This window comes from Plantibacter sp. VKM Ac-2880, from assembly GCF_015351235.1.
In the GTDB taxonomy this organism is placed as follows: Bacteria; Actinomycetota; Actinomycetes; order Actinomycetales; family Microbacteriaceae; genus Plantibacter.
Genome location: NZ_JADKSJ010000001.1, coordinates 1443668 through 1501133, shown reverse-complemented (window position 1 = coordinate 1501133; position 57466 = coordinate 1443668). Strand labels below are relative to the sequence as shown.

The following is a 57466-nucleotide window of genomic DNA, read 5'->3' as shown; positions in this document are numbered from 1 at the left end:
GGACACACGCAACCGCGCCGTCTCGCCGCCCGCACCATCGCGGAGCGGATCTCGGAGGAACTCGGGCAGGAGCTCGGCGGCATCGTCGGCTACCAGGTGCGCTTCACCGATCAGGCGTCGAAGGCGACGAAGATCAAGCTGATGACCGACGGCATCCTCCTCAACGAGATCCACCGCGACCGGCTGCTCCGCAAGTACGACACGATCATCATCGACGAGGCGCACGAACGCAGCCTCAACATCGACTTCCTGCTCGGCTATCTCAAGCAACTGCTCCCCCAGCGCCCCGACCTCAAGGTCATCATCACCTCGGCCACGATCGACCCGGAGAGCTTCTCCCAGCACTTCGACGGCGCCCCCATCGTCGAGGTCTCGGGCCGGACCTACCCGGTCGAGATCCGCTACCGCCCGCTCGTGGCCGACGAGACCTCCGACGACGACGAGGACGCCCCGGAGTCGGAGTCGGCGGACCGCGACTACCTCGAGGGCATCAACGCGGCCCTCGACGAGCTGGCCCGCGAATCGATGGGCGACGTGCTCGTCTTCCTGTCGGGCGAGACCGAGATCCGCGACGCCGCGGACGCGATTCGGGGCCGGAACCTGCCGGGCACCGAGGTGCTGCCGCTCTACGGCCGCCTGTCCTCGGCGGACCAGCACCGCGTCTTCCAGCCGTCCTCCGTGCCAGGCCTCCGCCGCCGCATCATCCTCGCGACCAACGTCGCGGAGACGAGCCTCACCGTCCCCGGCATCAAGTACGTGATCGACGCCGGCACGGCCCGCATCTCACGCTACAGCGTGCGGTCGAAGGTGCAGCGACTCCCGATCGAGGCGATCTCGCAGGCGTCGGCGAACCAGCGCTCCGGGCGCTCGGGCCGCACGAGCGACGGCATCGCGATCCGCCTGTACTCGGAGGAGGACTTCGCGAAGCGACCGGAGTTCACCGAGCCCGAGATCCTCCGCACCAACCTCGCCGCGGTCATCCTGCAGATGATCTCCCTCGGCCTGGGTGACATCGCCGCGTTCCCCTTCCTGCAGCCACCGGACGCCCGCGGCATCAAGGACGGCGTCGACCTCCTCGCGGAACTCGGCGCCATCGAGACACGCACCTTCGCCGACGGCTCCGCTCGGGGCGGCGGCCCCCGACTCACCCGGGTGGGGCGCGACCTCAGCCGCCTCCCCATCGACCCGCGGTTCGCCCGGATGGTCGTCGAGTCCAAGCGCCACGGCGTCTCCCGCGAAGTGCTGGCGATCGTCGCCGCGCTCACCATCCAGGACCCCCGCGAGCGCCCGCTCGAACACCGCCAGAAGGCCGACGAGCTGCATCGCCGGTTCGTCGACCCGACGAGCGACTTCCTCGCGTTGCTCAACCTCTGGAACTACCTCGAGGAGCAGCAGGATCAACTCTCGTCGAGCGCGTTCCGCCGGCTCTGCAAGAACGAGTTCCTGAACTACCTGCGCGTCCGCGAATGGCATGACGTCTACCGTCAGCTCCGGCAGCTCGCGAAACCGCTCGGCCTGACCATCGGCGAACCGTCCGTGAACCCCGACGGCATCCACAAGTCGCTGCTCGCTGGCCTCCTGTCCCACATCGGGTTGAAGGATCAGACCGTCGCGCCCGTCGTGAAGGGTCGTGGAGCACCGCCGGCGACGAAGACCGCCAAGAAGGGCGACTACATCGGCGCCCGCCAGACGCGCTTCGTCCTGTTCCCGGGCTCCGCGCTGGCCAAGAAGCAGCCGAACGCGGTGATGAGCGCCGAGCTGGTCGAGACGAGTCGGCTCTTCGCCCGGACCAACGCCTCGATCGACCCGGCCTGGGCCGAGCAGATCGCCGGCGACCTCTGCAAGCGCTCGTACAGCGAACCGCACTGGGAGAAGAGCCAGGGTTCCGCCGTCGCCTTCGAAAAGGTCACGCTGTTCGGCGTGCCCATCGTGCCTCGCCGCCGGGTGCAGTTCGGGCGCATCGACCAGGAGCAGGCGCGCGAGCTCTTCCTGCGGCACGCCCTCGTCGACGGCGAGTGGACGCACGACATCGGCCGCGACAAGCTGTTCGACTTCCACCGGGCGAACCGTCGACTGCGCAAGGAGCTCAGCGAACTCGAGGAGCGGACCCGCCGACGCGACATCCTGTTCGACGACGAGGCCGTCTTCGACTTCTACGACGCCCGGGTACCGGCGGACGTCTCCACCACGCGTGGCTTCGAGTCGTGGTGGCGCAAGACCCGCACGGAGCAGCCCGAGCTGCTGACCATGCGACAGGAGGACCTCCTCCCCGAGGACGCCCCCGCCGTCGACGAGGACCGCTTCCCCGCCGAGTGGGTGCAGGCCGACCAGCGACTGAAGCTCAGCTACCGGTTCGAACCGGGCAGCGACGACGACGGTGTCACGGTCATCGTGCCGCTCGCCCTGCTCGACCGGCTCTCGCCCGCCGGGTTCGACTGGCAGGTCCCCGGACTCCGGCGCGAACTCATCACCGCGATGATCAAGGCCCTCCCGAAAGCGCTGCGCCGCAACATCGTGCCGGCCGCCGACTGGGCGACGAAGCTCATCGCCGAGCTCCCGGCCGACGTCCCGGCGGTCTCCCCCGACCGGCCCTCCGCGGAGGACTCCTTCGCCACACGGCTCGCCAACGCCATCAAACGGCTGTCGTACATGGACATCTCGGCCTCGGACTTCGAGATGGAGCGTGTGCCGGAGCACCTGCTCGTGACCTTCCGCGTCATCGACGAACGCGGACGCGCGCTCGCCCGCGGCAAGGACCTCGTCGAGCTGCAGCACCGGTTGAAGCAGCGCACGCGCGCGAGTGTCGCGAAGGTCGCCGCCGCGCGCGTCCCGAACGCGATCGAGCGTTCCGGATTCACCCGATGGGACTTCGACGACCTGCCGCGTTTCATCGACATCCGGCAGGAGGACGGCGTCATCCGGGGCTACCCCGCGATCGTCGATGACGGCACGAGCGTCTCCATCCGGATCATGAGCACGGAGGCCGACCAGGCACGCGCCATGCCGTCCGGTGTCCGTCGGCTCCTGCTGCTCGCGATCCCCTCACCGACCGCCTACGTGCAGCAGCACCTCAAGCCCAACGAGAAACTCGCGCTCGCGACGAGTCCATACCGCTCGACGCCCGCGCTCTTCGAGGACTGCCTCGCCGCCTGTATCGACGACGTCCTGTACCGGGTCGTGCCGGACGGCCAGGTGTTCTCGAAGCTGCAGTACGAGACGCTCCGCGACCGGGTCTCGGCGTCCGTGATGGACCGCATGTTCCAGACCGTCGCGATCGTCGCGCGCATCCTCCAGGCCGCGCGCGACACCGAGAAGGCGATGAAGGCGGCGACGAGCATGACCCTGCTCGCCGCCCTCACCGACATGCGCGGGCAGCTCGACGGTCTGGTGTTCCCGGGCTTCGTATCGAGGACGGGGTCGGCTCGACTCGAGCACCTGCCGCGCTACCTCGCCGGCATACGCTATCGCGCCGAGCGACTGACCGACAACCCGAACCGCGACCGCGTCTGGATGACCGAGGCCCAGACGGCACTCGCCCGGTTCGAGGCGGCCGGCGGCACGATCCCACTGCCCGCCGAGGCGCCTGAGCACCTCGTGAAGGCGCGGTGGATGCTCGAAGAGCTGCGCGTCAGCCTGTTCGCCCAACAGTTGGGCACGGCCGAGTCGGTGTCGCTGCAGCGTCTGCAGAAGGTCCTCGCAGGCTAGCGAGCCCGCGGCACGCGCTCAGGCGTCGGGGCCCGTCGCCACCGTGCGTTCGGGGTGGTTCGCCCACTGACTCCACGAGCCCGGGTACAGGACGGGTTCGAAGCCGGCGAGCGTGAGGGCGACGGCGTTGTGCGCCGCGGTCACGCCGCTGCCGCAATACGTGGCCACCGCTGCACCCTCCGTCACCCCTGCGGCGAGGAACCGCTCGCGGAGCGCCTCCGGCGACAGGAACCGGCCGGCCTCATCGACGTTGGCAGTCGTCGGCGTGTTGATCGCACCGGGGATGTGGCCGGCGCGAGGGTCGACCGGTTCGACCTCCCCGCGGTACCGCTCGCCGGCGCGGGCGTCGAGCAGCACGCCGCCGTCGCGCGTCCAGGTGGCGGCGCCATCGATGTCGATGCTCGGAAGGACACCCGTCGACAGCGTGACCGTGCCCGGCTCCGGCACGACCTCGCCGCGTTCGACGGGCAGTCCGGCGTCCGTCCATGCCCGCAACGCCCCGTCGAGGATGCGGACGTCGGCGACACCGGCGTTCCGCAGCACCCACCAGGCCCGCGATGACGACAGGTTCTTCAGATCGTCGTAGACCACGACGACATCGCCGTCGTCGATCCCCCACGACCGCGCAGCCGTCTGGAGTGCATCGCGACCGGGCAGCGGGTGACGACCCTCGACCGGCTGCCGTCCGGTGGGCACGTGGTCGGCCAGCTCATGGTCGAGGTCCACGTAGACCGCGCCGGGGAGGTGTCCCTCGAGGTAGGCGGGCCGTCCGTCCGGAGCGTCGAGTCGCCACCGCACGTCGAGGACGCGCACCGGCGTCTCCGAGGCGATCAGGGCTGCGAGGTCGTCCGGTGCGATGAGGGTGGGCATACCTCCCAGCGTACGCAGCAGGGGCGGTGGCGGCCGCCGCGGATCCGTCCGTCCACCGTCACACCGGGTAACAGAGTTGCAGTGGCACCCGGATGAGCGAAACGTAGCCTGTGCAGCGTCCGCCGAATCGGTCGCCGCACCAGTCGTCCACAGCCGTTCGAAGGATCCCCCGTGAGCTCAGTCCACCCGGCAGCCGCCTCCGTGACCGCCTTGCCGTCCCCCGTCGACGGCGGTGAGGTCGCCACCGGTTTCGCCTCCCTCTCCCCCAACGACTTCAAGGCCGCCTTCAGGCAGCACCCGGCCGGGGTCTCCGTCATCACGGCGGACGACGGTTCCGGACCAGTGGGGCTCACGGCCACCTCGGTCTTCTCGGTGAGCGCGGAGCCACCCCTCCTCGTGTTCTCGGTCTCGTCGCTGTCGTCGAGCGCACCGACCATCACCGCCTCCGACACGGTCGTCGTCCACCTACTGGGCTCCGAGCAGCTCCACATCGCGAAGCTGTGCGCGACGAGCGGGATCGACCGGTTCGCCGACACCTCCATCTGGGACCGCCTGCCGACGGGTGAGCCGTACTTCACGGGCAACGGCGTGTGGATCCGTGGGCGCATCGTGAACCGCATGGAGGCGGGGACGTCGACGGTCATCGCGGTGCACGCACTCGAGTCGAGCGTGTCGCAGGCGCAGACAGAGGCGCCGGCGGACACGGTCCGGACCGAGTCGGCCGCCGCGGCTCAAACGCCGGCGACCCCGGCCTTCACCCCGAGCTTCGACGGAGCGCCACTCGTCTACCACAACCGCACGTGGCACCGCCTCGACGCGAACTCGCAGATCGACGGCTGAGGTTGCGAGGCTGAGGTTCGGCGGCTGAGCATCTGTGCAGGCCGAACCGGCGTCGTCCCCCTGATCTGCGGATAGCGTGGTGACATCACCATCGTCGAGAGGACCCCGCATGGCTGGATCGATAGCCCGTACCGCCGCCCGCCTGCTGCTCGGAGGCGCCCTCGTCTTCGCCGGCATCAGCCACCTGACCTTCGCCCGCAAGGACTTCCAGGCGCAGGTTCCGGAATGGGTGCCGATCGACGAGGACACCACGGTGCTGGCATCGGGCGTCGTCGAGATCGCCCTGGGTGCAGCCCTGGCCTCAGGCGTCAAGCGGAACCTGGTCGGCAACGTGGCCGCGGCGTTCTTCACCGCGATCTTCCCCGGCAACCTGTCGCAGTGGATCAACCGCCGCGACGCGTTCGGCCTCGACACCGACAGCCGACGCTTCACCCGCCTCTTCTTCCAGCCGGTGCTCATCGCCTGGGCGCTCTGGTCCACCCGCCGCTGAGCTCGTGAACGGCCCGTCCGACGCCGCCGGGGACCGGATGTCCCGATCCCCCGGCGAGTCGACGATTCCTCCCGTCACGGCAGGTATGGTCGACAACACCGCACACCCAGGGAGAACGATGCTCACGACCGAAGCGACCATGGACGAGCTGCTCGTCGCCGAACCCGTCGACGCTCCGAGCGCCGGACGGAACGGCGTCGTCAGCCTGGTGTCGCTCGCCGTCATCATCACGATCGTCGTGACGGCCGTCGCCGTCCTCTTCTTCCCGGTCGTCCAGGGCGTGACGGCGTTCTTCTACTTCTTCCTCGCCGCGGCCGGCGGCATGGGCGGCAGCCTCGGCGGCTGACGCCGAGCGATCGACCCCGGAAACGACCGAGGGCCGGATGGAATCGTGGATTCCATCCGGCCCTCGTGCATGCAGCGCAGGTGCTTGGTGACTAGAAGTCCCAGTCCTCGTCTTCCGTGACCACGGCCTTGCCGATCACGTAGGAGGAGCCGGAGCCCGAGAAGAAGTCGTGGTTCTCGTCGGCGTTCGGCGAGAGCGCCGACAGGATCGCCGGGTTCACGTCGGTGACCGTCTTCGGGAACATGGCCTCGTAGCCGAGGTTCATGAGCGCCTTGTTGGCGTTGTAGTGCAGGAACTTCTTGACGTCCTCGGTCAGGCCGACCTCGTCGTAGAGGTCCTGCGTGTACTGCACCTCGTTGTCGTAGAGCTCGTAGAGCAACGAGAACGTGTAGTCCTTGACGTCGTCCCGCTCGGCCTGCGTCAGCTTCTCGAGGCCCTTCTGGAACTTGTAGCCGATGTAGTACCCGTGCACGGCCTCGTCGCGGATGATGAGACGGATCATGTCGGCGGTGTTGGTGAGCTTCGCGCGGCTCGACCAGTGCATGGGCAGGTAGAAGCCTGAGTAGAAAAGGAACGACTCGAGGAGGGTCGAGGCGGCCTTCCGCTTCAGCGGGTCGTCACCGTGGTAGCGGTCGAGGACGATGGACGCCTTCTTCTGCAGGTTCGGGTTCTCGACCGACCAGCGGAACGCCTCGTCGATCTCCTTCGTGCTGCTCAGCGTGGAGAAGATCGAGGAGTAGCTCTTGGCGTGCACCGACTCCATGAACGCGATGTTCGTGTAGACGGCCTCCTCGTGCGGGGTGATCGCGTCGGGGATGAGCGCGACGGCACCGACAGTGCCCTGGATCGTGTCGAGCAGGGTGAGGCCCGTGAACACCCGCATGGTGAGCTGCTGCTCCTGCGGCGTCAGGGTGTTCCACGACTGGACGTCGTTCGACAGCGGGATCTTCTCGGGCAGCCAGAAGTTGTTGACGAGGCGGTTCCAGACCTCGACGTCCTTCTCGTCCTCGATCTTGTTCCAGTTGATCGCCTGGACGCGGTCGACCAGCTTGAGCTTCTCTGACATGAATTCGTGTCCTCTATCGGGAAGTGGGGTCGGCCCGTCGACGAGCTCAGGGACCGGGGTGACGCGGGTGGCCCGCCGACAGGCTCAGGGACCATCCGGTCCCTGAGCCTGTCGAAGGGGTTAGAGCATGCAGCTGACGCAGCCGTCGACTTCCGTGCCCTCGAGCGCGAGCTGGCGGAGACGGATGTAGTAGATGGTCTTGATGCCCTTCTTCCACGCGTAGATCTGCGCCTTGTTGATGTCGCGCGTGGTGGCGGTGTCCTTGAAGAACAGCGTCAGCGAGAGCCCCTGGTCGACGTGCTGCGTCGCCGCAGCGTAGGTGTCGATGATCTTCTCGGCGCCGATCTCGTAGGCGTCCTCGTAGTACTCCAGGTTGTCGTTCGTCATGAACGGCGCCGGGTAGTACACGCGACCGAGCTTGCCTTCCTTGCGGATCTCGATCTTCGACGCGATCGGGTGGATCGACGACGTGGAGTTGTTGATGTACGAGATCGAACCGGTCGGCGGCACGGCCTGGAGGTTCTGGTTGTAGATGCCGTACTCCTGGATGGACGCCTTGAGGGCGACCCAGTCGGCCTGCGTCGGGATCTGCACGCCGGCCTGCTCGAACAGCTCGCGGGCACGGGCCGTCTCCGGCTCCCAGACCTGGTCGGTGTACTTGTCGAAGAACTCACCGGACGCGTACTTCGAGTCGGCGAAGCCCTCGAAGGTCTCGCCGCGCTCCTTCGCGATGAGGTTCGAGGCGCGCAGCGCGTGGAACACCACCGTGTAGAAGTACATGTTCGTGAAGTCGATGCCCTCGGCGCTGCCGTAGTGCACCCGCTCACGGGCGAGGTAGCCGTGCAGGTTCATCTGGCCGAGGCCGATGGCGTGCGACTTGTCGTTGCCGTCCTCGATCGAGCGCACCGAGGTGATGTGGCTCTGGTCGGACACCGAGGTGAGGCCGCGGATGGCGGTCTCGACGGTGCGACCGAAGTCGGGCGAGTCCATCGTGAGCGCGATGTTCAGCGATCCGAGGTTGCAGGAGATGTCCTTGCCGATCTCCTTGTAGGAGAGGTCCTCGTTGTACGTGGTCGGCGTGTTGACCTGCAGGATCTCCGAGCAGAGGTTCGACATGTTGATGCGGCCCTTGATGGGGTTCGCCTCGTTGACGGTGTCCTCGAACACGATGTACGGGTAACCCGACTCGAACTGGATCTCCGCGATGGTCTGGAAGAACTCGCGGGCGTTGATCTTCGTCTTCTTGATGCGCGAGTCGTCGACCATCTCGTGGTACTTCTCGCTCACCGAGATGTCGCCGAAGGGCACACCGTAGACGCGCTCGACGTCGTACGGGGAGAACAGGTACATGTCCTCACCCTTCTTCGCGAGCTCGAAGGTGATGTCTGGGACGACGACGCCGAGGGACAGCGTCTTGATCCGGATCTTCTCGTCGGCGTTCTCACGCTTGGTGTCGAGGAAGCGCAGGATGTCGGGGTGGTGCGCGTTCAGGTAGACGGCACCGGCACCCTGACGGGCACCGAGCTGGTTCGCGTAGCTGAAGGAGTCCTCGAGGAGCTTCATCACGGGGATGATGCCGCTCGACTGGTTCTCGATCTGCTTGATCGGAGCGCCGGACTCGCGGATGTTGGACAGCGACAGTGCGACGCCGCCGCCGCGCTTCGAGAGCTGCAGCGCGGAGTTGATGCCACGGGCGATCGACTCCATGTTGTCCTCGATACGGAGGAGGAAGCAGGAGACGAGCTCGCCGCGCTGCGCCTTGCCCGAGTTGAGGAAGGTCGGCGTCGCCGGCTGGAAGCGTCCGGCGATGATCTCCTCGACGAGCGCGATCGCGAGCTGCTGGTCGCCGTCGGCGAGGCCGAGGGCGGTCATGACGACGCGGTCCTCGAAGCGCTCGAGGTAGCGCTTGCCGTCGAACGTCTTCAGCGTGTACGAGGTGTAGTACTTGAACGCGCCGAGGAAGGTCTGGAAGCGGAACTTCTTCGAGTAGGCCAGGTCGTTGAGGTCCTGGATGAAGTCGAACGGGTACTTGTCGAGCACGGCCTGCTCGTAGTACTCCTTCTCGACCAGGTAGTCGAGCCGCTCCTTCAGGGAGTGGAAGAACACGGTGTTCTGGTTGACGTGCTGGAGGAAGTACTCCCGCGCGGCCTCACGGTCCTTGTCGAACTGGATCTCGCCGTTCGGGCCGTAGAGGTTGAGCATCGCGTTGAGCGAGTGGTAGTCCATCTGGCTCGTCGACGGTGCGTCGATCACTGAAACTGGCGCTGCTGCCAAAATGATTCCAATCCATTGTGGACGGTGGTGACATCGTCCTGGGTTCCGAAGAGTTCGAAGCGGTACAGGTGCGGGACCTTGCATTTGCTGGCGATCACGTCGCCGGCGAGACCGTAGGCCTCGCCGAAGTTCGTGTTGCCGGCGGCGATGACCCCGCGGATCAGGGAGCGGTTGGCCTCGACGTTGAGGAACCGGATCACCTGTTTGGGCACCGCTCCGTCGCCGTTGCCCCCGCCGTAGGTGGGGGTCACGAGGACGTAGGGCGCCGTGGCGTGCACGGCTTCGTCTTTCGCATACAGCGGGATCTGCAGTGAGGGCAGATCGAGCTTCTGCATGAAGCGATGCGTGTTGCCGGAGATGCTGGAGAAGTAGATCAGCCGTGGTTCCACGGTGGGCCTCCTCGTCGGATTCCGGACGGGCGGATGGTGCGGTGCTGCTGGAGCCGGCTCATGGTGACGCCTGCGACCGAGGGCTCAAGCCAGACGTGCAGCGAGCTCTTCGATCTTGTCGGGACGGAAGCCCGACCAGTGGTCTTCCTCGGTGATGACGACGGGCGCCTGGAGGTAGCCGAGCGCCTTGACCTGCTCGAGCGCGTTCTCGTCGACCGACAGGTCGAGGATGTTGTACTCGATGCCCTTGTTGTCGAGCGCGCGGTACGTCGCCGTGCACTGCACGCAACTGGGCTTCGTGTAGACCGTGATTGCCATAGCTCTTCGTGCCTTCCCCTCTAAATCCTGGTGATTCCCACGGCGTCCTGCGCCGGGGTTCCAATACTACATATAGATGACGACCTTCAGGCCAACCACAAGGGCTAGTAGTTACAGCCCTGTAGTTTTCCACCGGGTTCTCCACCGTTTCGGGCGAGTTATCCACCGGTTCTCCACTGGGTACAACGCTCGGCGGCGACGCGAAAATCCCGGATTCACGCCCTTTTCTCCCCCGTGTGAGGGATATCTATCCACAGGTGGAATTCTCCTCGGGACCACCGACACCGACCGCCGTCTTGGGCGTGTCGTGGGCGTGTCGCGGACGTCCGAACGGGTCCATAGACTGGTCTCCTTGTGAGCAGCTACCGTGACCTTCTTCGTACCCCCGGCGTCGCCCGGATCATCGCTGCGCAGCTCACGGCTCGTTTCCCGTTCGGGATGCTCTCGCTCGCGTTCCTCCTGCACATCGAGCAGGTCACCGGGTCCTACGGCGCAGCCGGACTCGTCCTCGCCGCGACGAGCATCGGCCAGGCGATCGCCGGCCCGCTGACGAGTCGGTGGATGGGTGTGTGGGGCATCCGCAAGGTGCTCCTCCTGACGCTGGTGGTCTGCGCCGTCTCGGTCACGACCATCGCCCTCGTGCCCATGAGCGTCCCGGCGTACATGGGGGTCGGGCTGGTCGCCGGCCTCAGCACCCCGCCGGTGCAGCCCGCCGTGCGCACCATCTACCCGAAGCTCGTGACCTCCCAGCAGCTGACGCCGCTCTTCTCGCTCGACGCCTCGGCCCAGGAGATCATCTGGGTCCTCGGGCCCGTCGTGACGACCTTCGTCTCCACGCAGGTCGGCACCGTCTGGGGCATCGTCCTCGCCGCCGCCATCATGATCGTCGGTTGCCTGTGGTTCATCTCCTCCCCCGAGGTCGGTCGGGTCCGCATCCCGAGGAGTCGTCGCAAGCTCGGTCAGGTGCTCAAGCGTCCGCCGGTCCTCCTCGCCACGGTGGTGGGCTTCCTGCTGATCGGCGCCTGCTCGGCCGTCGAGGCGGGGGTCGTCGCGACGTTCGGCCACGACGGCCTCGAAGCGGGCATCGTCCTCGCGATCTTCTCGGTCGGGTCCCTCGCGGGCGGTCTCGCCCTCGGACACACCCCCATCGGCCCATACGCGCTGGCCCGCCGCATCTTCATCGTCTTCGCCGGACTCGCCGTCGCCAGCCTCTTCCTCAACGCCTGGTGGCTGTCGGTCACGCTCTTCGTCGCCGGGATCGGCATCGCCCCGGCCCTCGCCGTGCTGTTCGCCATCGTCTCGGCGAGCGTCAAGTTCAGCGACACGGCGGAGGCCTACGGCTGGGTCGGTACGGGTCAGCTCATCGGAGCGGCCATGGGATCCGCGGCCGCCGGGTTCCTCATCGACGGTTCAGGAGCCGTCGGTGCGTTCTGGGTCGCCGGGGTCTTCGCGCTCTTCGGCTTCGTGATCCCCTGGGTCGGTCACCGCTGGCACCCGGACCTGCGCGGACGCGACGCGAGCCCCATCCCCGACACCGAGCCGATCAACACGCACCCGTCCTGAGCGGGACAGCCCGCGGCTCCGTCAGTCGGCGGAGCGCAGCGGCGCGAGCGCTCCATCGAGGGCGGACACCTCGTCGAGCAGCATCGGCAGCACCGCCGACTGACGGTCGTTCGGCGAGAACACCCCGTCGGCGATCTGGCGGGCGACGTACGGGATCTCGACGTTGGCACCCGTACTCACGAGACCGAGGGCCTGGAGCACGGGCCGCAGCGCGACCACGCCCCTCGTCCCACCGGACAGCCCGCCATAGCTGACGATCCCGACGGGCTTCCTCGCCCACTCGTGCATCAGGTAGTCGAGTGCGTTCTTCAGTGCCGGTGCGAAGCTGTAGTTGTACTCGGGCGTCACGAACACGAAAGCGTCCGCCCGGTCGACCCGCTCGCTCCACGCGATCGTGTGCTGCTTCGTGTACGCGCGCTTCCGAGGATGCGCCGGTTCGTCCATGAACGGCAGCGCCAGCTCGCGGAGGTCGACCGCGTCGACGGTGAACCGCGCGTCGGCGCCGGCCACGCCCACGACCCAGTCGGCGACGGCACCCCCGACCCGCTCGGCGCGAACGCTTCCGGTGACGATCATGAGGTGCGGCATGGGCTCCCTTTCGACGGCGACGGTGCCCTGTCGAGGATACTGGTGACATGGCAGCCACCACCCCGACCGTCGTCCTCAACGACGGGCATTCCATCCCCCAACTCGGCTTCGGCGTCTACAAGGTCGCGGACGCCGCCAGCACGGACATCGTCCGGACCGCGCTCGAGGTCGGGTACCGGCACATCGACACCGCATCGCTCTACGGGAACGAACGGGGCACCGGCGTGGCGATCCGCGAGTCCGGACTCCCCCGCGACGAGCTGTTCGTCACGACCAAGGTCTGGAACACCGATCAGGGCTACGACGAGACGCTCCGAGCGTTCGACACGAGTCTCGAGCTCCTCGGCCTCGATCGCGTCGACCTCTACCTGATCCACTGGCCCGCGCCGAAGCAGGACCGCTACCGCGAGACCTGGCGCGCACTCGAACGGCTCCGGGCCGAGGGGCGGGCCCGCTCCATCGGCGTCTCGAACTTCCACCGCAGTCATCTGGAACGCCTCCTCGAATCCGCCGAGATCGCGCCGGCGGTCAACCAGATCGAGTTGCACCCCTTCCTCCCCCAGCGCGAACTGCGTGCCGTCAATGCCGCTCACGGCATCGCGACGGAGGCCTGGTCGCCGCTCGCCCGCGGCCGGTTCTTCACGCCCGCTGTTGACGGCTCCGACGCTACGAGCGACCTCGGGGCGATCGCCCGCAAGCACGACCGCACGGTCGCGCAGGTCGTCCTGCGCTGGCACCTTCAGCTCGGCAACATCGTCATCCCCAAGTCGGCCACGCCGGCGCGGATCGCCGAGAACTTCGCGGTGTTCGACTTCACGCTCGACGACGACGACCTCGCCGCGATCTCGGCGTTGGAGAACGGCGAGCGCACCGGCACCGACCCGGACCGGCTCGACTGAACTCGAGACCGTAGGCTGAACGCATGACCGAGCCCGTCGTCGACACCGCGTCCAGCCTCGCCGCCCGCACGATCACCCCGGTGGAGCTTCCGCGCCACCGCTGGGGTCGTCATGATGCTCCGGCCCGCGCGCTCGTCGTCCATGGCCTCGGCAGCAACGGACCGAGCACGTGGCGGATCTGCGCCGCCCTGGCAGACCGCGGATGGCTCGTGGAGGCGGTCGACCTGCGCGGACACGGCGTCGCCCCGCGATCGTTGGACTACCGCGTCGAGGCGTATGCCGCCGACCTGCTGGCGACGCGGCCGGCACCCTCGATGGCTGACACCCGGGGCACCTGGGATCTCGTCGTCGGGCATTCGCTCGGCGGTGCGGCCACGGCGGTCGCGGCGGCGGCGGATCCCTGCTGGGCCGCGGCGCTCGTGCTGCTCGATCCGGCCATCGCCCTCGACGACCACGACGCCGAGACCATCCGCGCCAGCCAGGAGGCGGCGTTCGCCGACAACACGACCGCCTCCGTCCGCGCGAAGAACCCCGAGTGGCACCCGCTCGACGTCGAGCTCAAGGTCCAGGCGGTGTCCCAGGCGAGCCGGTGGGCGATCGAGCAGACGAGCGAGCAGAACCACCCGTGGGATGTCCGGCCGGCGGCCGCCTCCCTCCGGACCCCGACCTTCGTGATCGCGTCCGACCCGGAGGTGTACAGCCTCGTCCGCGGCCCGCTCGCCGCACAGATCCTCGCAAATCGTCAGGTCAGTCTCACCGTCATCCAGGGCGCCGGGCACAACGTCCATCGGGACCGCCCCGCCGAGACCACGAAGGCGATCGGTGACTGGGCCGAGCTGCAGCTCGAGCAGCGATCTCGTCACGAGGTCTGATCGCCGCACCGTCCGCAGACACCCGTGTCATCGTCGGACCCCGGTGCGACAATGGTCCGGTGACCGTTCCCACGCAGTCAGACCCCACCGCCCAGGCGTTCGACCCCGCCGAGGTGCTCGGCGACGAGCTCATCGAGCGCATCCGTGAACGCGCGGCCGTGGCCGACCGCGAGAACGCCTTCTTCGACGAGGACCTCGTCGAACTCCGGGCGTGCGGATACCTGCGCGCTCTCGTCCCCACGGATCTCGGTGGTCTGGGCCTCGGGCTGAGCGAGGTCACGCGGCTCCAGTCACGCCTCGCCACTGCAGCGCCCGCGACCGCGCTCGCGGTCAACATGCACCTGGTGTGGACGGGTGTCGCCCGGCTGCTGCACGAGCGGGGCGACGACTCGCTCCGGTTCGTCCTCGACGGTGCGGCGGGCGACGAACTCTACGCGTTCGGCGTGAGCGAGGCCGGGAACGACCTCGTGCTGTTCGGGTCCGACACGGAGGCCCGCCCAGGGTCCGACGGGTCGTACCGCTTCCACGGCCGCAAGATCTTCACCTCCCTGTCCCCGGCCTGGACCTGGCTCGGGACGACCGGCCTCGACTCGACCTCGGCCGACGGCCCGAAGGTGGTCTACGGGTTCATCGAGCGCTCCCGGGGCGGCTTCGAGATCCTCGACGACTGGGACACCGTCGGCATGCGCGCCAGCCAGAGCCGGACGACCCTGCTCCAGGGCGCCGAGGCGAGCGCCGAACACGTCGTCCGGCGACTCGAACCCGGGCCGAACCCGGATCCCATCGTGTTCGGCATCTTCGCCTGTTTCGAGACCCTCATCGCCGCGGTCTACACGGGTGTCGCGGAGCGCGCGCTCCGGCTCGCCGTCGAGACCGCGCACCGCAAGACCTCGAAGAAGGCGGGTGGCGCGAGCTACGCCTCGGACCCGGACATCCGTCGCCGGATCGCCGCAGCTGCCATCGCCTACGACGGCATGCTGCCGCAGCTGTCGAGCGTGGCTCGGGACCTCGACGACGGCGTCGACCACGGGACGCTCTGGTTCCCCAAGCTCGTCGGGCTCAAGGTGCGCGCGACGGAGACCGCCCGCGAGGTCGTCGACCAGGCGATCAGGGTGGCCGGCGGCGGCAGCTACTTCGCCGCGAGCGAGCTCGGCCGCCTTTACCGCGATGTCCTCGCCGGGATGTTCCACCCCTCCGACGACGAGTCAGCGCACGCGACCGTTGCGAACGCCTGGCTCGGCCCCGCCTGAGGTGCCCGACCGCCCGGCTCTCACCATGACGGGCGCCCGGATCACCCCCGGTTGTTGCTGAGCTCGAACACGCGCAGGAGCTCGGCGACAGCAGCGTCCTTGCTGTCGCCGCCCTCCTCGAACATCTGCGTGACGTGCGTCAGCAGGTGGTTCTCGACGAGGAGCTTGTTGAGCGAACCGAGCGACTTCTGGATGGCGAGCGACTGCGTGATGATGTCCATGCAGTAGTCCTCGTTCTCGATCATCTTCTCGAGACCGCGCATCTGTCCCTCGAGGATCTTCGTGCGGTGGAGGGCGCGCTTCTTGATGTCTTCGATCACCGGCTCAGGGTACCACCAGGGGGTACGGCGGCCGCCTCGCGAGAGGAGGCTCGTGCACACCGCGCGAGCCTAGGATGGGCGGATGACGAGCTCCCCCGCCCTCGAACTCACCGCCGCCGACGCGGACCGCGCCAGAGCCCTGCGCTCGATGAAGCGTCTGGCCACCGGGCTGCTCCTCGTCATGGCGGCCATCTTCGCCGTCGCCTTCGCGCTCGAAGGCCGCTACCCGTGGCTGGCGTACGTCCGGGCCGCCTCGGAGGGCGGCATGGTCGGCGCCCTCGCCGACTGGTTCGCGGTCACCGCCCTCTTCCGCCACCCGCTCGGCATCCCGATCCCGCACACCGCGATCATCCCGAAGCGCAAGGACGAGATCGGGGTCAGCCTCGGTGAGTTCGTCGAGGACAACTTCCTCTCCGAGGAGGTCGTGCGACAGAAGCTCGCAACCGTCAGCCTCTCGGAGAAGCTCGGCGGGTGGCTGTCCGAGCCGACCAACGCCGAACGCGTCACCGCCGAGGCGTCGGTCGCGGTCCGTGGGCTCCTCGAGACCCTGTCCGACGACGACGTCCGCGAGGTCATCGAGGCGCTCGCTTCGAAGCACCTCATCGATCCGCAGTGGGCGCCCAACATCGGCCGGTGGGTCGAACACATCGTCGGCGCCGGAGCGCACCACGACGCGGTCGACCTCCTCCTCGACCGGACGGGCGAGTGGTTGGGCAGCAACCCGAAGGCGTTCGAACGCCTGGTGTCGAGCCGGCTGCCCACCTGGGTGCCGTCCTTCGTCGACCGGCTGGTCGACGACAAGCTCTACCGCGAGGCCGTGTCGTTCGTGCACGCGGTCCGGGCGGATCCCGACCACCAGCTGCGTCACGCGCTCGACGGCTACCTGGCCGAGCTCGCCGAGCAGCTGCAGACCGACGAGTCGACGATCGCGCGCTTCGAGAACGCGAAGCACGAGGTCATCGACAGCCCGCGTGTCCGCGAGGTCGCCGGGAAGACGTGGACCGCCGCGAAGACGGCCTTCCTCGAGGCGCTGGACGCGCCCGACAGCGAGCTCCGCAAGCGTGTCGCCGGCACCATCGCGGACGTCGGCCGACGGCTCTCCACCGACGAGGCGTTCGCGACCCGGGTCGACACACGCGTCGCCGACGCCCTGTCCTACGTGGTCACCCGCTACCGGCACGACATCGCCAGCATCATCACCGAGACCGTCGAACGCTGGGACGCCCGCGAGACGACGCAGAAGATCGAGCTGCTCGTCGGGCGCGACCTGCAGTTCATCCGCCTGAACGGCACCATCGTCGGGGCCTTGGCCGGCCTCGCCATCTTCACGATCGCGCAGGCCGTCCTCCGGGCCTTCTGACGACCCTTCCCGTCAGCGCTTCGGGAGGAGCTCGACGGAGATGAGGTTCACGACGTCGCTCGCGAGCTGGTCGAGTGCGGCCTGATCACGACAGGTGAAGGTGAAGACGACGAGCGTCCCCATCTTCGTGAGTGAACGGACACCCCAGTAGGTGCGCTCCCCCGACGCCTGCGTCCACGACAGCACGCGGAACTCGATGAGCCCACCGCCGCTGTTGTAGTTGAGCTGTTCCGTCGTGCCGTCGGCCTTGACGTAGTCGGCTCCGACGTACTTCGAGAGGTAGGCGTCGCTCGAGCGCTCGTCGTCGCCGACGGCGATCTCGTCCTGCGTCAGCGCGATGTTGCCGAGCCGGACCTCGCACGAGGTCGAGGCGTTGGTGTAGATGTCGATGCCGTTCTTGTCCTTGCCACCGGCCGCCCACGACGAGTCGAAGTCGTTCGTCAGGTACGCCGTCCACTCGGTCGGGACCTCCTGTCCCGCGGCGAAGTCGAGATCCGGCGGGATGGAGACGTAGGTCTTCGTCGGCTCCGGCGTCGAATCGGTCTCCGTTGGCGTCGGTGAGGCGGTCTTGGTCGGCGACGCGGACCGGGTCGCGCTCGGGTCCGCCACCGGCGCGCCGCCCTGAGCGAGCACGAGGGAGACGACGGTGATGATGGCGGCGACCACCACGGCAGGGATACCCACGGCGAGCGTGATGATGAGGCCGGTGCGCTTGCGCTTCGGGGGTCCGTAGGGCGGCTGTTGCGGCGGCTGCTGGCCGTACGGGTTCTGCTGTTGCCAGGGCTGCTGGGACTGCTGTTGGCCGGACGGGTTCTGCTGCTGCCAAGGCTGCTGGGGCTGCTGTTGCGGGGTCGGCTGCTGCTGCCAGTTGGGCTGCTGGCCGTTCGGCTGCTGCTGCCAGTTCTGCTGCGGGTTCGGGTTCGGCTGCTGCTGCCAGTTGGGCTGCTGGCCGTTCGGCTGCTGTTGCCAGTTCTGCTGCGGCGGCTGCTGGGGCGGGTTCGGCGGCTGCGGCGGCCGGCCGTCAGGGTACTGCGGGTCGGGCGGCGGGACATCGGTCACGGCAGTGGCCTTTCGACGGAACGGCGGGCGGAGCGGCTGAACTGCCCGGCCGCACGCCTGCAGTTCGTTGCCGTCAGCCTATCTGCGACAGAGCGGCCCCGGTGGGTGCATCCTGCACCAGAATGGTGACGTGTCCACCGCGCCCACCACCCCTCGCAGCCGCAGCGAGCGCCTCGATGCGCTCCCGTTCACGAAGGCGCACGGACGACTCCTCGTCGGTTCCGGTGTCGGGTGGGCGCTCGACGCCATGGACGTCGGGCTTGTCTCCTTCGTCCTTGCCCAGCTCGCCGTCCAGTGGCAACTCGGGAACACCGAGCTGTCCTGGATCGCCTCGGCCGGGTTCCTCGGGATGGCCATCGGAGCGACCCTCGGCGGGCTCCTCGCCGATCGGGTCGGCCGCCGCCACGTCTTCGCCATCACGCTGCTCGTCTTCGGCATCGCGACGGGCGCCTCGGCGCTGGCCTGGGGGCTCGGGGTCCTGATCGTGCTGCGCTTCGTCGTCGGCCTCGGGCTCGGCGCGGAGCTCCCCGTCGCCTCGACCCTCATGAGCGAGTTCGCCCCGCCGCGGATCCGCGGCCGGATCATCGTCTTCCTCGAGGCGTTCTGGGCCGTCGGGTGGATCGCTGCCGCGCTCATCGGCTACCTCGTCGTGCCGACGAGCGACGACGGCTGGCGGTGGGCGCTCGCCATCGGCGCGCTCCCCGCGATCTACGCCGCCATCGTGAGGACGCGCCTGCCGGAGTCGGTGCGCTTCCTCGAATCGCGCGGCCGCCACCGCGAGGCCGAAGCGGTCGTCCGCGAGTTCGAGGCCTCCGCCGGCGTCGACAACGTCGAGGTTCCCGGCGGCACCGCGGGCGACACCCCCGCGAGTTCCGGCCTCTCCGCCGGGCAGCGGCTGCGCGGCCTGTGGGTGCGGGAGCACCGCCGAGACACCGCATCGCTCTGGATCGTGTGGTTCTGCGTGAACTTCTCCTACTACGGAGCGTTCATCTGGATCCCGACGATCCTCGTCGCCTCCGGCTTCTCGCTCGTCCGATCCTTCGGCTTCACGCTGATCATCACGCTGGCCCAGCTGCCCGGCTACGCGGTGTCGGCCTGGCTCATCGAGGCGTGGGGCCGGAAGCAGACCCTGGCGACCTTCCTCGCCGGTTCGGCCGTGTCGGCGGTCCTCTTCGGCACGGCGACGACGGAGCCGATGATCATCGCATTCGGCATGTGCCTGTCCTTCTGCAACCTCGGTGCGTGGGGCGCGCTGTACGCGACGACGCCGGAACTGTATCCGACCGAGCTCCGGGCGACCGGTGCCGGGTGGGCGGCCGGGATCGGGCGCATCGCGTCGATCATCGCTCCCCTGTCGGTCCCCGTGCTGCTCGTCGCCGGGAACGCGCTGCTCTTCTCCGTGTTCGCGGCGTTCTTCGTCGTCGCCGCGGTGGCCGCACTGTTCCTCTCCGACCGGCGCGGGCGCTCGCTCGACTGACCGTCCCGCCACCCGGCCGAGCGTCGGTGATGCGACAGAATGGGGCCGTGATCGAATCCGCCAACGCCGTCTCCCCGTCCACCTCCGTCGAACGACGTCCGATCTCGGGTCGGCAGGTCGATCTCGAACACGGCGCCTACACCGCGTCGATCGCCTCGGTCGGGGCCTCGCTGCGGTTCCTGCGGCACGACGGCCGTGACCTCGTCGTCCCGTTCGACGCCGACGAGGTCCGGCCGGCATTCCGCGGCGCGGTGCTGGCGCCCTGGCCCAACCGCGTCGTCGACGGTCGCTACACGTTCGCCGGCGTCGACCACCGCCTCGCGCTCACCGAGCCGGCACGCGGTCACGCCCTCCACGGACTCGCGGCCTGGGCCGAATGGGAGCTGATCGCGTCGAGCTCGTCGTCGGCGACCTTCCGCTGCATAATCGAGGCGCAGGACGGGTATCCGTTCCGTGTCCAGGTCAGCACGACGTACACCCTCGACGACGACGGCCTGCACACCGAGGTGGAGGCGGTGAACCTCGGCGATGTCGACGCCCCGTACGGCACCGGACCGCACCCGTACCTCGTCGCCGGCGATGGGCATGTGGACGACTGGACCCTCGAACTGCCCGCATCCCAGGTGCTCACCGTCACGCCGGACCGGCTCATCCCCGTCTCCCTCGAGCCGGTCGACACCGCGGACACCGAGCACTTCGACTTCCGCTCGCCACGGACCATCGGCGACACCTTCGTCGACCACGCCTACACCTCGCTCGGGCGCGACGCCGATGGGCGGGTCTCGGTGCGCGTGACGGCCCCCTCCGGCAGCGGTGTCGTCATGCACTGGGGCGACGGGCTGCCGTGGGTGCAGGTCCACACGGCCGACCAGCCGGTCCCGGAACTCGACCGACTGGGTCTCGCCGTCGAGCCGATGACCTGCCCACCCGACGCCTTCTCGACGGGCACCGACCTCGTCGTGCTGGCCCCCAATACACCACACCGGGTGTCCTGGACCATCGCAGCACTCTGACAGCGGTCGGCGTTAGGCTGGCGACATGTCACAGACGCTTGCGAAACTCATCGGTGGTCCGCTCGATAGCGAGATCATCCCGCTCGAAGACGGCCAGGACGGCGAACTCGTCCTCCCCTACGGCGAAGGCCAGCTCATCTACCGCCCCGCCGGCGAGGCGACGAACACCGGCGACCACGACGGCCCGACGACGACCGCCTACGAGTACGTGGAGGCCACCGAGGAGATCTCTCCGACCAACCGCAACGGGAACGGCGACGACGACTCGATCGGCTGACCCGAACCGACCATCCGGACGCCGGCGACTGATCCTCAGTCGTCGGCGTCCGTCGTCTCCGGCCCCTCATGATCGACCGTCACGGTGAACGTCTGGACGCGCAGCGGCACCACCGGGGTCATCCGGACCTCGAGACGGAGCCGGCCCCGCTCGCCCTCGACGAACCAGACGAGATGGTCCGGCGAGTCGCAGACGGGTGTGGCACGGCCGGACGCCACCTCGGCGATGCCGCCGACCGCCGCGACGGCAGCCTCGGCCGCGGTGCGTCGTTCGTCCAGCGGGACGTCGAGCGCGACGTTCTCGGCGAACAACGATGCCGCGACCCGGTCGTCCCAGTGCGACAGGAGCCCGGTCGCGGTCATCGACGCGACGAGGGTCTCCGGCCAGGGACGGATCGCGGGTTCGGCGAGCTCGCCGGATACCTGCGCATCGGCGATCGCCAGCCGGAGTACCTGTTCGGCAGGCTTCGCCACGGCCGCGTATCCGGCGTTCTCGAACGCGACGACGCCGATGCCGGAAGCCGGGTGCCAGCGCATGTGCGCGCTGTAGCCCGGGTATCCGCCCGAGTGCGACACGAGCGTCCCGAGCGCGGCGTCCTCCTCCACGAAGAGTCCGAAGCCGTAGCCGAGCGCGTGGCGCGGCGGGAGCCCGTCGAGCGAGGGACGCGGTGGGGCGAGACGGTGCAGCTGCTGCATCTCGCGACGACTCGCGCTCGACAGCGGGCCGCTCTCGTCACCCGTCCACGCGGCGTCGAGCCAACGGACCCACCCGATCATCGTGGTCGCCGAAGCGAAGAGCCCGCCGATCGCGGAGAAGACCCCAGGACCCGAGAACGGGACCTCGACGAACCGGTCATCCGCGTCGACGGCTCGGTCCCGCCGGGCGCGGTGACCCATCGCCGTGATCGCTTCGCCGTCCGTCGGGCGCTCGCGGTCGGGTCGCTCGAACACGGCACCGAGCCCGAGCGGTTCCAGCAGGAGTGACGTCACCGCGTCCACGAACCGCCCGCCCGTCACCCGCTCGATGACCTGCCCGAGGAGCGCGTAGCCGAGGTTCGAGTAGGCGAACGCCGTCCCAGGCACGGTGACGCACCGCACGCCGCGCACCAGCAACCGACGGAACTCCGTAGGTGTGATCGACTCCTGGCGGTCGGCCCACGGATCGTCCGTCCCGAGCCCGCCCGACATCGTGAGCAGCATCCGGACCGTCGGCCGGACGGCCACCCCACCGGGCGTGACCGGGGCGAACTCCGGGACGAACTCGTCCACCGGGCTGTCGAGGTCGAGCCGGCCGGTGTCGCGGAGGATGAGGAGGACGGCCGCGGTGAAGCTCTTCGTGCAGGAGGCGATGCGGAAGAGCGTGTCCTCGTCGGGCACGTCGCCGCCTCGGGTGATCTCGCCGAAGCCGCGCGAGAAGCGGACCCGATCGCGATCGAACACCGCGACGTACGATCCGGGAGCGACGCCACCGGCGATCCGGTCCTCGAACACGCGGGCGATACCCGTCTCCGTGCCGTCCTCCACCAGGTGCATCTCGTCTCCTCCTCGGCGGCGGCGCACCGCCGTCCGCGGTTCACTCGCCGTTCGAGCGTACGACCATTCCGCGACGACGATCACCACCGGGGGGGGTGTGCCGGGCGTACTGTGCTCCTCTCTCCGGATGAAGTCAAGGGGGCGAGATCTGCGGCGTCGGATCCGCGCCTCGGGAGTAGCGTCATCTCCCGGATCGACCGTCGAGGGGACGGCCGTGGAAGGAGTCGTTCCATGTCGAGCACGTCGGCCTCCGGGCAGCCGGGTCCCGTCAAGAGTCTCGTCCCCGCCAGGATGGATCGATTGCCCTGGACCAGGTTCCATTGGATGATCGTCGTCGGTCTCGGGTTCTCCTGGGTGCTCGACGGACTCGAGATCCAGATCGTCGCCTCGGCCGGGTTCCAGAAGTCCCTGGGGCTCTCGGCCGCCGAGGTCGGTCTCCTCGGGACGATCTACCTGCTCGGCCAGGTCACCGGCGCCCTCGTCTTCGGGCGGATGGCCGACCGGCTCGGACGCAAGAAGCTCTTCATCCTCACGCTCGCGATCTACCTGATCGCGAGTGGTATCGCCGGACTCTCACCCACGTTCTGGTTCCTCGCCATCTTCCGCTTCTTCGCCGGCATGGGCATCGGAGGCGAGTACGCCGCGATCAACTCGGCCATCGACGAGCTCATCCCGTCGAAGTACCGTGGCCACGTCGACATCGCGATCAACGGCACCTACTGGGGCGGCGCCGCGCTCGGATCGGCCGCGAACCTGTTCCTGCTGAACACCGACTACTTCGCCGAGGACGTCGGCTGGCGGATCGGCTTCTTCATCGGCCCGGTCCTCGGCCTCCTGATCATCTTCCTCCGGCGGCACATCCCCGAGAGCCCGCGCTGGCTCATGACGCACGGGCGGGAGCAGGAGGCGGAGGCCACGGTCGACGAGATCGAGGACACGGTCCGCAAGCAGGGCGGCACGATCGATCCCGTCGACGACTCGAAGGCACTCACCGTGCAGGCGCAGGGGCACATCCCGATTCGCACGATCTTCGGCGTCCTCTTCCGGACCTACCCGAAGCGCACCTTCGTCGGCCTGGCGATGATGATCACGCAGTCGTTCCTGTACAACGCGATCTTCTTCACCTACGCGCTCGTCCTCCAGAACTTCTACGGAACGAGCCCGTCGTCGACCCAGTACTACTTCTTCCCGTTCGCCATCGGGAACCTGCTCGGGCCACTCCTTCTCGGGCGACTCTTCGACACCTGGGGTCGTCGTCAGATGATCTTCCTGACGTACGGGGTCTCAGGTGCGGTGCTCGCCGTGTCGGCCGTCCTCTTCAACGCCGGCGTGCTGGATGCGACGACGCAGACGATCTTCTGGTGCGTGTCGTTCTTCTTCGCCTCGGCAGGAGCGTCGAGCGCCTACCTCACGGTGAGCGAGATCTTCCCGCTCGAACTCCGCAGCCAGGTCATCGGGTACTTCTTCGCGATCGGTCAGATCGCCGGTTCGGTCGCGCCGCTGCTGTACGGGATCCTCATCGGCGACGGCACGGACCGGGGCCCGCTGACCGTCGGCTACTTCATCGGAGCCGGGGTGATGGTCCTCGGCGGTCTCATCGCCCTCATCTTCGGCGTCGACGCGGCCCGGAAGTCGCTCGAGGACATCACCGAACCGCTGTCGATCGTCCGGGACGGCAAGCGCCCCGGGAAATGACCGTCGCAGCGGCGGTTCAGCCTTCCCGGTCCACGTAGACCCCGAGGGTCTCGGCCAACCGTTCCCGCTCCACCGCACGTCGGCCGGCACCCTTGGCGCTGGCCGTCGTGAGCGTGGCGAGGAGGTGGAGGGTGAGCGCGATCCCGATCGAGGAGCTCGGGTGGCCGTCGTCGGCTCGCCCGACCACGATCGTCTCATCCGCGTAGGGGGTCAACGGTGCGTCGGGGGCGTCGGTGATGAGGACGAGGCTACCACCGGCCTGCGCGAAGGGGACGGCCGAGGCGATCGTGTACTTGCGGTACCGCCGCAACGACACGGCGATCATCACATCGCTCGACCGCACGTCGCTGAGGACGTCGAGGGGGCGGACGATGGTGCCGTCGATCAGGGTGACGTTCGCCAGGCCGTAACTGAGATCGGCGGCGAGCAGCGACGCGTAGGTGAAAGACTTCGACGCCCCGATGAGGAAGCGTCGGCGGGCGGACACGATGAGGGCGGCCGCACGTTCGAGTGCGCCGTCGGTCTTCGCCCAGGCGAGCGAGTCCTCGAACTGTTTGCGCTCCTGGTCGAGGAGCCGATGCTTCAGCACGGAGGCCGACCGTCGTTCCAGTCGCTGCTCCGGCCGCTCACCGGCGACGGCCGTGTCCTCCTCGGTGAGGAAGCGGATGTCGTCGTTCACGCGGGGTCTCCTTCGCCTGCAGACACCGTCGTGCGGTCAGGCGTCGTCCGTCCAGGTCGGCAGGGGCACCGACGGCCCGCCGGCAGGTCACCCGGCGAGGTTCCCTCGATGGTAGCGAGCGGAAGCGCATACAGGATCGCCGGAACGACAACGATTCGGTGCAGACCGACGCGGCCGGCCCGCGATCAGCGCTCGCGCTGCTCGTCCGCCTCGGGCAGCGTGATCGAGGACGTGAACAGGCTCGCCCGCTGCTCGGCCTCCACGCTGCCGCTGAACAGTCCGACCGGTTCCGTCACGGGCCCACCGCGCTTCGGGACCGGGCGTGGTTCCTGCTCCACCATCTGCACGCGGTTGCGCGGGATCGCAGAGGGGTTCTGCGCGAGGATCCACTCCACCATCTGCTCGCGTACGAGGCAGCGCAGGTCGAAGAGCGTCGGAGCGTCCACCGCCGTGACGAGGATGCGGATGCGCACGTACCCGCCGACGGCGTCCGTGACCTGCAGCACCTGCGCCCGGCCGTCCCAGAGGTCGGTGCGGTCGAGGATGCGCTCCAGCTCGGTGCGCATGACGGCGGGACTCACCCACCAGTCGAGGTCGAACTCCACCGAACCGAGCAGCTCGCTGGTGTTCCGGGTCCAGTTCTGGAACGGCGTCGACGTGAAGTAGGTGGAGGGCAGCACCATCCGCCGGTCGTCCCAGATGCCGACGACGACGTAGGTGAGCGTGATCTCCTCGATGCGACCCCACTCCCCCTCGACGATCACGACGTCGTCGACGCGGATGGCGTCGCTGAAGGCGAGCTGGATCCCCGCGAAGACGTTGCCCAGCACGGACTGCGCGGCGAGGCCGGCGACGATGCTGACGACGCCGGCCGAGGCGAGCACACTCGCTCCGACGCCCTGCACGCCGGGGAACGTCAGCAGGATCGACGCGGCACCGACGATGACGACGACCGCGATCGCGAGCCGACGGACGAGCGCGAGCTGCGTCTGCATGCGTCGGGCGACCTTGTTGTTCGGGACGTCGACACGGTACCGCGCCTGTCCGAGCCCGATGACGAAGGCGAGGAGCGCGGCGACCAGCCAGGTGGCCGCGGCGATCACGGCGATCCGGAAGCCCTGATCGATGAGCCCGCGGACGTTCTCGTCCGGCAGCGTCGCCGCCACCGCCAGCCACACCGCCACGAGGATCACGAGCGCACGGAACGGGTGACGCGCACTCCCCGCGAGGGCCGCCGGCCAGGCCCGCCGTCTGGCCGCCAGACGGAACGCCACCGAGACGACGGCGAGCACGACGAGCGCCACGACGGCCGCGATCCCCGCTGCTGCGGCGACACCCCACCAGCTCTCCCAAACGAACATCCGTGCCTCCTCGAGCTGGTCCTGCAGTCCTTGGTCGCGCCCTGCTCCTGCAGCGCGCAAGCGTCAAGCGTAGGGGCGCTCGTCCGCCGGGATCGACCGCTTGTGCGGCCTGCCACGAACCTCTCAGGCCGAGATGATCGGGTGCGGGTACTCCATCGTCCGCTGCTGGAACTCGGCGATGGCCTCGTTCCGGATGACACCGTCCTGGATCTCGACGGCGCGGTCGACGGTCAGGCTGTCGGCCCAGGCCGCCGGCCCGGCGAGCACGACGGGCAGGAACGGCAGGAGTGCCTCGCTGTTCTCCCAGCTGGACGAGTTCCAGAGGAGCGAGGGGCTGTGGTCGACGGCGTAGAAGTTGATGTCCCCGCGCCCGACGGTGAACATCGGGTCGTCGAAGCCGGTCGTCCGGGCCCACTCGAAGGCCATCCCCTCGTCGCAGGAGACGTCCACGATGAGGCTGCCGGGACGGAACGCGCCCAGGTCGTCCTCGCGCAGGTACAGCAGCGGAGCGTTCGGGTCCTGCAGGGTGCAGTTCACGACGATGTCGCTCTCCGCCAGGAACGGTGCGAGCGGGACGCGCCCCTCGTCGGTGATGACCTCGCTGAGGTAGGGGCCGTCGTCGTGGTCGAACTGGATCATGCGGGCGGAGTGGATGGGCGATGCGACCGCCGCCACCCGACGGTTCGTGAGCACCCGCACATCGTGGATGCCGTGGGCGTTGAGCGCGGTCACCGCGCCTCGGGCGGTCGCGCCGAAGCCGATGACGACGGCGGTGAGGCGCCGACCGTAGCTGCCCGTCGAGCCGCAGAGCTCCAGGGCATGGATCACCGAGCTGTAGCCCGCGAGTTCGTTGTTCTTGTGGAAGACGTGCAGCCCGAAGCTGCCGTCGGCCGCCCAGTGGTTCATCGCCTCGAAGGCGATCAGGGTGAGCCGTTTGTCGATCGCGAGTTGCGTGAGCGCGGTGTCCTGGACGCAGTGCGGCCAGCCCCACAGCGTCTGTCCGTCGCGGAGTTCCTGGACGTCCTCGAGCTGCGGCTTCGGGAGGAGGACGACGTCGGACCGCGCGATGACCTCCGAGCGCGTGGCGAACGCGTGCACGTACGGCGCGATCTCCTCGTCCGAGACACCGAATCGCGCGCCGTACCCGTGCTCGACGACGATCCGGGACCGGAACTCCTCGGGGATGCGTTCGAAGTGCGCCGGGTGGATCGGGACGCGTCGCTCGTCGGGCTTCAGCGAGGTGCCGACCACCCCGAGGATGCTGTCGTGCTGCACGGTCGGTTCGGATCCTGCTGGCATGACTGCTCGTCCCGTTCACGGGTGCCGAGGCGGCGCCGTGCCCCTGACCGTACAGGACGCAGCGCGGAGGCGACGCGTGGCGGCACGCGCGCGGCGCCGGGAACACGACCGCTCCGAGAAGACGACAGCCCCACACCGTGAGGTGCGGGGCTGTCGTCGTGTTGGTGGACCCAAGGGGATTCGAACCCCTGACCCCCTCGATGCGAACGAGGTGCGCTACCGGACTGCGCCATGGGCCCAACTACTCGTCCAGGCTAGCAGACCGCGCGACCCGTTTCGAACCGGCGGAACTACTCCTCGTAGGGGTTCGGGCCGTCGTCGACCGGCATGCCGCCGTCCTGTGGATTCGCCGCGATGAGCGCCGCGAGGTCCAGGTCGCGGAACCACCGGAGCCGCTGACTCCTGGCGCGCCGGTAGTGCTCGTCGACGACCGGTTCGTCGAGCACTCGGTCGAGTTTCGCCTGGATGGCGCGCTCCAGATCGCCCCAGGCGCGCTCGCGAGCGGACTCCGCGATCGCCGCGACGAAGGCCTCGTCCTGGCTCACCCGACGGAGTTCTGCGGCGAGCCCCGAGTAGACCTCGCGACGACGCGACAGCGCGCTGAGATCGCCCGCGCGGTAGTCGTGCTGGTGGCGGGCGCTCCCCCGACGCTGGAACGCCGTCTGGCGGGCCTCCCGCGCCAGGTCGGCGTACTCCTCCTGCTCGTCCGCCATGCGCCCGAGCTCCCGGCGGACGGCGGCCTGCGTCGCCTCGGCGTCGTAGGAGGCACCATCGCGGAGCGCTCGCTCGATGATCCAGTTCGTGACCTCGACCACCGTCCACGAGCGGGCGATCAGCAGGCCTTCCTCGACCGCGTGCTCGACCGGCGGCGGAGCGACCTCGGGAGGCGCGACGTAGGGCTTCATCGGCTTCCGCCGGCCTTTGCGCCACACGCCCATCGGTCACCTTTCGCGTTCCAGGGCGCCGACGAGACTAGATCGACGAACCCCCTCCACAAGTCTATCCGGAGCGGGTGACCGGTTCATGAACGACCGGAGTGGACGGCTGCGGTTCAGCCGGCGGCGCGGCGACGCTGCAGGAGCGTGGAGCCGCCGGCGGCGATCTCGCCCTCGTCGACGACGCCCATGGCGGCGAACCGGCTCGGGGCGGGCTGTGGTTCGATCCGCTCGGGCTGCGGCGCGGCGACGGGCTCCGGGCGACGGACGATCGTGGGCATGGCCGGAGCGAGTCGTTCGGCGCGCGAGGCGATGGCCTCCTGCATGGCGGCCTGACGGAGCCGGTCGTACGCGTCGGCCTTCGCCAGCTCGGCTGCGGCGGAAGAACCTTCGGAAAGGTGCAGGGGCTTGGGAATGGCCGTCGGGGTCCACGTCTGCGCCTGCGAGGCAGCCTTGACGGGTTCGTTGTACTCGAAGAGCGCCGACTCGACCCGCCTGGTCGTCACCGCGACCGCCGGCACCGGCGCGACGGCACGGTGGGCGATGCGCGACATGCGCGAGAGGGCGGACAGGGCCAGCAGCCCGACGACGGTGGATGCGACACCGAGCACGAGGCCCCCACCGGCCAGGAAGGAGGTGACACCGGAGCAGAACCCGATGATGGACGCGACGAGCACGGTGGTGGCGAGCAGCCGCGAACGACGTCGGCTCCTCGCGAGTTTCGCGGCGCGCGCGTTGCGCTGGACGGCTCGGGCTGCAGCGGCGGCTGCACGACGAGCGTCCTCCGCGGCACGAGCGGCGGCCTCGGCCTGCACGGCCTTCGCTTCCTCCTCGCGCCGGATGCGGTCGGCCTCGGCGAGTTCGACCCGCGCCGCGGCTTCCGCCGTCGCCTTCGTCCTGGCTTCGAGCTGCTTCAGCAGCTTCCGCTGGGCCGCGACCTCGCGCGAGGTGGCCTCGAGACGGACGGCCTCCGGCACCTCGGCGGTCTCGGCGAGCACACGGAGCGTCTGCTGGAGTCGGATCGCGTTCCGCTCACTGGCGGAGAACTGACTGTCACGCACCCATGAGGGCACCAGGTACACCAGCCACAGCATCGCCGCGACCAGAATGATCACCCCACCGCTCAGGAATCCGCCGTCCATGTTCATGACCGTAGCGGGTGGAGACCCGTTGACCGATCACCGGCGGGGTGTGTCCGCGGATGGATCCCCAAACCGACCGATGTGTGGTGGAGCGGGGTCAACGCCCCGGGAAGGGCACGGCGGCGGCGATGCGGTCCGACTCGGGGATCACACTGGCGTCCTTGGGGACCTGGCCGTCCAACCACCGGTTCAGGACACCACCGGGGACCTCCTCGCGCACGAGCGCGAAGCAGAAGTGATCGCGCCAGTCACCGTCGATGTGGATGAACCGACGCCGGAGTCCCTCGTAGCGGAAGCCGAGTTTCTCGACCACGCGCAGGCTCGGTGCGTTCTCCGGGCGGATGCAGATCTCCAGGCGGTGGAGCTGCAGGGCGGTGAAGCAGTGGTCCGTCGCCAGGGCCGTGGCGATCGGCGTGGCGCCGAGGCCCGCGAAGCGCTGCGACACCCAGTACCCGATCGATGCGGACGCCAGGGAACCGTAGGTGATACCGGAGACGTTGAGCTGGCCGGCGAACTCGCCGTCGACCTCGATGACGAACGGGAGACCGGCACCGGAACGCGCGTGGTTCTGCAACGACCGGATCGCCGCACGACTGTCGGCCGGGACAGGGCCGTAAGGACTCGTTGCCTCCCACCGGCGCAACCAGGCGCGGTTCTCCGCCAGCTCGCGCTCGAGCGGCCTCGCATCGCGGACCTTGATGGGCCGGATGCTCACTCGTCCGCTGCTCAGAACGGGTACGACCTGCACCACTTTGCCACCCCTCTCGCGTCCTGTGGCGAGCCTAGCGGAGCGCTCCCCGAGTCACCGACGCAGCCGCGCCCCGACGCCCGCTTTCGCGGACCCGGGGCGCGTCGTGCGTCGTCGGCCGTCCTCAGTCGAGGTCTCCGGCAAAGTGCTTGAGCCACGGCCGCAGCTCGGGACCGAGGTCCTCGCGGTCGACCGCGAGCTGCACGATCGCCTTGATGTAGTCGAGACGGTCACCGGTGTCGTACCGGCGGCCGCGGAAGATCACGCCGTAGACACCGCCGGTGCCCTCGACGTCGGAGGCCATCTCCTGCAACGCGTCCGTGAGCTGGATCTCGCCGCCCTTGCCCGGCTCGGTGCGCTCGAGGATCTCGAACACCTCGGGCTTCAGCACGTAGCGGCCGATGATCGCGAGGTTGGACGGGGCGTCCTCCTTGGCGGGCTTCTCGACCAGGCCGGTGACCCGCACGACATCGGCGTCGTCGGTGGCTTCGACGGCGGCGGCGCCGTAGAGGTGGATGGAATCGGGGTCGACCTCCATGAGGGCGATGATCGTCGCGTTCCGCTTGTCCTGCTCGTCGAGCATGCGCTCGAGCAGGACGTCGCGCGCGTCGATCAGGTCGTCGCCGAGGAGCACCGCGAAGGGCTCGTTGCCGACGTGGCGCTTGGCGCGGAGGACGGCGTGGCCGAGCCCCTTCGGGTCACCCTGGCGGAGGAAGTGGATATCGGCGAGCTCGTTGGACTCGTTGACCTTCTCGAGGCGCTGGGTGTCGCCCTTCTTGGCGAGGTTGAGTTCGAGCTCCGTCACGCGGTCGAAGTGGTTCGCGAGCGCGTTCTTGTTCCGGCCGATGATCATGAGGACGTCGGCCAGGCCGGCGCTGACGGCCTCCTCGACGACGTACTGGATGGCCGGCTTGTCGACGACGGGGAGCATCTCCTTGGGCAGCGCCTTGGTGGCCGGGAGGAACCGGGTGCCGAGACCTGCTGCGGGGATGACTGCTTTGGTAACTCGAGTGGTCATAGGGGAAAACCTATCGTGTGGAGCCGGGGAAGTCGTCGAAGACGGCCTCGAACGGGGGTGAAATCCCCTCAACCCCTGGACGACGCGGCAGTTGTCCGGTAGGTCGCCGCGCAACGAGCCGACGGCGGCGGCGAGCCGTTTAGAATGGGACCCATGACGAGCCCCGCAGAGCACGAGAAACGAGCGCTCCGCGCCGAGCTCCGTGAGCGGCGTGAGCTGCTCACCTCGCTCGAGAAGGAGCGGTCGACGACCGGGCTGACCGACAACCTCAGAGCCCTCGTCTCCCGACTCGGAGCGACCTCGTTGGCCTGCTACCTCGCCTCACCGAGCGAACCGGACACGCGTCCGTTCCTTCAGTGGGCCCAGGAAGCCGGCATCCGCATCCTCTTCCCCGTGACCCGCACCGACGGGCTCCTCGACTGGACGATCGGCGAGGACGGCATCGAGACGGTCGGCTTCGCCGGCACGCCAGAGGTCGTCGGCACCACGCTCGGTCCCATCGCCATCAACGACGTCGACCTCATCCTCGTGCCGGCGGCCGCCGTCGACGGCAGTGGCATGCGGATGGGCTGGGGTCGTGGCTACTTCGACAAGACGCTCGGTTCGATGGAGCGCTGCCCACCCGTCTACGCGGTCCTCTACGACACCGAGATCCTCGACGAGGTCCCGAGCGAGATCCACGACGAACCCGTCGGCGGTGCGGTCACGCCGAGCCGCATCATCGACTTCGACCAGGTCCGACCGCGCCGCTGAGCGCGACGACCCACCACATCCCAGGAGACCCCGTGCCCACCTATGCGTACCGCTGCACCGAGTGCGGCAATGCCTTCGACATCCAGCAGGCGTTCACCGACGACTCGCTCACCGAGTGCCCGGCCTGCTCGGGCAAGCTGCGGAAGCTCTTCAGCGCGGTCGGCGTGACCTTCAACGGGTCCGGTTTCTACCGCACGGACTCCCGGGCCGGTGCCGGCAAGGGGTCGAGTTCCATCCCCGCGTCCTCGGGCAGCTCGGAGGGCGCGTCGAAGTCCTCCTCGTCCGACGCCAAGGGTTCCTCCGGCACGTCCTCGACCTCGAGCCCGGCTCCGGCTTCGGCTGGGAGCAGCTCGTCCTGAGCCGGTAGCGTAGCGAGGGTCCGTTCCATCCCCGATCATCAGGGAGACCCCATGCTCAAAGGCTTCAAGGAGTTCATCCTCCGTGGCAACGTGATCGACCTGGCCGTGGCCGTCGTGATCGGGGCCGCATTCACCGCGATCGTCAACTCGCTCGTCGAGAACATCTTCAACCCGCTCCTGGGTGCGCTCTTCAAGGCCGAGAGCCTGAAGGACGCGTTCGTCGTCAAGATCCCGACCCTCGACGGGCAGACGGCCGATCTGCAGTTCGGCGCCTTCCTCGGTGCGGCGATCCAGTTCGTGCTCATCGCCGCCGTCGTCTACTTCGTCATCGTGCTGCCGATGAACCACTTCAAGCGCGTCACGACGAAGCCGACCATCGCGGACGAGGCGGCGGCTCCGAGCGAGCTGTCCCTGCTCACCGAGATCCGCGACGTCCTCAAGACGGGCACGAGCGCACCGCTGCCGCCCGCACGCGACGACACGACCGACGGCCGCTAGCCCGCAGCCTGCAACTGCTGTCGACGTCCCGTCCCGCTCACCAGTGGGGCGGGACGTTGTGTTGCAGCTCTGCGTCGTTCCCGCCGCCGCCGGCGGGTTTCGTGGCACCGCCCCAGGCCTCGTCGGTGTCCTCGGTGGCCTTCACCGGGCCGGCCGGGAGTTGCGGCGCCGGATCCGTCCCAGGAGCACCGGGACGGATCGCGCGTCTCGACCCTCGGGGGCGGACGATCGCCGGCTCCTGATCGTCCTGCATGATCAGCGTCCGACCATCAGTGGCGTGGGACCTGCACGGCGATCGGCGCGGTGTCGAGGTGTTCCGTCGTCGTGAGTCCGAGCACGCCGGCGACACGCTGCGCGACCGCCTCCGCGTCGGCGAACAAATCGAAGCTGTGCACCCGCACGTAGTGCCAGCCGAGGCGGCGCAGGACGTCGGGGCGGAGCCGCAGCGACTCGCGGAGGCTCGCGTCACCCAGTTCCTCGTCGCACTCGACGACGACGGCCCGGCCACCCCATGAGGCGACGAGCGCGAGCTTGCCGCGGTAGCCCATGTCGACCCGCATCCCGAGCGTCTCCAGACGGGTGGCGAGATCGACGAGCATCGGCTCGGCCTCGTGCGTCGCCTGGTCCTCGGAAGCACGTCGTGACGTGTCGGTGAGGATGCGGGCGAGAGCGAGGATGCCGTGCTGGATCCGGTTCTGATCGAGGTCCTCGGGACGCACGCAGGAGACGATCACCATGGACCGTCGGGCGCGCGTCATGCCGACCGCGAGCAACCGGTCCCCACCGGGCTGGCCCAGCGCACCGAAGTCCGACAGGACCCGACCGTGCGGCGTCAGCCCGTATCCGATCGAGAAGATGACGCGATCGCGACTCTCGGCGACGGACTGCTCGAGCGTCAGGACGGTGAAGGGCTCCGCGCGCTCGCGGAGGAGGAAGTCGGAGAGGTCGGCACGACGCGCGAAGGCGGCGAGGACGGCCTGCTGGACGCGCACCGCGTGCTTGTCGCTCGCCGTGACCACCATGAGCGACTCGCGCGGACGGTTCGACGCGTGCTCGAGGACGAGTTCGACGACCCGTTCGACCTCGACGTCGACGCTCTCGACGGCGCCGGTGACGGGGTCGGGCATGCCGAGTCCGCCGGGCACGTAGTCGAGGCTCAGGCTGCCGTGGCCGAGGAACGAGCCGGCCCACGGAAGGGAGTCGATCTGGCCGCCGTAGAACCGCTCGTTGACGAGCTCCGCGAGGTCCTCGCCACCGGCGCGGTAGGACCGCGTCAGCATGAGGGTCGGGAGGACGGAGCTCAGCTGCTCGAGCGCGGACTCGCGGTGCAACTCGGCGAGGTCGGCGTGCGGCTCCGGCGACGCCTCCTGATCCGTCAGACGGATCTCGAACGGCGACGGGCTCTGCGTGACCGGGTCGCCGAACGCGACGACCTGACGAGCGCGGCGGATGGCGTCCACGTTCTCGGCGAGCAGGGTGGCACCGGCGTCGACGAGGAAGACGGCGTCGAAGGAGGCGCTCTCCGGGATGCGCGGCACCTCGTACGGCGAGACGAGCCAGACCGGCGCGAGGACGCGAGAGAGCGTGGGAGCCGCCTGCTCGAGCTCGGCGGCTCGGAGCGGTCGGTCGCGCTTCAGGAGCGAACGGAGGGCCATGCCCTCGGTCGCGTGGTCGACGAGGCCGATCTTCCAGGTGTCGGCGAGCAGCGAGGCGAGCAGCTGCCCGGAGGCGGAGGCGTGCGCTTCGTCCACGAGGCGGAAGTCGGACTCGAGGCGCTCGACGACACTCGTGTTCGCACCGAGCAGACCGCGGTCCTCGGTGAGGACGAGTTCGAGCAACGACTGCCACCAGGCGAGTTCGAGCTCGTCGGCGAGGCGTGTCCGGGGCACGTGCCGCTGGGACAGGTCGATGATGAGTTCGCCGAGGCCCTGCTCACGCAGACCGGCGAGGATCGCGGTGCGCTCCTGGAGGTTGTGCAGCACCTCGGATTCGGCGGCGAGTTCGGAGATCGTCCGGACGAGGCTCGGGATGGCGAGGCGCCCGAGGCGGTCAGGGGTGTCGGCGATGCCGAGCGGCTGGTCGACGAGTTCGAGCTTCCCCGCGACCATGGCGTACGTCTGCTCGACGTCCGCGATGCCGAGCGGCACTTCCGGCGGCGCGCCGGTCGTCACGTAGCGCTGCCAGAGGGTGCGCTGCTGCTGGATCCGGCGGAGCGCGGCGTTCATGTCCGGCACGTGGGCGCCGGGTCGCAGGTACTCCTTGGCGAGCGCCTTGAGACGACGGCGGCTGGCCGAGGACATGGCCGTCGAGTCCTTCCGCGGGCTCGTCGCGACGATGAGGTCGGCGAGCGAGCGGTCGAAGACGTCGGGCTGGAAGCGGTCGAGCGTCTCGCGGATGTCGGCGAGGAGTCGGAGGTAGATGCCGAGTTCGTCGATCGATTCGAAGGGACGCATCTGCGTCTGGCCGATGAGCCCGTAGGCGCGCTCGAGCAACTGTGGGAGGTCCTTGCGGTGCAGGCGCTTGGCGAGCTCGTGCGTCTCCTGGGCCTCGGCGGTCGTGTCGAACGAGGCGCCGTACCACGGCGAGTCGCCGGGGCCGTATCGGAACTCACCGAGGGCGGCCGCGCCTTCGAGCGCTTCGGCCGCACGGGAACGACCGGCGGCGAGCCCCACGAGCGTCTGGCGGTCGAGGCGGACGAGGGTCCCGGGCGGGTTCGGCAGCTTCGAGAGCTTGGAGAGCGCCTCGAGGGCGTCGATGACGGAGACCCGGAGGTCCGGGTCCTTCGCCTGCAGCGAGGTGCGGTAGTCGATGAGGACCCGACGCAGACGCACGAGGGCGTCGTCGACCTCCCCCACCTGCGGCGGGATCGCGCGCTCGTTCCGCGTGATCGCCTGGATGAGGTCGCGGCGGAGGGTCGACGGCGACGCGCAGAGACCAGGGAGCCCGACCTTCGTCAGGCGGTGGCGGATGCCCTCGAGGGTGGAGCGGCGAGGGCTCACCACGAGGACGCGCTTGTGCTGGGACGCGAGCACGCCGATGGCGTTCACGATCGTCTGGGTGCCGCCGGTGCCCGGGAGCGTGGTGACGACGAGCGAATTGCCGGCGCCGATCTGCGCGATGACGTTCTCCTGCTCCACGTCGGCGTCGAGCAGCAGGGTGTCGGTCGACGGCGGACGGTCGTCCTGGCCGGGCGCGTCCACCGGGGTGAAGCTGCTGCGCACGAGGCCGATGGCACCTTCATCGCCGGCGACCGCGTCGAGGATCGGGTGGTCGAGCTTCGCTGCGTCGTCCAGCAGGGAGTGACCGACCGCGGCGAAGGACGAGACGAGCAGCCTGGGCTGGACCGTGAACCACTCGAGCCCAGCGGCGAGCGAGCGGAGGCGGTCGATCACGGGCTGTGGCTTGAAGACGCCGCCGGACTCGCTCAGGGCGACGAACTCGTCCGGGTCGAGGACGATGCCGAACTGCTCACGGAGCGCGCGCACGAGTTCCGGGTTGGCCGTGGTGGTACCGCGGAGTTTGACCTCGAAGTCGCGGCCGTACCGACGGATGGCGAGCGGCCGCAGGAGGACCGGGGCGCTGAAGTCCTCACCCTGGTGCGTCCACTGGGCCAGACCGACGGCGAGGTGCACGGCGTCGATGCCGCGGACGGTCGCGAGCTCGATGCCCTTGGTGGTGATGCGGTCGGCGGCGCGCTTCGCTCCGCGGAGGGCGATCTCGTCGCGGATGAGGTTCGACAACAGCGTCGACTTCCCCGAGATGAACTGCGGCAGGCCGCCGGGGTGGGTGGAACTCAGTTCGACCCGGGTCGTCGGAGCATCGACGAAGTGCAGCAGGGGCGAGGGTCCGCCGACCGTGCTGAGCTGCTGACGCCACGCGTTCAGCGCCGTGTCGACCACGCCCGCCGATGCCGCGACGGGACCCTCGCGGAGTTGCGACTCCGCTGCTTCCCGCTCGACTCCGGACGTCACGTCGCCGTCATCCCGTCTCTTCTCTAGCCGCCACACCCTTGCACCATACGTGCCAGGTGGGCGAAACGCCGGGAAGCAGTGCGGTTTTTCGTCGAGTCCGTCCAGGAAATGTGCGACGCGCGCGCCCAGCGTCCGTCAGGAGACGCCGAGGAGGCCGGAGAGCACCATCACCGCGGTCCCGCGCAGCACGATGTCCGAGCCCTGCTCACTCATCCGGATCCGGACACCGCCGTGGAACTCGGTCATGGTGCGCGCCCGGACGGTCTCGATCGCCGCGTCCAGCAGCACGCCGCCGAGCAGCTCCTCCGGGCCGCTCACGACGATCTCCGAGAGGTTCAGGGCACCGACGATGGCGGCGAGCGAGATGCCGAGGCGTTCCCCGGCGGCCCGCAGGATCTCGTCGCGGCGCCGTTCGACCTCCGCGACCGGCAGGCCACTCCCGTCGACCTCGTCGAGCAGCTGCCGGAGGTGCGGGACGGCGAGCCAGGCTTCGAGGCACCCGCGCTTCCCGCAGGCGCAGAGGGGGCCACCATCCGTACCGACGACCACGTGACCGATCTCGCCGGCCGCGAACCGGCTGCCGAACAGCGGGTGGCCGCCGACGAGCAACCCGGCACCGACACCGTTGCCGACGCTCACGAGCATGAGGTCGCCGTCCGCCCCACCGAAGCTGTACTCCGCGAGCACCGCCGCGTTGGCGTCGTTCGCGACGAGGACCGGGACCTGGGCGACCTGCTCGATCGCCCCCTGGAGGTCCACGTCCGTCCAGCCGAGGTTCGGGGCGCTGCGCACCGTGCCGGTGATGTCCACGACGCCCGGCGAACCGACGCCGAGGCCGAGCACCTCCACCGTCGCCTCGTCGACGAGGTCGGCGGCGAGCGCCACGGCCTTCGCGATCGCGGCTTCCCCCGTCGCTCCGTCGAGGGGCACCTGCAGCATCGTCACGATGTCACCGTCGAGGGTGAGGACGGCACCGCGGAACAGCTCGGTGTCGGAGAGGTCGAGGCCGACGATCTGGAACTCGGCCCGGTTGATGTCGATGAGGGTGGCGGGTTTGCCCGGGCGTGCGGTCTCCCGCAACCCGACCTCGACGATGAGGTTGTCGGCGATGAGCGAGGCGACCAGGTCGGAGATACTCACCCGCGTGAGGCCGGTGGCTCGCGCGATGTCGGCACGGCTCATGGCGCCGCTCGCGAAGAGCGTCTGGAGGACGAGCGCACGGTTGTGGCCGCGGGCGTGCTCCGGCAGCACCTTGGCGTTCGGCCGCAAACGCCGGGCAGGTGTGTAGGGGAAGGACTCGATGCGCTCCGACGCGATCCCGCCGCCGTGTCCGAATCCGCCTGCAGTCATGCGATAAGTAAAGCAGGCTGCGCTTCATCGTGCGGCACCGCGATGTCACCCGATGGTCACCGCCGCGTCTCCTCTCGGGCACCTCCGGGACCGGTCGGGCGCGGAGCATCGTGGGTGTGAGGATCGCAATCGTGACCGAGTCGTTCCTGCCGCAGATGAACGGCGTCACCCACTCCCTGCTCCGCATCATGGAGCATTTCGCGGACCGCGGTGACGAGGTGCTCGTCGTCGCCCCGGGGGCCGGCGCCTCGACGCCGAGCCACCACGAGGGGTTCCGGGTGGACGGCGTGCCGTCGATCCCGCTCCCCCGCTATCGGAACGTGCGGGTGGCCGCTGGTGGTGTCGGCAGGATCACCGAACTGCTGCGCGGCTTCCGGCCGGACGTCGTCCACCTGGCCTCCCCGTTCGTGCTGGGGTGGCGCGGGGTGCAGGCGGCCGAGCGACTCGGCATCCCCACCGTCGCGGTCTACCAGACCGACATCCCGGCCTATGCCGGACGCTACGGGTTCCCGGTGGCCGAGTCGCTGCTCTGGCAGCACGTCGAACGCCTCCACGGGAAGGCGACGATCACCCTCGCGCCCTCGCGTCAGTCGATCACGCAGCTGGAGGCGCACGCGATCCCCCGGGTCCGGCTCTGGGTCCGCGGCGTCGACGCCGTCCGCTTCTCGCCGGAGCGTCGCAGTGAGGCCTGGCGTCGGTCCGTCGCGCCGAACGGTGAGCGGATCGTCGGATACGTCGGACGACTCGCCGCGGAGAAGCAGGTCGCCGACCTCGCGGTACTCGGCGGCCTCCCCGGCGTGAAACTGGTCGTCGTCGGCGAGGGACCGCTCCGCGCAGCACTCGAACAGCGACTCCCCGACGCGGTCTTCACCGGGTTCCTCGGCGGCGAGGAGCTCGCGGTCGCGATGGCGGGACTCGATGTCTTCGTCCACCCCGGCGAGTCGGAGACCTTCTGCCAGACGATCCAGGAGGCGATGGCGTCAGGTGTGCCCGTGGTCGCGACCGGGCGCGGTGGCCCCGTGGACCTCGTCGACTCCAGCCGGACCGGGTGGCTGTACGAGCCGGGAAGGCTCGAACAGCTGCGCGGCTTCGTCCAAGACCTCGTCGGCGACGAGGTGAAGCGTGCTGCGTTCGGTGCCGCGGCCCGGGCCGGCGTCCTCCCGCGGAGCTGGAAGAGCGTCAGCAGCGCGCTCATCGGTCACTACAGCGACGCCATCGAACTCCACCAGGGAGCGCGGGCGCAACGCGGTGGACTCGACCCGCGGTCGCCGGTCCCCCGCGTCATTCGTCCGGGTAGCGGACGCCGATCTGACGCCTGACCTCGTCGAGCGTCTCCATGATCGCGACCGTCTCGGCCAGCGGCATGATGTCGCCGGAGAGACGCCGCTCGGAGACGAGCCGTTCGAGCTCCCAGGCCTGGAAGTGCATGCCGCGGCCCTCGACCTCGGAGCGGTAGGTCTCGACGACCTCGCCGCTCGTGTCGAACACCCGGAACGTGGTCGCCGTGTACCAGACACGATCGAACTCGATCCATCCTTCGGTGCCGACGATGGCGGCGCGGTTCGGGCCCACGGTGTTGCTCGCGGAGAGCGTGTTCGCCACCTGACCGTCCGCGTAGCCGAAGATCGTCGCAACCTGCATGTCGGCGCCAGTGTCGCGCAAGGCGGCGGTCGCCTGGATCGACGTCGGAGTGCCGAAGACCGCCGAGGCGAAGGAGACGGGGTAGACGCCGAGGTCGAGCAGGGCACCGCCGCCCAGTCCGAGGTTGTTCATGCGGTGGTCGGGGTCGTCGGAGAGGAGTTGCGTGTGGTCGGCGACGAGGCTGCGCGGCTGCCCGATCACGCCGTCCGCGAGCAACTCGCGGAGGCGCACCATGTGCGGGAGGAACCGGGTCCACATCGCCTCGAGGACGACGAGGCCCCGCTCTGCGGCGAGCGCGACGACCGCCTGCGCCTCGGCGGCGTTGAGCGTGAAGGGCTTCTCGATGAGGAGGTGCTTCCCCGCATCGAGGGCGAGGACCGCCTGCTCGGCGTGGAACGGGTGCGGGGTCGCGATGTAGACGACGTCCACCTCGGGATCTGCGACGAGGGCCTCGTACCCGACGTGGACGTTCGGGACGTCGAACTCGGCGGCGAACGCGGCTGCAGTCTCCGCAGACCGCGAGGCGACGGCCCGGACGTCGAATCCGTGTCGGCGGAGGTCGGCGGTGAAGCTCTTCGCGACGCCTGCGGGACCGAGGATGCCCCATCGCAGCCCGGCTGAAGAACCCGCGGCTGCACTCCCCGGGGCTGGCTGGTCGGTGTGCTGATCCGTCATGGCTCTCCTTCGATGCGCGTTCCAGCAGCCTACTCGAGGGCTTCGACCAGGCTTCCGAGTTCGGGGGTAGCCCTGCTCGCTCCGGCCGCCCTGCGCCGTAGGCTCAAGATTCGACCACGTCCGCCATCCCGCCGCGGACCCGGTCCGTCTGTTGGGGGAAGCACTGTGGGGGCAATCGAATCGAGCGGACGCCGACGCGCCGTCCGCGGTGCTCGGGCCGTCATGCTCGGTGTCGCCGCGCTCCTCGCGCTGAGTGCCTGCGTCTCCGCGCCCGCGGCACCGCCGGTCACCGTCGTCGTGACGGAGCGGCCGGACCCGTCCCCCTCGGTCGCTCCCGTGCCGACCCAGACGGCACGCGACGCCCTGCCGCCGGAACCGGAACCGATCGTCCCGAACGCTCCGGCGGAACCGGCGGAACCGATCCCGGAGGGCCCGGCATACGACCTCGGACCCCGCGACGGGGCGCTCGGTCCGGTCGTCTCGGACGCCGACGGCAATCCCATCAGCTACACGGTGGTCGCGGGTGACGTGTTCTTCGACATCGCCCAGCGCTTCGACCTGCCGCAGCAGCAGTTGCTCCGGATGAACCCGTCGATCCCCGGCTTCGGGCTGGACATCTACATCGGCGACGTCGTCAACCTCGACTGGACGACCACGCGCTGAGTGCCCGGCCGCCAGCGCCGGTCGGGCACTGCCGCTCAGCCGAACGGGATCGTGCCGACGAGCACGCCCACCACGAGCATCACGAGGGACACGATCGCCGCCCGCCACAGGACCTTCTTGTGGTGGTCACCCAGGTTCACGCTCGCGAGCGAGACGAGCAGGAGGATCGCCGGGACGAGAGGGCTCTGCAGGTGCACCGGTTGCCCGGTGATCGACGCCCGCGCCATCTCGACCGGGTCGATGCCGAACGTCGACGCACTCTCCGCCAGGACCGGCAGGATGCCGAAGTAGAACGCGTCGTTGCTCATGAAGAAGGTCATCGGGATGCTGAGCACGCCCGTGATGACGGCGAGGAACGGGCCGAGTTCGTTCGGGATGATGTCGACGATCCAGTCGGCCATCGCCGTGACCATCCCCGTCCCGTTGAGCACGCCGATGAGCACGCCGGCTGCGAGCACCATGGAGACGACACCGACGATGCTCGGTGCGTGGGCGACGATCTCCTTCGACTGCTGGGCCAGCCGCGGGAAGTTCACCAGGAGGGCCACTGCGGTGCCGACCATGAACACGTAGGGCAACGGCATCAGGTCGACGACCAGCAAGGTCATGACGGCGATGGTCAGGACGAGGTTCACCCAGATCAGCCGCGGTCGGAGCGTGTCACGGTCGGGGTCGAGCATCGTGTCGGCCATCGCGGTGTCGTCCGGGCGCACCAGGGTGGCGAGGCGCCCGCGTGCACTGGTCGAGAAGGTCGTCGCCATCCCGCCGGTGAGCGGGTGGTCGGCGGGTCCCGAACCGGAACCCGGCGCCGCGACGCCCTTCGGGTCCGCTCCGAGGAGGTCCACGCCGGCGAGGCGTTTCCGCTCGCCGAGTCCGAGGAACCAGGCGAAGACGAAGACGAGGACCAGACCGGCGGCCAGGGACGGGAGCATCGGCACGAAGATCTCCGTCGGTGAGACGCCCAGTGCGGAGGCGGCGCGGACGGTCGGCCCGCCCCACGGGACGATGTTGAGGGTGCCGTTCGCGAGCCCGGCGACGCAGGTGAGCACGACGGGGTTCATCCCGAGGCGCAGGTAGATCGGCAGCATCGCCGCCGTGGTCACGATGAAGGTCGTGGATCCGTCGCCGTCGAGGGAGACCGCGCCGGCCAGGAGGGCCGTGCCGACGACGATCTTGGCCGGATCGTTGCCGAGGGCGCGGACGATGAACCGGACGAGCGGGTCGAAGAGACCGACGTCGATCATGATCCCGAAGTACATGATCGCGAACATGAGCAGGGCTGCGGTGGGAGCGAGGCTCCCGATGGCCTCGATGACCATGTCGCCGAGGCCGAGGCCGGCACCCGCGAAGAGTCCGAAGACCGTGGGGACGATGATGAGCGCCACCATCGGGGTGAGGCGCTTCGTCATGATCAGCACCATGAAGGTGAGGATCATCGCGAATCCGAGAATGACCAGCATGTCGACTCCTTCGTCTGCGTGCACCGCGGTGTGCACGACGTGACCCGTCGCGGTGGCGCACGGGAGGCGCCGGATGCTGCGGGTGTTCCCGGAACCGTACGGGAGCGGCACCGAGCTGTCTCGCTTGTGGGCGTTCGGCGCGGATCTGCCGATTCCGTCGACTTCTGCGCATTCTGCTCATCTGGCCGCCTTCGGCACCGTCTCCGCGAGCGCCGTACCATCGGAGCCATGATCGGCGATGGAGCGGGGAGGGCGGAACGGCGCCACCGACGCTCGAGCTTCGCGGCGCAGGTCCTCGTCCTCCAACTCATCGTGGTCACGGCCGTCGTCGTGGTGTGCACCGGGGTGTACGCGTGGATGAGCAGCGAACGCCTCGTGCAGGAGGCCCAGTCGACGGCGTTGGCGATCGCCCAGAGCGTCGCGAGCGACCCGGACGTCCGATCGGCCGTGACCCTCGAGGCGCGCACCCCCGGGACGCCTGAGGCCGCCGAGCTGCGGACCTCGTCCCTGCAAGCCCTCGCGGCCGAGGTCCGCGCACGGACCGGCGCGCTCTTCGTGGTCCTCACCGACGAACGCGGGATCCGCCTGGCGCACCCGGATCCCGACGAGCTCGGGCGCCAGGTGAGCACGAGCGCGGAGGCGGCGCTGTCCGGCCGGGAGTCCGTGTCGTGGGAGACCGGGACCCTCGGTCCTTCCGCGCGCGCCAAGGTGCCCGTGTTCGCGGCGGAGTCGGCGGACACCGCCGGAGCCGTCGTCGGCGGGGGCGCCGGGGAGGTCGTCGGAGAGGTCAGCGTGGGGTTCGCCCCGCAGCGGGTCTTCGCCGACGTCGCGCGGGAGACGACGCTGGTCGCGGGTGCCGCCCTCCTGGCGTTGACCATCGGCCTGGTCGCGTCCATGCTCATCCGGCGTCGCCTGCGGCGTTTGACGCTCGGCCTCGGGCCGGAGGAGCTCGCCGCCCTGGTGCAGAACCAAGCGGCCGTGCTGGGCGGCGTCGGTGAGGGGGTCGTCGGGGTCTCCCCCCGCGGGATCGTGACGGTGTGCACCGAGCAGGCGGCCCGACTGCTCGGTGTCGACGCGACGATCGGCCGGCGCTTCGACGAGCTCGACCTGCCCGAACGACTCCTCGCCCTCGTAGCGGACGACGCACCGGCCGAGGTCCCGACCCAACTCGTCGTCGGTTCCCGGGTCCTCTTCATCGACGTCCGGACGGTGTCGCAGGACGGCGTCGACCTCGGCCGCGTCGTCGTCGTGCGCGACCGCACCGATGTGGAGGCGCTCACCCGGCGGCTCGACGCCGTCGCGACGATGACCACCGCCCTCCGCGCGCAACGGCACGAGTTCGCGAACCGCCTGCACGCGATCTCCGGTCTGCTCGAGACCGGTCAGGACGACGAGGCCCGGGACTACCTCGCGAACGTGCTCGACCACGGGCCGCTGAAGTACCCCGTGCAGCACGCCGATCGCCTGACGGAACCGTACCTGCAGGCGTTCCTCGGTGCGAAGGGGGTCGAGGCCGCGGAACGCGGGGTGCTCCTGACCATCGGATCCGAGACGCTCGTCACCGGGTCGCTGTGCGATCCTGAGGACGTGACCACCGTGCTCGGCAACCTGCTCGACAACGCCGTCCGGGCCGCCATCGCCGGTTCGGCCCGACCCGCTTGGGTCGAAGTCGAGGTCCTCGACCACGGCTCCGAGCTGCACTGCTCCGTGATGGACTCGGGCGACGGCATCGTCCCCGTCCCGGAGGCGACCGAGCCACGTCCGCCGGTGGAATCCACCGACGAAGATCCGGACTCGATCCACGGACAGGGGTTCGGTCTCCCCCTCTCCCGTGACATCGCACGCCGACGGGGCGGCGAGGTCTGGCTCGCATCGCCCGGCGTCCCGGGCAGCCACGGCGCGGTGTTCTGTGCGCGACTGCCGGGGACCGTCGATCCGATCTCGCCCGAAGAGAGCGACGACTGATGCCCACCGAACTCACCGTCCTCGTCGTCGACGACGACTTCCACGTGGCCCGTCTGCACTGCCGGATCGTCGACGAGCTGGACGGGTTCCGCGCGCTCGCACCCGTGGGGTCCGCCGCGGAGGCTGCGCGCAGCGTCACGGCGGAGCGTCCTGACCTTGTCCTGCTCGACGGGTACCTCCCCGACCGGAACGGCCTCGACCTCCTCGTCGACCTCCCTGTCGACACCATCGTCGTCTCAGCCGCGTCGGACGGTGCATCGATCCGGAGAGCGTTGCGATCCGGGGCGCTGGGGTATCTCGTGAAGCCCTTCGCCCCGCAGCTGTTACAGGACCGGCTCGCGGCGTACGCCCGCTTCCGGAACGTCCTCGGCGAGGCCGTCAACGCCGACCAGGAGACGATCGAACGAGCACTGCGGATCCTCCACTCCGGGGACACCGCAGCACCGACGCGGTCGCCGTCCGCGACGGAGACGGCCGTCCTCGAGGCGGTGTCGGCCGTGGACGGCGAGCGCTCGGCAGCCGAGGTCGCGGAACTGGTGGGCGTCTCCCGCGCGACCGCCCAGCGGTACCTGTCGGCTCTCGCGGGTCGGGGCCTGCTCACCACGCAGCTGCGATACGGCACGACCGGGCGGCCGGAACACCGCTACGCCCTCGCCGAGCGCTCGCGCTGAGGCGGATCGTGCCGGCGGCTGGGCGATCCCCCCACGACATCGCCCAGCCCGGCACGTGAACCAACTCTCCGCCGATGGATGACGACATGCCCCCGCACGTCCGTGATCCATCCGTCGTCACACGACGATCAGCAAAGTGAGTTAATCACCCTACTGATCCTAGAGTCACGCTCGGACGAGGGCGTCAGGGCTACCCCCTAACGTGTGTTCAGGCTTCGGTGGCCTGCGGGTCGAAGGCCGCATCCAGGACGGCCAGCACCTCCGACTGACGCTCCACGACGATGACCGCTGTGATGAGCAGACGCCACATGGCGTCGACGGCGTTCAGCAGATCGCTCCGGCCGGTCAGCATGCTCGAGATCAGCTGGGTCCCGGTGAAGAACGCGACGAACGACCGGGCGAGCTCCGCCGCGTCCAGCGAGGAGCGGAGTTCCCCGAGCTCGATCGACGCCTGCACCTGCTGCTCGACGTTCGCGATCCACTGCTCGTGGAAATCGGAGGTGGGAGCCTGGATCACACCCTGCTCGAGCGACAAGCGGAGCCCCGCCCGCGCGATGGGGTCGGTGAGCAACAACTCGGTGATCATCCGCGAGGCCTGCACGAGCGCACCGAACGGTGACGACGCCGTGGTCGGGGCGGTCAAGGCCGCGATGGAGCGTTGGCTCTGCTCATTGATGACGGCGAGCGCCAGCTCCTCCTTCGACGGGAAGTAGAAGTACAGCGAGCCTTGCGTCGTCCCCGCTTCGCGGGCGATGTCCGACAGGCTGGCCTGTCCGTATCCGACCCGGTCGAACATGCGCGCGGCACCTTCGACGACGGTCTGGCGTCGTTCATGACCTCGCTGCTGCTGTGGTCGTCGTTCGGGCATGTGCGTTTCCTGCTTCTGTCATCCCCCGATTCAGACACCAGCGTAGCGACTCCGAGCTGGGAAGTCGGTGACGAATGCGCCGCAATCCCGGAACAAGTCGACCGACTTGTCTCTGGAGAACGCCCGGTCCCGGGAGAAAAGGACGCACCGGTGTCGACGGATCGCGGCACGCGCCGCCGGTGCGCAGGACCGGCGGCCGGCGATGCGATCGTCAGCTCGTCGGCGTCACTCGCGTCGGGTGACCAGCGCGAACCGCTCCCGGAGTTCGGGCGCGTCGGCGAACGGGCGCCAGCAGAGGCCGTCACCCTCGCGCATCGCGGCGACCGGCCGGAGCGCGACGAGTCGTTCGCCGAAGCGCAGGGCGTCGAGGAACAGGGTGTCGTTGCCCGCGTCGATGGTCAAGGACCGCGGGTACCAGCCGCGTGCGGCGAGCGCTCCGGCCAACCACGCCGAGTACTCGGGGTCCTTGCCGGGCTCCGGGCGCAGCAGCTCCTGATCGGCGAGATCGGACCAGTCGATGGCGTCCTTCTTGGACAGCGGGTGCGCGGCACGCATGACGACCCCGAGCGGCAGCGCCGCGATCTCCTCCGCGGCCAGCGCCTCGGGCAGGTCGATGGGCAGGCGGACGATGGTGGCGTCGAGACGCCCCGTGGTGACGAGGTGGAGCTGTTCGACCGGCTCGATCGCCACGGCGACGGCCGGCACGTCGATACGACGTCCGGCCTCGGACACCACCGCGTCCCAGGTGGTGGGTGGACGACCGACCCGGATGTGTCGCGCGGGCGACGCCGGATCCATGTCCGCGACCACGTCGATGAAGGTGCGGGCCTTCAGCAGGAAGCGCTGCCCCTCGCGGGTCGGCCGGTACTCCTCGCCGAGCACACTGAAGAGCTCGACGCCGAGCGCCGCCTCGAGTCGCCGCAGCTGCTGGGCGAGACTCGGCTGTGCGACGCCGAGCAGGTTGGCCGCCGCCCCCAGGGTTCGCGTGTCCGCGACGACGACCGCTGACCGCAGCTGGCGGAGCGTGATCGCGTCGCGTTCGAGTTGGCGGTTGAGGTCGTGCGTCATGCTTCGAGCCTACGGCGTGCTCGACGCCGTGACCGACAGCCGACGCCCGGCCTGAGGCCCTCGGAGCGGTCCCGGGGCTCCGGGAGGGTGCTCCCGTTCGCGAGCCGTGCCCTGATGGTGCCCCTGGAGGGACTCGAACTCTCGCAACCTTGACGACGCGTGAGTGCATGAACATCCATCCTCGCCTGTATTCAGGCAGGTGCTCCTGGCCCTAGGTACTGCCGACCAGCATTCACCTACGTTGCGATGCAACGCCGGTATTGCATGGTTCGTTGCATCAGGCTCCGAATCATGTGCGCGGGGAAGAGGAGCGCAGCTAGCTGACTTGAGGACGGAGCTGGACCCACAGGTCGGCAGTTACCGTGCGCCCCCAGTGTGAGCCGCTCAGGCGCAACCTACCCATCTCTCCTGCTCGGTCGAGATCAACATGCACCTGCACGCTCTCGTTTCGACCCAGGCGCGGGATGATCAACATGGTCTCACCATCGTCCGCATCGTCCAGTCGAAGCCTGGTGATCGCCTGGCGCTCCGGGCTCCAATGATCGACCGGTGCCGCCACCTGCACTCGCTCTAAGTCGTAGCCGAAGTTGGTGACTCGAATGAACGGTCGCTCATCCAAGCAAATCATGAGGACCACCTCCGCTGGCATCGTGGGCAACGGCGTCTCGACGAGGGCCTTATCGAGCCCATCTGCGGCCCCCTGCTTCACCACGACCACTCTGCCGGGAGCGGTCGAAAGCGGTACCCCCGCGTCAAACCGAAGTGCCTCGCGAAGGCGCATTTGCCGGCCGCGATAGTTCCTCATCATCGTCGGAGCGGGCCAACCCGGGTCGAGGATGGTGATTGTTCGAGACGCGTCGGCGAGCAGCCAGTTACGAATCACGGTGTCTACATGCCGGTCTCGAAACGAATAGCCGACGACGACCAACCGGCTGGCTCTCGTCAGCACCTCTTCGCAGGCGTGCATCAACGCTAGTGTCGGCCCGTCGGTCTCCAGCTTCTCCCGATCACCGATGACCATTAGGGGCGACCGATTCTCCCGAGGGTCGACACCGTCTAGGTAGGACCGCCCGCCCAGAGGTCCGGAGGTCAGATCGTCGGAGACCGCCCAGGTAACGGACCCGTGCAGTTTCAACAGGTTGAGGTGGCTGTCCCGCGGCGGGAAGGTTAGAGGGGTCCCTGGCTTCCAACGTCGCAGCCCGGTGTCGAGAGTCACGGCCGAGCCCGAGACCGCATCCTCGATGGTCGTGTCGTAGTTCAGCGTGATCACGTCCAGACCGCCCGGCTGTGTTGCCGCTAACTGCACGAGGGGTGCGAGGTAGCCGACGGTTCGCGGCGATGCAAGCAACAGGCACGTGCGGCGGAGTAGCTCTTCTTCCAGGCGTCCGAAGATGGCACCGTTGCCAGGGGACATCGCGTCACGCGCAAGCTTGGCTATGTTCGCCGACAAGCCCGGTGTGCTGATTCCGGTTTCGAGGTCGAAAGAAACGTTCTTTTCTAGCTCGTGATCGTCGACAGAGAGCGCGTGACCATCGACTTCCTCGATAGCGTTCTTCCACGTAGCGACGAAAGGAGCCGCCTCGTGGTCCCGTCTGCCCGCTAGCAGTCGAACCGCAGAGATCAGCCGCTCCACATTGACTGCTTGCAACGGACTCTCCCCCTGCTCGGTCGCGTGCGCAACCATCGCCCCGTAGACAACCCGGAGCGCTCTGACCACCGGTCCGAAGGATGAGCTGTCCCAGTGGTCCATTCTGGATAGTTCGTCGTCGAAACGCGAGACCAATTGCCGCGCAAGTTCTTCCGTCAGAGGCAGGCCGGCGTCTCGTGACGCCCCCGCGCCAAGCAATACAGCTGTTCGCGGCATCTGCGGTGTAATCGAATCTTGCGAGTCAGCGGTCATTCCCCCATGATGCCGCTCAGACTGGCCTCCCGCACGCAGCGAAGCACGATGGGGCTTAGTAGAGCGGCTCGCCAATCACCAACGGGCCGACGCGCGAGTCGCTGAACGTGCAATCGACGAGCGTGACGCCCGCCAGTTCGAAGATCCGTCGAGTGTCGAACCCCGGGACTCCATAGGCCCAGAGGTAGAGGGCCGCCCCGAGGGTCGTCGGCCTGACCAGCATCAGGGGTTCACTGATTCGTCCTAGCTGCTGTGGAGCTGTCTCTGGGCCACCTAGATAAAGAACCTCCACGAGGTCTTGTGCGCGAAGGGTAACGACTGCGTGCGCTGCAACATCTTCGGCATCCTCGATGCTGGTGCCGAGGACTTCCGCTACGGCGCGCAGGGGCACCCAAATGTAAGCCCGGCCAAGGTCCTCGGTATTACCAGGGTCGACTTCGACACCACCGTTTGCTAGCGCAGAATAGATCGCGTGATGCATGCGAGCTTGGCTGATCGTCAGCCCGCTAGCGAGCTTGGTGTAGTAGACGCCCGTGTCATCGTTGCCGGATGCGGATCTTGATGAAATTAACATTCCGGCGAGATACTCCTGCTGTACCTCGTCACTTGCCCAACCACCTTCTGTCAACACCTCGAACACCACCCGCGGGGACACGACCGGCGCTCCTTCAGCTGGAGCAGTCCCCAGCCGTTGCTGCACCCTCTCCCCGATCCTGAGGACGTTGTTCATTCGGTGGGTGGTCCATTCACCGAAGGCGTTGCCGACCGCCTTGATGGACGGGCCGGCAACCCAGTAGATACCGACTGCGCCGGCCGTGCCAGCGCCGGCCGGAATACCAATCGCCGATAGAAGCTCCAGACTCACGTCGCACCGCTTTCCTAGCTCTGAGTTCTCGCCAGCGTCCCTGGCGTACCCGCCAGCGCCCGAAGCGGCTGACCCTGGCCCCAGTCTCGCCTAAATCTCAGACTGTAAATAGATCGCTGTCGTGCTGGTTCCTCAGGTAGTCATCGAACGGAAGAACCGCGACGTCATTCAAGGACCATGCTTCGCGAGCAGCTTCGAAGATGTCGGACCTCCATGCAGCTTCGCGCGTCGAGGTGGGGGCGTCGTACGCGACCTCGATTGGAACGTCAGCTGCTACATGAATAGCGGCAGCATCATGCCGCGAGACAGTAGCGCCGTCGCTCCGAAGCCTGCTCACTAGGAAGTTCCACGACTGAATGTCTCGTTCGAGATTCTCTAGAGTTGCCACATTGAACGCCCATACGTTCGTGAGGCGGTCTCCGCCCAGGCTTGTGCGCAGCAGATCGAATGCGCCACGCTGCTTTCCTATCGAGGCTCGGGGCTGCACGAAAAGGTCGGAGCCGACTCTGTAGCCAAGCTCGTGGGTAAACAGGTCCCTGACGTCGGCCCGCAGTGCGCGCCGGTCTAGCGTGCGTCGGCGGCGCGCGGATTCACGCTCAACGAGATGAGGGAAGAGCAGGTTGACGGCGTCGCGGGCGGACTCCGACTCAATGGGCGCCGGCGACGAAAATTGAACGGTATTCGCCTGGCGGGACGCAACGTGGCCGATCCAACCACTCGAGATTGCCGGTAGATCTCCATCCAGAGAGGCGGTGGCATGTGAACTCACACGCTTCTGAAACCAACGAATCCACGAGCTTAGTTCGCGCAGGTCGCTGCTGAGTGCCCCGTGAGATCTTGTGAAGCGCGGATCGAACCCGACAGCCCAGTCTCCGCCGTCACGCCCGCTGAGTATGCCGATGTTGGAGAACTCGCCACGAGCAACATTGGGCACGAATCGAATGATCCAGTAGTGATAGTTCATCTTCCACCTCCTAGGCAAAGTTAGATCGGGTGGCTGCGTGTTCGAGCCGGTTGGCGACGCCTTCGACCCTCAGATACAGTATGTCGGCGACCTGAGACAGTTCGTCGGAGGGGATCTGCCATTCTACCGGAATGCTCTCCACGATGCGATGGACAGCAGCCCGATCCAGGCTCAGAACCCCGCTGGCCGCGCTGCGGAGCCCTGAAGCTGACGCAACCCCAGCATCCAGATCGTACTGCCAAGGGTCAGTCGCCCGCCGGCTCAGGGAAGCTAGATCCCAGTCTCCCTCACCGCCCAACCAGAAGCCGTGGTCGAAGGACCAGATTGTGTAGTCCGCCGTGACGTCGTGCAGCCACTGCGGATCGCCACCCATGCAGAGATCCCAGAGAGCCAAGATGTGGGCTTGACGTTCGCGATTGTTGTCCGACGACGAGTACGTACTCCAGTCGTCCGACTCGATCACCGACTCCAGGTTCAGAGATCCATGCGCAACGCCACCCTCCAGCGAGTGCTGGGGGGTGAACCGCCACCGCATGTCCCTCGGTACATCTATGAGCGCAATCTGCCGCACGGGCGCGCCGATCAGTACCCCTAGTCCGTGCACGATGACTTCGGCAGCCAAGGTACGAATCCCCTGGGGATTGTTCGGTGCCTTGATCCAGTACGTTCTCCCATCGGAGGCCAACCCCAAGAACGTGCCGGACCCGGACTGAGACTTGACTAGTGGGGCCACCAAACGCAGCCGGGGTACTGCGACTACCAAGCTCTCCGAGGGCATTCGATCAGCATAGCGAGCGCAGAATCCCGCATGTCTCGCGCTATTCGCAAAGAGCTGTGTCTCGAGCGAGAACGGATACTAAGACAGCCTTCTCCTTCGTGCTCCTGAGGGTGCCAATCGACTGGCTGATGGAGACGACCGGCACCAGCAAAAAGCGCAGCGAGGGATGCGCGTATCAGGACTACTACAGCCGGTCGATGTGGGTGAGCGACGAGCACCAGCAGCAACACCGACTGGGCGATCCGGATCTGGGCCAGCGCTGGCGCGAAGACTAGGACGCCGACTAGCGCGGCCGGCCACCGACGTCGACGAAGAACGGGAGGAGCAGGACGGCTACCGGCCACGAGGCCGAAGACGAGAAGCACCACTAGGCCGCGGGCGAGGGCGGCGACCAGGACGAGCACGAGGAGCAGCAGGAGCGCCGACCGTCGGCGTCGACGAACGCCCGCCTGCGACGAACGCGATGCTGCCACCGACGTCGACGAGGAGGAGGGCGACGAGCGGGACGATCAACGGCGGCGACGGGGGCAAGGACAAGCGCCGAGGACGAGGGCGAGGACCAGGACCAGACGCGCGCCGGCCACCGACGAGGACGAGGAGGACGAGGATGGCGACACCCTGTATAAACAGACCAAATGCTGCGACAACCCCGTCGCGCTCCCTGAGGCGCGGAGGGAGAATGCGTGATCACTTTCATCAAGGGCCAGCCGACCTCCGCCAAGATCCGCGCCTAGCTCGCCGCAGAGGGGCGCAACATGCTCGTCGTCTTCTCCGGTGGCAAGGATGCGATCGCAACCGAGCTCGCTCTCAGGATGCCGGCGTCGATACCCGAATCGCCGCACTGCACTTCTCCCCGGATGCGAGCCCGGCCGCACCCTCCAGTTCGTCGAGGACGGCTACGCCCACCCTCGGAAAGCGGCAGCATCATGCGCCGCGCCTCCCTCTCGAAGCACGGCGTCTTGAAGAAGCACCTCCTGAAGGTGTCGCCCCATCGACACTGGCTGAAGGGCGAAAGGCTCGGCCAGATCGCCGCCGCCGCCATCCGGCTCCCCGTCGACGACGAGGCCGACATGTCCGGCCGCTCGTTCGATGGCATCGACCTGCGCTTCGTCGAGCCAGTCGTCCGCGGTTCCCCGATGACTACAAGCGCATCCGCGAGTGGTTCCCCCTCGTCGATCTAGAGTTCGTCCGCCGCGGCCTAGAGGTCCCAGCTGAGCACCGACAACAACCTCGACGATCTGCTCGGCGGTCCCGCGGACGTCGGCCTGGACATCGACACCGATGATCTCCTCGGCGACGCCCCGAGCCCGTCGCGGACCCGCTCGGCGAGGTCGACTACTCCGGCGACCTCGCGCAGGATGCCGCCGCCGAGCTGACCGCCCTGAAGCAGGGTTACCGCGACCGCGCGAAGCAGGAAAGGGACCGCTTCCGCGATGCCACCGACTCCGAGTGCTGGTTCGCCGTCTGCTTCAAGACCCGCGCCCAGAAGGAAGCACTCCTTGCGAAGTACCAGGTCGGCGACAGGTACCTCGACGACAAGAAAGTCGAAATGATCCTCGACCGGTGCTGACCGTCCACCCGAGCGACCTGCGGGGGTGAATCCATGAGAGCAATGTCACATCTCCCGAGCCCGCGCCGGTTTCGTCCGCGTCCTGAGCCGTCTCCGTGTCGGCCGCCCCGTGCAGCATCCGCCGCCGGCTCCCGCACCAGCGGCTCCTGGCTTCACCCGAGCGCCCGGGGGCGGGTCAGAGCCTCTCCCGGGCGCTCCTCAATCGGCCGACTATGGAGCGCTGCCAACAGTCATGGAAGGGACGGCCTGCGCTCTCTTCAATCCGAGCTCAGAGCGCGTCCCAGTCATCACGCGCAATGGCCGTGGAGAGCGCCTTCTTCAATTCCTGGATGTTCCGATTGTTCGCAGATGATGCTGCATGGGCGGTGGTGAAGGGGTGGAAGGAGTTGCTGGCCTCCGGGTACTTGCCGTTACGAGAATCGCCGCCGCCCCACCACAGCCACACGTCGGCTGCTCTCGTCCCAGGCGTGTAACCGTAGTGCTCGAGGCGACGGCGAAACGCAGCGCGCACCTCCGCTAGCAGCTCTCGTTCCTCGCCATAGACCTCTGGGCGCCAGGGGTCGAGATCCTTCACGATACGACTGTGGGCTTCGTTCGCGAGCTCGGCGCCCTTCGCCTTCAGCTCCTGTTTGCGATCAGCCGTCAGCGTGTTGCTCACCTCTGGCTCGCTGAGGAATGCGAGTCGGACTTGGTCATTCAGAAACGTCTCTACCTGCTGCGCAAGCTCAGCGATGTGCGCTGTCCACGCTCGCCTTGCCCTCTCGCGCAGCTGATTCGATTCGCCCTCGAGAGCTTCGAGCTCGGCGCGCAGCTGGTCCGCAGTCTTTTCAGTCATGCTTCGAGCCTGGCAGAGCGCGTCGCTTGGCTAATAGGGGCAGACCCTAACCAGGTTGCGCAGGCCCGACCCTCGCCGTGTCAGCCCATGCTTGATGACGCTTTCGCACCCTTCGCCTCCGCATCGGCACGCACGTTCTCAGGGATCATGGCGTAGAGGTCGTCGGCCTTCTGCGGCTGCGTGATCAGCTCCTCCACGACGGCGTTCATCGCGCCGAAGTACGGCTCTGCAGCACCCGCTCCCTCGCCATCCAGGAATAGCGCTACCAACTCCTGTTCTTCTTCGCCGTGGAGGGTTGTGTTCCCTAGGTATCGGAGCGCGGTCAGAAGCTTCCAGAGAGGAGCTCCGACTCGCCCATGGAGGTCAGCGATCAGTCCGTCGAGGCGATCCTTCGGTCCAGCACCAGAGATGCTCCGCAACAGGCGTTCGAGCGCAGCACGAGCCAAGGCAGCAGACGCTCTGCGCGACACCGGGAACACGTTCCGAGCCTCCTCGTAGAGTTCCGCTGCATCCGTTGGCATATCGGGATGAGGCGCGACGATCGGACTGAGCTGCGGGTAGACGATCTCCGAACCGTTCCATACCGTCATCTGTTCGCACGCAACGCAGTAGGACGCCTTCCATCGCACTTTGTCTGGTCGAGTCAGCCGAACGACGAGGCGTCCATTGGACATAGCAAACTCGCCCTTCGAGTCGTCGAACTCCACGCTCACAACCTTGCCCGCCGCCCCACTGAACGCATGGACCCGCAGGTCGACCCAGTCGTGATGGCTTAGGGCACCGCATCGGATGCACGTGAAGGTGGAGCGGTCGGCCGCGGGGGCCACGTAATTCGGCATAGCGCGAGCTTACAGAGACTGACCACCCCGGATAAGGCCAGGAGCCGGACGAGGAAACCCCATGACGCAGGAGACAGATCCATCCCAGAGCGCCGCCGAAGTCGCGGAGGCCGCGGCCACAGGTGCGGCGAACGCGCTGAAGCTCCAGAGGCCCCGCGTCTCCTACGGCGACAAAGCGAAGCAGCTCGGCTACGCGAACCGATCGGGTGCGTACAAGGCGATCCAGAAAGCGCTCCAGGACTTCACACAGGAGCCCGCGAAGGAACCGATCGAGCTGGAGCTCGACACCCTCGACATGATGCAGCGAGGGCGAGGAGCAGCAGGAGCGCCGGCCGCCGGCGTCGACGCCGACGAGCGCGAGCACGGCGACCAGCACGATCCGGCTACCGACGTCGACGAGGACGCCCGCCGGCCACCGACGAGGCCGCGCGCCGACCACGAGGGAACACGAGGAGCGAGACGACCGCCCACCACGAGGCCGAGGGCGAGCACGAGGACGACGAGGAGGAGCGACACGAGGAGGAGCCGGAGCACGACGCCGAGAAGCCGGGGCACGCCGAAAAGCAGGACCGACGACGACCAGCAGGACCACGGCGAGGAGCAGGACCCGGGCGACCAGCCGGACGAGGAGGAGGAGGAGGAGGAGGACGGCGAGCTCGAGCAGGAGCAAGATGATCACCACTGGCCGAACCGACGGCGAGGAGCAGGGGCACGGCGAGTAGGAGGGTCACGGCTACCAGGAGCAGCAGGACGACCAGCCGACGCACGAGCACGGCGAGGAGCAGGACTGAGGACGAGCAACAGCAGAACCCGGGCGACCCGCCGGTGTAGGACGAGGAGGAGGAGGGTGAGCAGGAACAGGATGATCACCACCGGCCGAACCGACGGCGAAGAGCCGTGGCACGGCCACCACGAGCAGCGGGCCGAGGATCAGGACCTCGCCGAGGAGCACGCCGAGAAGCCGGGGCACGCCGAGACCACGCCGAGCCGGAGCAGCCGGACCGATGGCGAAGAGCCGGGGCACAACGACGAAGAGCCGGGGCACAACGAGGAGTAGCAGCCGGACGACTCAGACCAACGGGAGCGCCGGCGAGCTCGAGCAGGGGCACGGCGAGGAGCAGGACCGACGGCGACCCGCCGGAGGCGCACGCCGCGGGGATCGACGGCGGCAAGGACCAGGAGGACCACGGACCCGGGCGACCAGCAGAATGAGGAGCAGCAGGACAAGATGACGCAGACCACCGGAACCGGCGGCGAGGAGCAGCCGGGGCACAGCCGGGGCACGGTCGACAAGCCAGAGCGCGACGAGGAGCAGCAGCCGGACCAGGACCTCAGCGGCGCTGAGGAGCAGCCGGACCAGGGCACGACGACGAACAGGACCACGACGAGGAGCCGGACCGACGAGGAGCCGGGGCACGCCGAGAAACCGGGGCGACGCCGGGGTGTTGCAGGACCACGACCAGTGCGAGTGAGCAGGACGACACCGTGCGGGGCTCCCTCAAAATGTTTCGCTACCGCGCGTAAAAATTGGAACTGGGGGCGGGGTTCCTTTGGCGTTGAACGGAAAAACTGGAGCAGGACCAGCAGGGCGACCAGCGGGACGGACGCCTGCGACCACGGCAACGAAGAGTGCCGCCGCCGAGCCGACCGCCGAGGACCCGGGCGACGGCGAGCAGGGGCACGACGACGACGACGAGGAGGGGCGCGGCGAAGGATAGCGGCACGACAACGAGAAGCAGGACGACGACGAGGAGCCGGAGCGCGACGACTACGAGCTCGGGCTGCAACAGCCCCACGGCGAGCAGTCGGAGGACCCATAGTGCAACCACGACAATTCTCGTCTTGCGCCTCTTGTTTCTCGGCAAATGACGCGCCCCCTTCATGACTCGTCAACACACGCGGCGGGCGTTGTGTAGCGGCCAAACCTCTTCTTTTTTTCTTTACTTGTGGGGGGGGATGGACGGTGGGACGCGGGGTTTCCTACGCATAGCGACCAGAAAAACGGGGTGCCTCGACGTGTCGAACGCAGCTTCATTCAACTCGTCGAGGATGGGGACCGGAGGTGTGTCCGGCATGCCGCGACAGGGGCGCTCGCGTCCGCTCTGGGGGCGGAGGAGGTTCAGTATCACTGACACCGACGAGGAGCGGCACGCGGCAGCACAGCTCGCACAAATACCACTCGACGCCACCTGCTACAGGCTCACTGGTCACAGGGCCGCTACAGGCGCTACACCCGCTACATCCCAGTGCTCACAGCGATCTGTACCGCTACATGGCACGGAGGGCAGGTGCTACACCTGCTACAGGCCCGCTGGTCACAGGGCCGCTACAGGCGCTACACCCGCTACATCCCAGTGCTCACAGCGATCTGTACCGCTACATGGCACG

At 68.4% G+C, this 57466-nt stretch carries 52 protein-coding genes and 1 tRNA gene (1 of these 53 only partly in view); 23 read left to right on the top strand and 30 right to left on the bottom strand.

Annotation, left to right across the window (positions count from 1 at the left end; translation table 11 throughout):
• Positions 1-3705, top strand: the 3' portion of a protein-coding gene (gene hrpA, locus ITJ57_RS07265; protein ID WP_194669456.1) for an ATP-dependent RNA helicase HrpA. It extends 171 nt beyond the left edge of the window; only the last 3705 of its 3876 coding nucleotides appear in the window; its start codon lies off the left edge, out of view; it ends in the stop codon at positions 3703-3705.
• 18 nt (positions 3706-3723) lie between these two features.
• On the opposite strand, the gene ITJ57_RS07260 is transcribed toward hrpA, so the two are convergent.
• On the bottom strand, positions 3724-4575 hold the full coding sequence (locus tag ITJ57_RS07260; RefSeq protein ID WP_194669455.1) for a sulfurtransferase: 852 nt from the start codon (positions 4573-4575) through the stop codon (positions 3724-3726).
• Positions 4576-4776: 201 nt separating this feature from the next.
• On the opposite strand from ITJ57_RS07260, the gene ITJ57_RS07255 reads away from it, so the two are divergent.
• From ITJ57_RS07255 to ITJ57_RS07245, 3 genes are all read left to right on the top strand, one after another.
• Positions 4777-5415, top strand: coding sequence for a flavin reductase family protein (locus tag ITJ57_RS07255; protein ID WP_370582362.1), 639 nt, complete (start codon positions 4777-4779; stop codon positions 5413-5415).
• A gap of 109 nt (positions 5416-5524) precedes the next feature.
• Complete coding sequence (locus ITJ57_RS07250; RefSeq protein ID WP_194669454.1) at positions 5525-5905, top strand: DoxX family membrane protein; 381 nt, start codon at positions 5525-5527, stop codon at positions 5903-5905.
• Positions 5906-6023: 118 nt separating this feature from the next.
• Entirely contained in the window at positions 6024-6251 is a 228-nt protein-coding gene (locus ITJ57_RS07245) for a hypothetical protein (RefSeq protein ID WP_194669453.1), read from the top strand.
• Between the two features lie 91 nt (positions 6252-6342).
• Here ITJ57_RS07245 and nrdF read toward each other — a convergent pair whose 3' ends face one another.
• The 4 genes from nrdF to nrdH form a co-directional block, all read right to left on the bottom strand.
• A complete protein-coding gene (gene nrdF / locus ITJ57_RS07240; protein ID WP_056007612.1) occupies positions 6343-7317 on the bottom strand; it encodes a class 1b ribonucleoside-diphosphate reductase subunit beta in 975 nt (324 codons plus the stop codon).
• Between the two features lie 120 nt (positions 7318-7437).
• On the bottom strand, positions 7438-9543 hold the full coding sequence (nrdE, locus tag ITJ57_RS07235) for a class 1b ribonucleoside-diphosphate reductase subunit alpha (RefSeq protein WP_194670337.1): 2106 nt from the start codon (positions 9541-9543) through the stop codon (positions 7438-7440).
• Between the two features lie 23 nt (positions 9544-9566).
• Entirely contained in the window at positions 9567-9980 is a 414-nt protein-coding gene (nrdI, locus tag ITJ57_RS07230; protein ID WP_082455879.1) for a class Ib ribonucleoside-diphosphate reductase assembly flavoprotein NrdI, read from the bottom strand.
• 84 nt (positions 9981-10064) lie between these two features.
• Complete coding sequence (gene nrdH, locus ITJ57_RS07225) at positions 10065-10298, bottom strand: glutaredoxin-like protein NrdH (protein WP_056007615.1); 234 nt, start codon at positions 10296-10298, stop codon at positions 10065-10067.
• A gap of 354 nt (positions 10299-10652) precedes the next feature.
• Between nrdH and ITJ57_RS07220 the strand changes: the two genes are divergently transcribed.
• Positions 10653-11861, top strand: coding sequence for an MFS transporter (locus tag ITJ57_RS07220; protein ID WP_194669452.1), 1209 nt, complete (start codon positions 10653-10655; stop codon positions 11859-11861).
• 21 nt (positions 11862-11882) lie between these two features.
• On the opposite strand, the gene ITJ57_RS07215 is transcribed toward ITJ57_RS07220, so the two are convergent.
• The gene (locus ITJ57_RS07215) at positions 11883-12449 is read right to left on the bottom strand and encodes an NADPH-dependent FMN reductase (protein WP_194669451.1); all 567 of its coding nucleotides are present in this window, start codon (positions 12447-12449) and stop codon (positions 11883-11885) included.
• A gap of 47 nt (positions 12450-12496) precedes the next feature.
• Here ITJ57_RS07215 and ITJ57_RS07210 point away from each other — a divergent pair, with 47 nt between their 5' ends.
• From ITJ57_RS07210 to ITJ57_RS07200, 3 genes are read left to right on the top strand one after another with little or no spacing between them, the layout of a single operon-like run.
• Positions 12497-13348, top strand: coding sequence for an aldo/keto reductase (locus ITJ57_RS07210; RefSeq protein WP_194669450.1), 852 nt, complete (start codon positions 12497-12499; stop codon positions 13346-13348).
• Between the two features lie 23 nt (positions 13349-13371).
• The gene (locus ITJ57_RS07205) at positions 13372-14220 is read left to right on the top strand and encodes an alpha/beta hydrolase (protein WP_194669449.1); all 849 of its coding nucleotides are present in this window, start codon (positions 13372-13374) and stop codon (positions 14218-14220) included.
• A 59-nt stretch (positions 14221-14279) separates the two neighbouring features.
• Positions 14280-15470, top strand: coding sequence for an acyl-CoA dehydrogenase family protein (locus tag ITJ57_RS07200; protein ID WP_194669448.1), 1191 nt, complete (start codon positions 14280-14282; stop codon positions 15468-15470).
• 41 nt (positions 15471-15511) lie between these two features.
• On the opposite strand, the gene ITJ57_RS07195 is transcribed toward ITJ57_RS07200, so the two are convergent.
• Positions 15512-15790, bottom strand: coding sequence for a metal-sensitive transcriptional regulator (locus ITJ57_RS07195; RefSeq protein ID WP_056007632.1), 279 nt, complete (start codon positions 15788-15790; stop codon positions 15512-15514).
• Between the two features lie 82 nt (positions 15791-15872).
• Here ITJ57_RS07195 and ITJ57_RS07190 point away from each other — a divergent pair, with 82 nt between their 5' ends.
• Positions 15873-17150, top strand: a complete 1278-nt coding sequence (locus ITJ57_RS07190) for a DUF445 domain-containing protein (protein ID WP_194669447.1) — start codon at positions 15873-15875, stop codon at positions 17148-17150.
• 12 nt (positions 17151-17162) lie between these two features.
• Here ITJ57_RS07190 and ITJ57_RS07185 read toward each other — a convergent pair whose 3' ends face one another.
• Positions 17163-18209: a hypothetical protein gene (locus ITJ57_RS07185; RefSeq protein ID WP_194669446.1), complete on the bottom strand. Its 1047-nt coding sequence runs from the start codon at positions 18207-18209 to the stop codon at positions 17163-17165.
• 130 nt (positions 18210-18339) lie between these two features.
• Between ITJ57_RS07185 and ITJ57_RS07180 the strand changes: the two genes are divergently transcribed.
• From ITJ57_RS07180 to ITJ57_RS07170, 3 genes are read left to right on the top strand one after another with little or no spacing between them, the layout of a single operon-like run.
• Positions 18340-19686, top strand: a complete 1347-nt coding sequence (locus tag ITJ57_RS07180; protein ID WP_370582255.1) for an MFS transporter — start codon at positions 18340-18342, stop codon at positions 19684-19686.
• Positions 19687-19733: 47 nt separating this feature from the next.
• Positions 19734-20699 (top strand): aldose 1-epimerase family protein, encoded by a 966-nt coding sequence (locus ITJ57_RS07175; RefSeq protein WP_370582253.1) that lies wholly within the window; start codon positions 19734-19736, stop codon positions 20697-20699.
• Positions 20700-20724: 25 nt separating this feature from the next.
• Complete coding sequence (locus ITJ57_RS07170; protein ID WP_056007644.1) at positions 20725-20976, top strand: hypothetical protein; 252 nt, start codon at positions 20725-20727, stop codon at positions 20974-20976.
• 35 nt (positions 20977-21011) lie between these two features.
• Here the strand turns inward: ITJ57_RS07170 and ITJ57_RS07165 are convergent, their stop codons facing one another.
• Positions 21012-22508: a serine hydrolase gene (locus ITJ57_RS07165; protein WP_194669444.1), complete on the bottom strand. Its 1497-nt coding sequence runs from the start codon at positions 22506-22508 to the stop codon at positions 21012-21014.
• Between the two features lie 231 nt (positions 22509-22739).
• On the opposite strand from ITJ57_RS07165, the gene ITJ57_RS07160 reads away from it, so the two are divergent.
• Positions 22740-24203 (top strand): MFS transporter, encoded by a 1464-nt coding sequence (locus ITJ57_RS07160; RefSeq protein WP_228506531.1) that lies wholly within the window; start codon positions 22740-22742, stop codon positions 24201-24203.
• A gap of 16 nt (positions 24204-24219) precedes the next feature.
• Here ITJ57_RS07160 and ITJ57_RS07155 read toward each other — a convergent pair whose 3' ends face one another.
• The 8 genes from ITJ57_RS07155 to galU form a co-directional block, all read right to left on the bottom strand.
• Positions 24220-24882, bottom strand: coding sequence for a MurR/RpiR family transcriptional regulator (locus tag ITJ57_RS07155; protein WP_370582251.1), 663 nt, complete (start codon positions 24880-24882; stop codon positions 24220-24222).
• A 185-nt stretch (positions 24883-25067) separates the two neighbouring features.
• The gene (locus ITJ57_RS07150; protein ID WP_370582250.1) at positions 25068-26303 is read right to left on the bottom strand and encodes a mechanosensitive ion channel family protein; all 1236 of its coding nucleotides are present in this window, start codon (positions 26301-26303) and stop codon (positions 25068-25070) included.
• A 63-nt stretch (positions 26304-26366) separates the two neighbouring features.
• A complete protein-coding gene (locus tag ITJ57_RS07145) occupies positions 26367-27542 on the bottom strand; it encodes a N(5)-(carboxyethyl)ornithine synthase (RefSeq protein WP_194669443.1) in 1176 nt (391 codons plus the stop codon).
• Between the two features lie 162 nt (positions 27543-27704).
• Positions 27705-27781, bottom strand: a tRNA-Ala gene (locus ITJ57_RS07140).
• A gap of 51 nt (positions 27782-27832) precedes the next feature.
• Positions 27833-28447, bottom strand: a complete 615-nt coding sequence (locus ITJ57_RS07135; protein WP_056778534.1) for a hypothetical protein — start codon at positions 28445-28447, stop codon at positions 27833-27835.
• Positions 28448-28593: 146 nt separating this feature from the next.
• Complete coding sequence (locus tag ITJ57_RS07130; RefSeq protein WP_194669442.1) at positions 28594-29619, bottom strand: hypothetical protein; 1026 nt, start codon at positions 29617-29619, stop codon at positions 28594-28596.
• 97 nt (positions 29620-29716) lie between these two features.
• Positions 29717-30370: a GNAT family N-acetyltransferase gene (locus tag ITJ57_RS07125; protein ID WP_194669441.1), complete on the bottom strand. Its 654-nt coding sequence runs from the start codon at positions 30368-30370 to the stop codon at positions 29717-29719.
• A 121-nt stretch (positions 30371-30491) separates the two neighbouring features.
• On the bottom strand, positions 30492-31385 hold the full coding sequence (galU, locus tag ITJ57_RS07120; RefSeq protein ID WP_194669440.1) for a UTP--glucose-1-phosphate uridylyltransferase GalU: 894 nt from the start codon (positions 31383-31385) through the stop codon (positions 30492-30494).
• A gap of 153 nt (positions 31386-31538) precedes the next feature.
• Between galU and ITJ57_RS07115 the strand changes: the two genes are divergently transcribed.
• The 3 genes from ITJ57_RS07115 to mscL are packed head-to-tail and all read left to right on the top strand — an operon-like array spanning position 31539 to position 32995.
• Complete coding sequence (locus ITJ57_RS07115) at positions 31539-32138, top strand: 5-formyltetrahydrofolate cyclo-ligase (RefSeq protein ID WP_056780934.1); 600 nt, start codon at positions 31539-31541, stop codon at positions 32136-32138.
• 32 nt (positions 32139-32170) lie between these two features.
• Positions 32171-32497, top strand: coding sequence for an FmdB family zinc ribbon protein (locus tag ITJ57_RS07110; protein WP_194669439.1), 327 nt, complete (start codon positions 32171-32173; stop codon positions 32495-32497).
• A 51-nt stretch (positions 32498-32548) separates the two neighbouring features.
• Complete coding sequence (gene mscL, locus ITJ57_RS07105) at positions 32549-32995, top strand: large conductance mechanosensitive channel protein MscL (protein ID WP_056778539.1); 447 nt, start codon at positions 32549-32551, stop codon at positions 32993-32995.
• A 37-nt stretch (positions 32996-33032) separates the two neighbouring features.
• On the opposite strand, the gene ITJ57_RS07100 is transcribed toward mscL, so the two are convergent.
• The 3 genes from ITJ57_RS07100 to ITJ57_RS07090 all read right to left on the bottom strand — a co-directional run bounded on the left by ITJ57_RS07100 (position 33033) and on the right by ITJ57_RS07090 (position 38316).
• Entirely contained in the window at positions 33033-33248 is a 216-nt protein-coding gene (locus tag ITJ57_RS07100; protein WP_194670412.1) for a hypothetical protein, read from the bottom strand.
• A gap of 16 nt (positions 33249-33264) precedes the next feature.
• Positions 33265-36966, bottom strand: a complete 3702-nt coding sequence (locus ITJ57_RS07095) for an AAA family ATPase (protein WP_370582247.1) — start codon at positions 36964-36966, stop codon at positions 33265-33267.
• A 135-nt stretch (positions 36967-37101) separates the two neighbouring features.
• On the bottom strand, positions 37102-38316 hold the full coding sequence (locus tag ITJ57_RS07090; RefSeq protein WP_194669437.1) for an ROK family transcriptional regulator: 1215 nt from the start codon (positions 38314-38316) through the stop codon (positions 37102-37104).
• A gap of 116 nt (positions 38317-38432) precedes the next feature.
• On the opposite strand from ITJ57_RS07090, the gene ITJ57_RS07085 reads away from it, so the two are divergent.
• The gene (locus ITJ57_RS07085; RefSeq protein ID WP_370582246.1) at positions 38433-39635 is read left to right on the top strand and encodes a glycosyltransferase family 4 protein; all 1203 of its coding nucleotides are present in this window, start codon (positions 38433-38435) and stop codon (positions 39633-39635) included.
• On the opposite strand, the gene ITJ57_RS07080 is transcribed toward ITJ57_RS07085, so the two are convergent.
• The gene (locus ITJ57_RS07080) at positions 39598-40632 is read right to left on the bottom strand and encodes a Gfo/Idh/MocA family protein (RefSeq protein WP_194669436.1); all 1035 of its coding nucleotides are present in this window, start codon (positions 40630-40632) and stop codon (positions 39598-39600) included. The two genes, ITJ57_RS07085 and ITJ57_RS07080, sit on opposite strands and share 38 nt — an antisense overlap.
• Positions 40633-40797: 165 nt before the next feature.
• Here ITJ57_RS07080 and ITJ57_RS07075 point away from each other — a divergent pair, with 165 nt between their 5' ends.
• The gene (locus tag ITJ57_RS07075) at positions 40798-41295 is read left to right on the top strand and encodes a LysM domain-containing protein (protein ID WP_194669435.1); all 498 of its coding nucleotides are present in this window, start codon (positions 40798-40800) and stop codon (positions 41293-41295) included.
• Positions 41296-41330: 35 nt separating this feature from the next.
• Here ITJ57_RS07075 and ITJ57_RS07070 read toward each other — a convergent pair whose 3' ends face one another.
• Positions 41331-42755 (bottom strand): CitMHS family transporter, encoded by a 1425-nt coding sequence (locus ITJ57_RS07070; protein WP_194669434.1) that lies wholly within the window; start codon positions 42753-42755, stop codon positions 41331-41333.
• Between the two features lie 228 nt (positions 42756-42983).
• Here ITJ57_RS07070 and ITJ57_RS07065 point away from each other — a divergent pair, with 228 nt between their 5' ends.
• Positions 42984-44720: an ATP-binding protein gene (locus ITJ57_RS07065; RefSeq protein ID WP_194669433.1), complete on the top strand. Its 1737-nt coding sequence runs from the start codon at positions 42984-42986 to the stop codon at positions 44718-44720.
• Positions 44720-45391, top strand: coding sequence for a response regulator (locus ITJ57_RS07060; protein WP_194669432.1), 672 nt, complete (start codon positions 44720-44722; stop codon positions 45389-45391). Before ITJ57_RS07065 ends, ITJ57_RS07060 begins: the two co-directional genes overlap by 1 nt.
• A gap of 208 nt (positions 45392-45599) precedes the next feature.
• Here the strand turns inward: ITJ57_RS07060 and ITJ57_RS07055 are convergent, their stop codons facing one another.
• The 6 genes from ITJ57_RS07055 to ITJ57_RS07030 form a co-directional block, all read right to left on the bottom strand.
• A complete protein-coding gene (locus ITJ57_RS07055; RefSeq protein WP_194669431.1) occupies positions 45600-46259 on the bottom strand; it encodes a ScbR family autoregulator-binding transcription factor in 660 nt (219 codons plus the stop codon).
• A 225-nt stretch (positions 46260-46484) separates the two neighbouring features.
• A complete protein-coding gene (locus ITJ57_RS07050; protein WP_056007693.1) occupies positions 46485-47327 on the bottom strand; it encodes a LysR family transcriptional regulator in 843 nt (280 codons plus the stop codon).
• Between the two features lie 316 nt (positions 47328-47643).
• Positions 47644-49227, bottom strand: a complete 1584-nt coding sequence (locus ITJ57_RS07045) for an SIR2 family protein (protein WP_194669430.1) — start codon at positions 49225-49227, stop codon at positions 47644-47646.
• A gap of 55 nt (positions 49228-49282) precedes the next feature.
• A complete protein-coding gene (locus tag ITJ57_RS07040; protein WP_194669429.1) occupies positions 49283-50092 on the bottom strand; it encodes a hypothetical protein in 810 nt (269 codons plus the stop codon).
• 97 nt (positions 50093-50189) lie between these two features.
• A complete protein-coding gene (locus ITJ57_RS07035) occupies positions 50190-51056 on the bottom strand; it encodes a DUF3037 domain-containing protein (protein ID WP_194669428.1) in 867 nt (288 codons plus the stop codon).
• A 10-nt stretch (positions 51057-51066) separates the two neighbouring features.
• The gene (locus ITJ57_RS07030; protein WP_194669427.1) at positions 51067-51678 is read right to left on the bottom strand and encodes a hypothetical protein; all 612 of its coding nucleotides are present in this window, start codon (positions 51676-51678) and stop codon (positions 51067-51069) included.
• Positions 51679-51944: 266 nt separating this feature from the next.
• Here ITJ57_RS07030 and ITJ57_RS07025 point away from each other — a divergent pair, with 266 nt between their 5' ends.
• Together ITJ57_RS07025 and ITJ57_RS07020 are read left to right on the top strand one after the other, a co-directional pair.
• Positions 51945-52109, top strand: a complete 165-nt coding sequence (locus tag ITJ57_RS07025) for a hypothetical protein (RefSeq protein WP_194669426.1) — start codon at positions 51945-51947, stop codon at positions 52107-52109.
• 651 nt (positions 52110-52760) lie between these two features.
• Complete coding sequence (locus tag ITJ57_RS07020) at positions 52761-53015, top strand: hypothetical protein (protein ID WP_194669425.1); 255 nt, start codon at positions 52761-52763, stop codon at positions 53013-53015.
• A 657-nt stretch (positions 53016-53672) separates the two neighbouring features.
• Here the strand turns inward: ITJ57_RS07020 and ITJ57_RS07015 are convergent.
• Both ITJ57_RS07015 and ITJ57_RS07010 read right to left on the bottom strand, forming a co-directional pair.
• Entirely contained in the window at positions 53673-54239 is a 567-nt protein-coding gene (locus ITJ57_RS07015) for a hypothetical protein (RefSeq protein WP_194669424.1), read from the bottom strand.
• A gap of 80 nt (positions 54240-54319) precedes the next feature.
• Complete coding sequence (locus ITJ57_RS07010; protein WP_194669423.1) at positions 54320-55078, bottom strand: DUF4145 domain-containing protein; 759 nt, start codon at positions 55076-55078, stop codon at positions 54320-54322.
• Positions 55079-55139: 61 nt separating this feature from the next.
• Between ITJ57_RS07010 and ITJ57_RS07005 the strand changes: the two genes are divergently transcribed.
• A complete protein-coding gene (locus tag ITJ57_RS07005) occupies positions 55140-56135 on the top strand; it encodes a hypothetical protein (protein WP_194669422.1) in 996 nt (331 codons plus the stop codon).
• Positions 56136-57466 lie beyond the last annotated feature (1331 nt).

Coding starts and splice junctions, on each gene's coding strand:
- ITJ57_RS07210 (WP_194669450.1), top strand. CDS start 12,497: ATGGCAGCCACCACCCCGACCGTCGTCCTCAACGACGGGCATTCCATC.
- ITJ57_RS07090 (WP_194669437.1), bottom strand. CDS start 38,316: ATGACTGCAGGCGGATTCGGACACGGCGGCGGGATCGCGTCGGAGCGC.
- ITJ57_RS07245 (WP_194669453.1), top strand. CDS start 6,024: ATGCTCACGACCGAAGCGACCATGGACGAGCTGCTCGTCGCCGAACCC.
- ITJ57_RS07160 (WP_228506531.1), top strand. CDS start 22,740: ATGTCGAGCACGTCGGCCTCCGGGCAGCCGGGTCCCGTCAAGAGTCTC.
- ITJ57_RS07170 (WP_056007644.1), top strand. CDS start 20,725: ATGTCACAGACGCTTGCGAAACTCATCGGTGGTCCGCTCGATAGCGAG.
- ITJ57_RS07055 (WP_194669431.1), bottom strand. CDS start 46,259: ATGCCCGAACGACGACCACAGCAGCAGCGAGGTCATGAACGACGCCAG.
- ITJ57_RS07035 (WP_194669428.1), bottom strand. CDS start 51,056: ATGAACTATCACTACTGGATCATTCGATTCGTGCCCAATGTTGCTCGT.
- galU (WP_194669440.1), bottom strand. CDS start 31,385: ATGACCACTCGAGTTACCAAAGCAGTCATCCCCGCAGCAGGTCTCGGC.
- ITJ57_RS07130 (WP_194669442.1), bottom strand. CDS start 29,619: ATGGACGGCGGATTCCTGAGCGGTGGGGTGATCATTCTGGTCGCGGCG.
- ITJ57_RS07250 (WP_194669454.1), top strand. CDS start 5,525: ATGGCTGGATCGATAGCCCGTACCGCCGCCCGCCTGCTGCTCGGAGGC.
- ITJ57_RS07215 (WP_194669451.1), bottom strand. CDS start 12,449: ATGCCGCACCTCATGATCGTCACCGGAAGCGTTCGCGCCGAGCGGGTC.
- ITJ57_RS07050 (WP_056007693.1), bottom strand. CDS start 47,327: ATGACGCACGACCTCAACCGCCAACTCGAACGCGACGCGATCACGCTC.
- ITJ57_RS07080 (WP_194669436.1), bottom strand. CDS start 40,632: ATGACGGATCAGCACACCGACCAGCCAGCCCCGGGGAGTGCAGCCGCG.
- ITJ57_RS07115 (WP_056780934.1), top strand. CDS start 31,539: ATGACGAGCCCCGCAGAGCACGAGAAACGAGCGCTCCGCGCCGAGCTC.
- ITJ57_RS07065 (WP_194669433.1), top strand. CDS start 42,984: ATGATCGGCGATGGAGCGGGGAGGGCGGAACGGCGCCACCGACGCTCG.
- ITJ57_RS07260 (WP_194669455.1), bottom strand. CDS start 4,575: ATGCCCACCCTCATCGCACCGGACGACCTCGCAGCCCTGATCGCCTCG.
- ITJ57_RS07020 (WP_194669425.1), top strand. CDS start 52,761: ATGCGCCGCGCCTCCCTCTCGAAGCACGGCGTCTTGAAGAAGCACCTC.
- nrdH (WP_056007615.1), bottom strand. CDS start 10,298: ATGGCAATCACGGTCTACACGAAGCCCAGTTGCGTGCAGTGCACGGCG.
- ITJ57_RS07070 (WP_194669434.1), bottom strand. CDS start 42,755: ATGCTGGTCATTCTCGGATTCGCGATGATCCTCACCTTCATGGTGCTG.
- ITJ57_RS07005 (WP_194669422.1), top strand. CDS start 55,140: ATGACGCAGGAGACAGATCCATCCCAGAGCGCCGCCGAAGTCGCGGAG.
- ITJ57_RS07045 (WP_194669430.1), bottom strand. CDS start 49,227: ATGACCGCTGACTCGCAAGATTCGATTACACCGCAGATGCCGCGAACA.
- ITJ57_RS07010 (WP_194669423.1), bottom strand. CDS start 55,078: ATGCCGAATTACGTGGCCCCCGCGGCCGACCGCTCCACCTTCACGTGC.
- ITJ57_RS07145 (WP_194669443.1), bottom strand. CDS start 27,542: ATGCCAGCAGGATCCGAACCGACCGTGCAGCACGACAGCATCCTCGGG.
- ITJ57_RS07205 (WP_194669449.1), top strand. CDS start 13,372: ATGACCGAGCCCGTCGTCGACACCGCGTCCAGCCTCGCCGCCCGCACG.
- ITJ57_RS07190 (WP_194669447.1), top strand. CDS start 15,873: ATGACGAGCTCCCCCGCCCTCGAACTCACCGCCGCCGACGCGGACCGC.
- mscL (WP_056778539.1), top strand. CDS start 32,549: ATGCTCAAAGGCTTCAAGGAGTTCATCCTCCGTGGCAACGTGATCGAC.
- nrdF (WP_056007612.1), bottom strand. CDS start 7,317: ATGTCAGAGAAGCTCAAGCTGGTCGACCGCGTCCAGGCGATCAACTGG.
- ITJ57_RS07015 (WP_194669424.1), bottom strand. CDS start 54,239: ATGACTGAAAAGACTGCGGACCAGCTGCGCGCCGAGCTCGAAGCTCTC.
- nrdE (WP_194670337.1), bottom strand. CDS start 9,543: ATGGACTACCACTCGCTCAACGCGATGCTCAACCTCTACGGCCCGAAC.
- ITJ57_RS07100 (WP_194670412.1), bottom strand. CDS start 33,248: ATGCAGGACGATCAGGAGCCGGCGATCGTCCGCCCCCGAGGGTCGAGA.
- ITJ57_RS07135 (WP_056778534.1), bottom strand. CDS start 28,447: ATGAAGCCCTACGTCGCGCCTCCCGAGGTCGCTCCGCCGCCGGTCGAG.
- ITJ57_RS07165 (WP_194669444.1), bottom strand. CDS start 22,508: ATGCACCTGGTGGAGGACGGCACGGAGACGGGTATCGCCCGCGTGTTC.
- ITJ57_RS07060 (WP_194669432.1), top strand. CDS start 44,720: ATGCCCACCGAACTCACCGTCCTCGTCGTCGACGACGACTTCCACGTG.